The sequence below is a fragment of the Priestia sp. FSL W8-0524 genome (assembly GCF_038005965.1).
GTDB classification, from domain to species: domain Bacteria; phylum Bacillota; class Bacilli; order Bacillales; family Bacillaceae_H; genus Priestia; species Priestia zanthoxyli.
The window spans coordinates 3,615,144-3,671,551 of sequence record NZ_JBBOUG010000001.1; the positions used below are offsets into that span (position 1 = coordinate 3,615,144).

Sequence of the window (56,408 nt, forward strand, 5' to 3'; positions counted from 1 at the left end):
AGGAACAAACATATACACGGCAAACAGTAAAGCCATGACCATATTATCAGCAACCACCGTCGCGGAAACCATTTGACTTGATGGTTCAAATTTGGCCGTAACGGTAGCAAAGTTAACCCCTCCGCCTACATAAGAAGCGCCGATAGCAGCTGCAATTTTTGCTAGTTCAGGAATATAATCTTTTAACAACAAGAAGCCTGCCGTGCTCCCTATAACCGTTCCTACTGCACAGATTAAGAAAATAAAAAGCAGTTTCCGGCTTTCTTGAAATAATTCTTTCATATTGACTTGAAATAACAATAATGGAATGGCAAGCGGTACTAGATACGCCCAAACAGCATCATAAACCGGAGACTCTGTTGGAATGATTTTTAAATTTGATAGGATAAGAGCTCCTGCTAGCGCAATAATAGCTCCTGACAGAAAAGAAGCCCACTTATACTTTTGTTCGAGAAAAATACTAACAGAAGCCCAAATCGCTAGAATTCCCCATAGTGCCCACGTATCATCAGCTTGAATAATAGTAAAAATCACACGCTACTCCTTTCTTTCTTTTTCAAGAAATAGAATTTTCAGAAAATACACCTTTAAATTTTATCAATATATGCCAAATTCCGTCAATCCATAAAAAAAAAGCTTTCCACTCTAAAAGTGAAAAGCTTTTTTTTATTTGCGGATCAAAACCGGAATTTGCTGCTGAATCTGCTGCAAAGGAGCACCTGTTTTCTCTGTTAACGAACGCAAGATTCCTCCTTCGATCATACAGTTAATCACAACTGCAAGCTCTCCTGCCTGCTTATCTTGAAATCCGCTCTCTATCATTTTTTCTCTAAAAAGTTTTTCCCAATCTTGAAACGCTGCATAGCAGACTTCGCGAAGCGGTTCATTAATAAGCGCCGTTTCTCCAGCCATCAGTCCAACAGGCATACCAGCAATACTTTCTTCGTGTTCAAACTGCTTGGACAATTCTTCAATAAAATACTGAATAGCCTGTGCCGCGTCAGAAGATTTATTTAAACTTTCTTTAATTTGAACTTGGACGTATTTATTCGTATATTGAACAGCGTGAATCGCCAGTTCTTCTTTCCCTTTTGGAAAATAATAATAAAGAGACCCTTTTGGCGACCCGCTCTCTTTAATAATTTGATTTAATCCCGTTGCATGATAGCCTTGCAGCTGAAAAAGCCGCGATGCTGTTTCTAAAATCTTATCGCGTGCATTTGCTTTCTTCACAAAACGATGCCTCCCCTATATAATAAGTGGTTTCTATAACACTACTTATCATATAAGGAAATGAAATTTTTGTCAAAATAAAGTGAATATTTTACCATTTATTTTTCCTTATTTTCATTTCTTATGACCTAATAATTGTTTTTCTTACTTCTTCCGCTAACGGTTGAAGAGGCGTAATAATACGGTCGCTTACCTCCTCAGCCGCTTCTACCATCGAGAGCTGCGCCACTGAAACAACAGTGTTATGGTCTTTTACTAGCTCATCTAAGACATGTTTCACCTTCTGTTTATACTTCTCTATGTTTCCAGTCATTACTAGTTCAAAAGCACCTTCTATCACAACAGGGTGAACTTTTATCTTTACATTTTGATAAAATGCAAATTCGTCTAGACGCTTCATCGTTCCTTCTACGGTCTCCGGATTTGTAAACACGATAAGCTGCGGTTCTTCTATTTCACATATTCGGCGAAAATAAGGCTCATCGATTTTAATAATTGGAACATCACTTGTAAATGCTTCTGGTAAAAGAGCAATGTAATTCGTACACGTAAGTAAAATGGCATCCGCTGAACATTCTTCCATCCACTTTAACTGCTTCTCTACTTTTGCACCTGCTGACTCCGCTGCAAATTTAGGATCGGTTTTTACCCGATGTACAAGTCCAGGGTCTACGAAATGCATACAGCTCGCAAACGGCAGCGCTTTTTCTATATAAGAGATGTTCGAATGATGAGCGTGCAGGCAAGCAATTTTCTTCATCGTTTTCCTCCTGTATGATGGTCTTTGAAATACTGAATTAAAAATTCCTGGAACTTTTTCGCAACAGGAGTTAAGTATTTATCCTTGTTCCACGCAATCCCAATTACCCTTGAAGCTGTGTCTTCTTTGAGCTTTATTTTTTTAATGCCTCGCAAGTCCACTCCCTTTATTTCAGGAAGCAAGGCAACCCCTAAATGAGCCGCTACAAAACCAATCACCGTCAAAAATTCTTCTCCTTCAAACGTAATATTTGGGACAATTTCAGCTTCTTCGAACAGCTGATCAAAAATTGTTCGGCTTCCGTATCCTTTTTTTAACGCGATAAACGATTCATGAGCCAACTCTGAAATCGAAAGCACTTGTCTTGAGGCAAAAGAATGCGTATCAGGGACATACGCGTACAGCTCGTCTTTCCATAAATATTCCCACTGAATTCCTGCCCTAGATTCCGTTACGGAAGACATACAAAAATCAATTTCTCCCGTTTGAAGCTGATCGAGCATGATGTTCGTAGCGTTCTCAAAAATTTGAAATTGAACGTTCGGATACTCTTGTAAAAAAGCATGAACTAGTTTCGGGACGGACGAAGCGCCTAATGATTTTAAAAAAGCAAACGAAATGCTGCCGCGATGAGGATGAATCAAATCTGAAAGCTCACGTTTCGCTTCTTCCATTTCGTTTAATACTTTAGCCGTTCGTTCATAAAAAAGCCTTCCGTATCGATTTAAAATAACTTGCCTTCCTTTTCGTTCAAATAGCGGTACGCCAAGCTCTGATTCTAATTTAGAAATTGAGCGGCTGAGCGTAGGCTGCGCAATTGATAATTGTTCCGCTGCCTTTGTGAAATGTTCCGTTTGAGCTACAACATTAAAATATTCGAGCTGCTGCCATTCCATTTTTTTCACATCCTTTACTTATTACATAATACTATCGATTTCATATAAATTATACATTGGACGTCATAAAAAATTCATGTTTAAATGAAGAACGTAGCACTTGCCGAAAATGTTATGTGTCTGCATAGAATAAGTGTTGAAAGAAGGAATTCGTTTATGGATGTTTCAATTATTTTAACAATGTTAGCCGTCGGACTGATCTTAGGATTTGTCGGAGCAGGCGGATCAGGTTTTATTATTTCAATTTTAACGCTGCTGTACGGCGTATCTGTACACGTTGCACTCGCAACGGCTCTTACCGCAATGATTTTCTCTTCTTTATCTGGCGCCGTCAGTCATTATCGCGAAGGTAACGTATCTTTAAAATCCGGTATCTCTGTTGGTATCCTCGGTGCATTAGGCGCTTGGATTGGGTCTAACCTTTCATCCTTTATCCCAGAAGGCGAGCTAAAATGGCTCACAGCCGGCATGCTTTTATTATCTGGTGTTTTACTTTGGCTGCGAATGTTTTTATTTTCCCGTCAGCAAAAAGAACGTACTGTTCCAACAGGAGCTAAATTTGTCGTTTATTCTTTACTAATCGGCTTAATTACGGGCGCTCTGTCCGGAATGTTTGGAATTGGCTCAACTCCATTTATCCAGCTTGGCCTTATGATGGTGCTAGGCTTGTCTATTCGCCAGTCGGCCGGAACGACGATGCTCGTTATTATTCCGATTGCAATTGGCGGAGGAATGGGCTATTATCAGCAGGGCTTTTTAGATATCCCGCTGTTGATTCAAGTAGTTGTCGGCACAATGGTCGGTTCATATATTGGAGCAAAATTTACAAATCGTGTACCTGCTCCCGTATTAAAAACGTCCCTTGTAGCGCTGCCTATTTGCTCTAGCTTTCTCCTTGTTATATAAGAAAAAAGCTTGAACTCTTGTTCAAGCTTTTTTTATGTTCATCTGATAAACAAACTGCTTTCCTTGGCTTCCAAAAACATGCCGGTCTGTATCGACAAAGCCGCATCGTTTGTATAGGTGCTGCGCCGCCGTGTTTTTATGGTTCACGCCTAGCACCACTTTATTTTTAGTGCGAAAGTGATGGTTGATAAAAGAAGGAAGAAGTTTCAATGACTTTTTGCCAACTCCCTTTCCTTGATAATCAGGATGAATGGAATAAGACCGTATTAAAAGCGCGCCGGATCCCTCGGTATATGCTTTAACGGCTTCCCCTGCGTCGAGCACGAAAAAGCCGGCTAGTTTGTTTTCTGCCAAAATCAAAACGGGCGTTCTATCTCTTTCCTGCTTACACTTAGCCATAGCTTCAGCGGGAAGTGCCGTGTAAATGAGCTGCTCTTCAGGCAGCGTATAGCTATGTATAGATGACTCGTAGGCTTCACTATAAAACGTTAGTGCTACGTTTTCTTTATTCTCCATTTTCTGCTGGACTCCTTTTCTTTTTCCATAGTATAACATGCACAAAAAAAGCCGCATAAAGCGGCTTTTCCTTTATCTAGCGTCGGATACAACGGTAAAGCGTTCGTTTACATGCTCTCCTCGCTCAATTTCATCAATAACTGCAATGGCGTAATCCGCATAGCTGACATGGCTGTTTCCTTCTGAGTTTAAAATAACATGATCTTTCCCTGTTTTATAAGCATCCGTTCGTTTTCCTGAAGGATTAAAAAATGCTGCTGGGCTAATGAACGTCCAATTAATATCGCTTGTACTTTCTAAGTCTTTTAAATTTTGGGCTTGGTTGTCAGCTATCGCTTTGTACTCTTTTGGAAAATCAGGCGTATCTGCTAGACGCGTCGTTTTCTCTTCATCTACAAACAAACTTCCTGCTCCTCCTACAACAAGAAGACGAACGTCCGGAGCTTGTTTAAATACATGAATTAACGATTGCCCCGCTTCTACATGCAGATGTTCTTTTCCTTCGGGAGCTCCAAACGCATTGACCACGGCATCGAAACCTTCGATATCTTTTGCCGTGATATCAAAAATGTCTTTTTCAAGTGTACGAACATCTCGTTCCTCTACTTTGCTCGCATTACGTACAATTGCCGTTACATCATGTCCGCGATTTAAAGCTTCTTTCACGATAAAACTTCCTGCTTTTCCTGTAGCACCTACAACTCCAATTTTCATTTTATAACCTCCAGTAAAATTCTCTATATTTAGGTAATAGCCTTTTTTTGCTATGATAAAACACAGCAAAACGGTTTAAGCAAGATAGAGAGAACAAATTGGATAAATGAGTTAGTATGGATTACTTTTAACACCGAGGTTAATTCCCGTGCAAGGCTTCGCTTTCCGCGGGCGGCCGCTGAGCCTCTTCGTCGCTTACGCTCCTGCGGGGTCTCACCTGTTCCGCCAACTAAAATACGTTTCTTCCAGTCTCTTTTGAAAAAATAAATGAGTGCTTATTCAATTTCAATAAATAACACGTGAGCCATAGAGTGAATCGATTTAATCAATTCTACTTTATTCCCTTTCTTTTTTGCCTTTCCTTTTATTTCAACAAAATAGAGCAGCTCACCTTGATGATGATCTTGGTGAATTTCGTAAGACGAAATCATAATATTTTCTTTTTCAATCTTATCAAGCAGCTCATAAATATCCTCTTGATTTGCTGCACGAAACTTAATTAAAATGGAATGAGTAGAAAGAGATGTAAACATTACGTTCAATATTTCTAAGCCAATCAGCACTAATATAGTTGCGCTAATGCCGACTGTATACATACCGGCCCCAATGGTTAAACCAATTCCCGACGTTGCCCATACGCCTGCGGCTGTTGTGAGCCCTCTAATATGATGCTTTTGAATAATAATCATACCTGCTCCTAAAAAACCAATACCGCTTACTACTTGTGCGGCCACCCGGCTCGGATCAAGAGCCATATGATCTTGATGAAGCACATCTGAAAAGCCATATTTCGAAATTAGCATAATCAGCGTGCTACCGACAGCAACTAAAAAATGAGTGCGAAACCCTGCTTCTTTAGCTCTAAACTCTCTTTCTAAACCAACCAAAGCTCCTAACAAACCTGATAGGGCTAGACGACTAATAAAAGCTGCGGTCATTCTTTCTCCTCCTTTCTCTTCACTTTTTCACAAATGCACCTATTAACTATTTCTATTTTTGTTATAATTTACTATAACTAATTTTTAAAGTGGAGGCTAATCAAAGTGGATAAAGTTATCGATTATTACAGCAGATTTGATGAGTGGGGACGGTTAGAACGAGAACCTATTGAGTTTCAAGTAAACTGGCATTTTATCAAAAAGCGAAAAAATTAATAATCACCTCTATTTATCATAGAATAAATAGAGGTGATTATTAATGAACCGTTTATTCAAATGGAGTACAAGCATTTTGCTATGTTTGATGTACTGCTTTTTGATTCCCCCTCCTTCTTATGCAAGCGGTGACTATTACTCTTCCTATGCAGAACTGCAGCAGCACGAAATTTTTCACCAAGACTACGACATTCGCTACGAGCAGCGCTTTAGCTATTTATCCATTATGGCCATTCACGGCGGCGGAATTGAACCAGGTACATCAGAAGTTGCCAAAGAACTCGCCGATCGCTTTTCCGCTTCTTATTATTTATTTGAAGGCATCAAGTCCACTAACAACGGAGTTCTGCACATAACCTCAGAAAACTTTGATGAACCGACGGCTAGAGGAATGGCTCAGCAAAGCATGTCCGTTTTGACGATTCACGGCTACAGCGGCAGTCAGCCTATCGTGTATATAGGTGGAAAAAATCAGCTTTATAAAGAGCTGATGAAGCAATCACTGCGCAAAAACGGCTTTACCGTCCGTGAAGCTCCTTCTGACATAGCGGGAACAAGCGAACAAAACATTGTGAACGATAATCTGCTAAAAGCCGGAGTGCAGCTTGAACTCACAGCCGAACTAAGAAAATCATTTTTCGCAAACCATGACTGGTCGAGAAACAACCGCATGAATGTAACACCGCTTTTTTATACATTTGTTACTTCCTTACAAGAAGCATCTTCTTCCTATCAAACTTTCCTTTACCTTCAAGTTCACTAATTTATCGACTCTTGCCTTATTCCTTGATTTCCAGACAAAAAAACCAGCGCAGTCTGTGTAATCAAACGCGCTGGTTTTTATCTATTTCTCTCGCTAAAATAGATCGTTTAAAGCCTTTTTGCTCAAAAAATTCTTTGATTTCACTTGGACTTTGATAAGAAAGTCTAATCACATAGTAGTTAATATATTCAATCCAAGCAAACGCGTAAAGGCCTAGAAAAAAAGCAAGTCCCTTAACCCCTAACTGCATATAGTGGTAAATGAGTACACCTAAACCTAACGTAAGAAGAATTTTATTCATTTTTTTAAAAAGCAGAAACAACTGAATGTAGCTGGAGGGCAAATGAGAATCTTCTTTTCGGCTCACCCGCCTCCATTTCATAAACCAGTACAAGCTTCCTTGAAACAGGATAAACTCAAGTATAATAAAAGCATACACACTTGAAAACGTTGTTAAATAAAAAGCCAGATGAGAAAACTCATTTAAGTACCCTATCCACAGCGCAGCAAACAGTAAAGCTGCCGTAAGCTCTCCTGTCCATAAACCAAACAATTTCCGCTTTACTTTCATAGAAATCCCCCCAGCGTACCTCTCAATCCTTCTGTTCAAACCAAGCTTTAAACAGCAGGTTTACACCTGTTTTTATTTCTCCATCAGACAGTCCTGCAAATCCAAGCAATACATAGGGCGTGTTGTTTTCACCCGCACTATGATAATAAATAGATGTTGGATAAATCGTTACCCCTTGTTTGGCAGCTGCTTCTATTAGTTTCTGTTCACTCATTCCTTTTTTTACCTTAAGAAGAATATGCAAGCCAGAATGTTCTCCAATAACATCTACACGTTCTCCCATAATAGTAGTCAAACAATCTAGCAGCAGCGCTTGTTTTTTACGGTATGCTGTTCTCATTTTATTCAAGTGACGTTCCCAGTGCCCTTCTTTCATAAACAGAAAAAGCGTATGCTGATGAAGCCTTGAAACAGGCTGTTTAAAAAGTCCACAGTGTTTCATATAACTTGTAAGAAGCCGGTGTGGCAGCACGGCATAACTTATTCGAAGAGAAGGCATCAACGATTTTGAAAACGTACCCGTATAAATAACGCGATCGTCTTGATCTAATCCTTGAAGGGCCGGAATCGGTTTTCCTTTATAGCGAAATTCTCCGTCATAGTCATCCTCTATGATATAGCCATTCGTTTCTGCCGCCCACTCTAATAGTTCAAGTCTTCTTGCTATCGGCATGACCATCCCAACAGGAAATTGATGAGACGGCGTAATGTACACCGCATCCGCTCCGCCTTCTTTCAGTTCCTTCACTTTCAAGCCAGAACTATCAAGAGAAATAGGGACGACCGACATGCCTTGTTCTTGAAAAACGTGCCTCGTTCGGTGAAAGCCTGGGTTTTCGAACCCAATTATCTTTTCTTTTCCTAGAATGACAGAAAGCAGCCACATGAGGTACTGTGTACCTGCACCTATCACAATTTGCTCCGCTGTGCAGCGCACTCCTCTTGAATGATAAAGATACGCTGCAATTTCTTGACGAAGAAGCAGTTCGCCCTGTGGATGTCCGCTATAAAAAAGCTGGCTTTCATCATGATAAATAGTTTGAACCGTTAGCTTTTTCCACGTGTTATACGGAAATTTTTCTACGTCTACCTTTCCATGGCTAAAGTCAATGACAGTTGATTTCCCTTCTTCTTCCGGTAAAGAGACATAGGCGGGAGGCTGTTTTTGAAGCACGACTTCATTTTTTATCTCTTTTACAAATGCTCCTTTCCTGGCTAGTATCTCGATATAGCCTTCAGCTTCTAACTGTACATAAGCCGCTTCAACCGTATTTTGGCTAATGCTTAAATGAAGAGCTAACTTTCGTTTAGAAGGCAGTTTTTCATGAGGCGGAATGGTGCCTTTTTGAATTTGTTTTTTTATGTAAGTATAAAGCTGCATGTATAAGGGATCTGCTTTTCTTTTATCGAGCAAAGGCATTAACTCTAACATGATGTTCTTTCCTTTCTAACTGACCCTATTAAATTTACTGTTTCTGACACTTATTCTCAGTTCAGATTCTTCATATACTGGACTATATCTTATAAATCAAGGAGATGACACAATGACCATTACTTACAAAACCAACGTCTCAATCCGTGCCGAACAAGCTGCTGAAGTGTTTGTACATTCAGGTATTAAACGTCCGGCACAAGATCTTGATCGGATTCAAAGAATGCTTGATCATGCTTCCCTTACTGTTACCGCTTGGAAAGACAGCGAACTCATTGGCATAGCCAGAGCGTTAACAGATTTTAGCTACTGCTGCTATTTATCGGATTTAGCTGTCGTAAAAGACTATCAAAATCAAGGAATCGGCACACAGCTCATCAAGCACGTTCAATCAGAAATCGGTGAAGAAGCCGCGCTCATTTTACTTTCCGCTCCTTCTGCTATGAACTACTATCCAAAAGTCGGCTTTCATCAGATTGATAATGGGTTTAAAATTGGGAGAATTCGATAGATAAAAAAGATAAAAAATTCCTTTTATTACTAAACTATTATTATTTTACATCTTTTTGATATGATGTTACAATATTCAAAGATTAAGGCTATGATACTTCTTCCTTCTCATCCAACTCTTAGAATTTAGAGGTATCGCTTTCCTTAATCTATTAACTTAACTATACATATATTCAAAGTCAGGAAGCACAGCGCCTGGCTTTTTCTGTGCAAATCATACATGGTGGTGTTTGAATGAAAAACGATATTTTTTTAAGAAGACAGTCTAAAGTAATTGTGAAGCAAGGATCAGATATATTACCCCCTGCTTATGTAGCTTCCATGTTAAAAAACATTGAGGCATTAGGATTTACAGCTTCAACTTCTTTAATTGATCGGTTACTCACTCTTCCGTTCTACGAATTTATGTCTTTTTATGAGCAGCTTCTCTTATCTTTAAAAAGACTTGTTGGCGCTCATGTCAAATATAAACCGATGTATCCTAACTTTCCAAACGAAGTCATGCAAGCTTCCGAAGCAGAACTATACATAAATGCCGTACTTCACTATCTGACTGGGGTTTTACCAAACAGTGAAAAACAAGATGTTTTTCCACTGTTAGATACTACAGATTTACGGATTATTGACCTCGGAACAGATGAAGAATTTGACCTTATGATATGCCAATTAATTGGTGCCAATACCTCATTATCGCAAACGGATCGAGCAGACATCGAATGGTCTCTTATCAATTTACCGGCATTAGATCTACTTCCAGCAGTCATTCCTCAAAAAGAAAATGCTGCATTTGTTAGCTCAGTGTTAATTAAGACAAAAAAACTACCTATTGATGTCTTGTCTTCTTATTTTAAAACAGCAACAGATGTCTTACGTTTGGCAACCGCTTTATCTGATGGCGATATTAGCCTTTCATCACCCACTTTATTTAAGAAGTTTAGTCGTTTTGAACGCCGAAGCTTGTTGCAGCTGCTAGAAAGCACTCCAAACGTAGAAGAAGATATGTTTCGTTATAAAGTAAAGTGGATTCGTTTAGGTGAAATTTTACATCCTGGAGAATACAAACATCGATTTCCTCATGCTGCTAAAGGATTCGATACTGTTCGGAATCATAAAAGACCATTGACGTTCTATAGTAAATTAGAGAAAGCACTCGAGCAACAAGACGTCTCAAAAGCAGTTTCACTTTTAGAAAAACGTCCAGGTGACTTTGCTAGACGAATTGACCATTTGCTGCGCTTATCTACTGGGGAACAAGAAGCTGCTTCTATTATTACAGCATTTGCAGCGGTCGCTCATCACGTCTCTACGCCAGTACTGCTTCAGCTCTATTCACATATGAAACATCGACATCATAGACAAGATATGCGCGTAGTGTTTCCAAAAGGGAATGTGTCCAAAGTAATGGCGCTTGATAATCCCTTACCCTCTCTTCGTAAAAATCTTTGTGATGGTGTAATAGATGCATGCAAAGATGCTTTACATGACCGTTTTGCTAAGTTGCCACCTCTTGGAAATGTATGGCTTGATGAACGTTTGCGTGAACAAACTATACCGTTTTCACAGCGTTCAAGCAGCAAAACATTAAAAACGATTAGCAGGGGAAGTAAATTAACAATTCCTGAAGGCGATACGCTTCGTTTTTTCATTTGGTGGAAAGAAGGCTTTGCAAATGGTGAACATACCGGTAGTGTAGATATTGATTTATCTGCCGGAATTTACGATGAAAACTGGCAGTATAAAGAGCATATTTCTTATACAAACTTATCTTCAAAAAGCTTCAAAGCTTTTCACAGCGGAGATATTACATCTGCTCCTAACGGGGCATGTGAATTTATTGACTTGCATATCCCTACGATTCTAAAAAAAGGCGGCCGTTATATATTGATGAACGTTTATTCATTTTCTGTCCAGCCTTTTGTTATGCTTCCCGAATGTTTTGGAGGATGGATGATGAGACAGCACATAGAGTCCGGCGAGATATTCGAACCTTCTACCGTACAAAATAAAGTAGATCTTGCTAGTGATTCCACCATCTCCATCCCTTTAATTTTTGATTTACAAGAGCGAAAATTAATCTGGACGGATATTTCGCTGCATCACCATGTTGAATTTGAAAATAATCTTGAACAAAACAATGGTTCGGTCTCTCTTATGGGAAAAGCCATGACAAAGCTGTTAAAGCCAACGCTTTATGATCTTTTTTCATTTCACGCACAAGCTAGAGGAACACTTGTCCATGACAAACAAAAAGCTGACACTATTTATTCGCTTGATGAAGGTGTTACTCCTTATGATATTGAAACAATTATTGAAACCTACCTAAACTAATTATTTATAGGAAAGTAAGAACAAATAAACGAAAAGACCTCTTTCCAAGAAAGAGGTCTTTTCGTTTACTTCACTAGCTTTTGCTCAGTCCCAGCTGAACCTTGACTTCGTTTATGAAATCCTTTTGCGTAGTACGCGATAATAAGACCGATAAACCATAGTGGTCCGATAACAACTGCAATTCTTGTATCTGGATTGTACGCCATAAGAACAACCACCAGCGCTAGGAACGCAAGTGACACATAAGACGTTAACGGAAATAAAGGCATTTTGTATTTTAACTTTGCCTCTTCACCTTTTTTTAGCGTTTTGCGATACTTAATTTGAGAAAGCAAAATAATTCCCCATGTCCAAATCGCACCGAATGTTGCAATGCTTGTTACCCACGTAAATACTTTGGCAGGCACAATGTAGTTTAACGCTACTCCGACTAATAACGCACCTGCTGATGCTAAAACAGCTTTTCCAGGTACGCCGCCTTTTGTCAGCTGACCGTATCCTTTTGGCGCTTCTCCGTGCTCTGCTAAGTTAAACAGCATACGGCCTGTACTAAAAATACCGCTGTTACAAGAAGAAAGAGCTGCTGTTAGCACCACAAAGTTAATAATGCCTGCCGCTGCTGGAATCCCGATTTTTTCAAATGTTAATACAAACGGGCTTCCCTGTGAACCAATTTCTTGCCAAGGATAAATCGACATAATGACAAATAATGCACCAACGTAGAAAATAAGAATACGCCAAAAGACCGAATCAATCGCTCTTGCTAGAGATTTTTCTGGATTTTTCACTTCTCCCGCGGTAACGCCGATCATTTCAATTCCTAAATATGCAAACATAACCATTTGCAGCGACAGTAAAATACCTTTGAATCCGTTCGGGAACAGCCCGCCGTTGTCCCATAAGTTTTTAATACCCGTCGCAACGCCGCCGTTCCCGATTCCAAACACAATCATTAATAATCCAACGGCAATCATTAACACAATCGCTAAAATTTTAATAAGTGCAAACCAAAATTCCAGTTCACCATATGCCTTAACAGCTAAGAAGTTAACTGTTGTCATGATGACAAGCGCCGATAACGCCCAAATCCAGTTTGGTACATCCGGATACCAATATCCCATATAAATACCAACGGCTGTAATTTCAGCCATACATGTTACAACCCATAAAAACCAGTAGTTCCAACCTGTTAAATAACCAGCAAGGGGCCCTAAATAGTCGCGCGCGTACTTGCTGAATGAACCTGCAACAGGTTTTTGAATCGCCATTTCTCCAAGTGCTCTCATAATAAAAAACATAATCATTCCGCTAAATCCATACGCCAATAATATTCCCGGCCCTGCTAATTTAATAGCAGATGCAGATCCAAGAAACAGCCCTACCCCTATGGCTGCTCCTAAGGACATCAGCGTCACATGTCTTTCTTCTAACCCGCGTTTCAATTCTTTCCCCTGAGTTTTCCCCTGCATAAACGTCTCCCCTTTTTCCAATCTGTCAAAACGAGATGAATACAGCTTTTTTGTTAGCGCTTTCATATAAATTTATGCTAAAAGTCAGCTAGGCTGTATATTTTTATTCTATCACCTTTCTCTCGTTTTTCTTTTGTCGAAAAACAAAAAAATTATCGTATCATTTTGTTTAAACGCACAATTAGACGTAGACACTGCTTTTTTACTATGTATTTATTATCGCACCTAAGTAATAGTATTTTTTAAAAAATAGAAAAACGCCGACTCAACTCCGTCAGCGCATCGTTCATTTTATGCTTTTTTATAAAACTAGCAGTTATCTCGCGGGTTCAAAAGTTTTACAGCCAGGTTCTTCCGTTTCAGAAACATGGTGACTACTTTCAGGACTCACAACGTAAATGGACTCTGCACTGCATTTATTTCCCGATTTCCAATACATGCACTCATTCACTTCACATAATACACCTTGGGCCACTGTTATCCCTCCTTTTTTTGTCTTATCTATTTACTACCCGAAATAGAACGCTTCTAACATTTACATGCAAAAAAACCGCTTGTTTATCAAGCGGATCCTTTTACTGCGTGTGTTCAACATACTGTTTTTTAGCTAAATATAATTCACGACTCAGCGTGATCCGCCGTTCTCTCAAGTTCCTTAATTTAACTTGAAACTGTTCATTAGTTGGCTCTTCTTGAATTAAGCGATACGTAAAAGAAATATCTTCATTTAACTGTTTAAAATCTTCCCATATTTCTTGAACGAGTGCGGATTGTTTGTCTTCAAATGAACGATTTTGCTTCGTTTTTAGCGCGGCTAAAATTTCCTGCTGCCACGTTTCGTCTTTTAGTTCTTTTGCTAACAAGTATAGATCTAAATAATCATCAACGCTTAGCGCCTGTTGTGTATTTTTCAATGTCATCACCTTTTCTATACGAAATGTTTCTTCCTAAGAAGAGGATTTCATCATAGAAAAAGATTCCTCTTCTTATCTGTCAGAGCTAGGCTATGCTGGAATTAGCACCATTCAATAATTGTGGTTGCTGAGGCTTCAAAGGGCCAGTCCCTCCACCTCTCTAGATAAGAATATTTCGTTTTTAAATTATTTCTGACTATTCTAATATGTTTTATATGTTATGTCAATAGCTTTTCAATAAAAAGAAAAAAGAAGTAAAATATGGTATGCTTTCATAAAGGATGGTGAGCACATGAAACGATATATGTTATCTGCTTTTTTGGGAAGCTTGCTGCTGCTTCTCAGCATTGCTTTTTCATCTACTTTCCATATTGCAATTGTCAAAACAACCGGAAGCATTGGAGGGATTATTTTAGCAGCAGCGGCTTTGATTATGAACGCACTTGAAGATCCCCCCTCCTCAGATCATACAGGTAGAGGAGCTGTTGAAGTACTAGATAAAGGCGCTGTTTGGGCTACTTATTTACTTTTACTTTCATTACCGAACCTCATCGCATGTATAACATCTTATGTTTTATGGACTCGCTGACATTCACCAACATTACGGACGTTTTGCCACCTGTAGGCTCATTGATATTTGTTTATCTACAAATCCAAGTTCACGGTACACATGCTGTGCAAAATTCCCAGCATGAACGCTGAGTCTGATTTCAGGGTATCCTTTGATAGACAATTCATCAATTGCTTTTTGCATTAACGGCTTGGCTAGACCTTGCCCGCGGTATTCTGGTAAAACATATAACTCGTAGATAAAGCCAATTTCTGCTTTTGAAAAGAAGTCGGCAGATGGACCGACAAAAACCCAGCCTGCAAGTTTATTTTCTTGTCTAGATACTAAATAATAACACCCTTTTTCAAGGGCATTATCAATTAGTTCATTTACGCGTTCAGTTGACGGTTGAAACTGATGCGTTGTTCCTTCAAACAGCGCATCAGCAGATTTCGTCCGAATTTCCTGTATTTCTTCTTCAGTAGCTTTTGCAATCATCACAATCTCTCCTTTCGTGTTCGTTTTCCACATACAGAGATAAATTCCTGCAAAAAAAAGTCTTCGCCTAAGCGAAGACTTTTATTTAAATTCAAAATGTTCTTGATGGTTGCCTTGTTCATCCGTCCAGTTAATCATGATGTCTAAGCCTGCCGCTTTTCCAGGAACAGCAAAATTGGCATAGCGAAAACGCTGACCGCTTTTGCTTAAGTTAGACCTTTCAATAGGAGAAAACAAGCTGTATTTCGCCTTATTTTTTCCTTCGTGCCGAAAAGCTTGGACCTGCACACGCTCTACGTCTTTTCCAATGTTTTCAACGGTTAATCCATATGTATGATAGACGTTATTTTTCCACTTTAGCTGATTATCTCCCGTCATGCTCGCTTTTGTCAGTTCGACCGACCATTGTTCAGATGATTTCTTCATTGGAAGTTTCTCAATCGAAAGAGCGCTGACATGAATGGTTGCAAAAGCAAGCCAAACAAAACAAAAAGTGCTGACTGTATAAAGTAGTCTTTTCATAGATTTTGATCTCCTTAGAAATTTTAGTAGTAGCATCTCCTATTACCTTAAAAATTATGATAAACACTTTAACAAAAAAGCCTCTCCATTCAGGAGAAGCTTCTTAATTAATGCATCAGCAAATCTTTTTGTGTGTCTAACGAGTGTTTTGTATATAAATCTCTTTCAATCGCATATTTAGGACGCTGTTTCACTTCGTTGAAAATCTTGCCAATGTATTCTCCGACAAGACCTATTCCCATTAGCTGCAGGCCGCCTACAAGCCAAATTGATAAAATAAGAGACGTCCAGCCAATTTGCGTATGATCTAAATATTTTTGAATCAGCGCATAAATGCCAAACAAAATACTAAAGAGAAACGAAGCTCCTCCAAGCAGCGTCAGTAAGCGTATAGGTGCTACGCTAAAAGACGTAATCCCGTCAAATGCAAAAGCGAGCATTTTCTTTAGCGGATATTTTGACTCACCCGCCGTCCGTTCTTTGCGGTCATATGTGACTTCCGTGGAGCGAAATCCTACTAATGGTACAAGGCCCCGCAAAAAGACGTTTCCTTCTTTATATTTCATGAGTTCACCAAGAGCACGTTTGCTCATAAGGCGAAAATCAGCGTGATTTTGAACAAGCTGAATTCCTAGCTTGTTCATAAAACGATAAAACCCTACTGCCGTGGTTCGTTTGAAAAATGTATCGGTTTCTCTGCTGTCTCGAACGCCATATACAACTTCATACCCAAGCCAATATTTCTCTACAAAAGTACGAATGACACTGATATCATCTTGCAAATCCGCGTCAATGGAAATGACGCAGTCAGATTGCTTATGAGCTGCTTCTAGTCCTGCAAGCAAAGCATTTTGATGTCCTACATTTCGCGCTAACTTTAACCCTTTTACAAACAAATTGCTGCAGCTTTCTTTTTCAATAAGCGACCACGTGCTGTCTTTACTTCCATCGTCTACAAATAAAATAGTGCTTTCACTTGATACAAGTCGTTCATTAATCAGTTCTTTTACTACAGTAGTTAATTGAAAAGACGTCTCTGTGAATACTTCTTCTTCGTTGTAGCATGGAACCACGATCGTTAAAATAGGTCTGTTCATGTTATTGCCCCCTTACTTTGCTTCATATACATACACTTTCCAAGCGGACTGTTTATCGTTAAATGCTTTTAAAAAGTGCAAACCGTCGCTTTCAGCATTTTCAATTGGCACAGCTGAAAAAATATAGCGACCGCCCATTTTTTTAAATTGGCTGATATTAAGCTGCAAATGACGAATTTTTTTCGTTGAGTCTTTTCGGTAATCATATTTTTTACCTAGCTCGCTAACAAACACATAGCAGCGATTGCCCCAGTGATCATAGTAGCTTTCTAGTTTTTTATTTTTATCAAGCTCTTTGGCAATAATTTTGCGAAACTCATGTTTATATGTTAACGGATAGAAGTTGTTATACGTATCTAGCGTATAAAAGCCGTTATACTGAGCAATTGATGGATGAAGCCCTATGCTCGCTACGCGATAAGATGATTTAGGTTTTCCAATATATCTGCTTATTTCATCAAACTGATGCACAGCATAAAATTCTTTGACTGAAGGCTCGTGATTGTAGCGATAGTAAAGTTCAGGATTTGCTATAAATAACACAAGCAGCTGTAAAATCAAACATACCCACACAAACTTTTTCCACGCCTTGCTCCTTTTCCATAAAACATAGCTGCCAACGGCAAACATCAAATAAATAATGAGCGGGCGTAAAAAGTGAAATCTAGCAAAGTTGAACGTATTAAAAAGCTGATATTTTTCTTTTAGCGGCTCCCAACCTTTATAAAACCAAAACGCATACCAAATCGACAGTAGTAGATTAAGAATAAATAACTGCAAAAACGTTTTGTCAAGCTTTTCCTTGCGATTTCGAGCAACAAACCACAATACGACAAAAGAAAGCGGTAAAATGACAAAAGTATGAAGCGTCATTACATGCGTATGCCCGAGCGTATAGTTCTTCAAAGCAAGGCGAACGGAATGTCCAAAGCTTAGAGTAGAGCTTAAAAATTCATTTCGACTCGTCGGGGCCTCCGGAAATAAAAGCGAATCAACAAGTCGGTATTCAATGAGCAGAAAGACAGCAGTCATCGCTGCAATACTGCTTAAAAAAGGAATATTCCACGCTCGTTTTTTTACTACGTCTCTTAGCCATAGCAGCCCCATCGCTGCTAAAAAGAAGAAAAACCCGAGCACAAAGCTCGCGTAAAACGGGAGCAGTAAAAGTGTAAGCCATTCCTTCCACGTTCCTTCGCGGTTTCGAATGGTTAAAAACGCCCACAGCGCTAGCGGCTGTCCTAATGTACTCAGCATGCCCGAAGGCCAAAATGGCGTAAGTGCAAAAGCAAGCGATACAAGCACTCGAATCGCATACGCATCCTTGCTTTTAATAAAATGCTTTTTTAATAATAAATACATTCCAATTAAAGCAAATACGCGCGTGATCGTTTGACTCAGGCTGTATGCAAGCATGGTCGGGAATACACCATACAGCCACTGGATACCGCTAAATTCTGTTCCAAACGTATTCCTCGGCAATCCGTTAATAATTTGAGGTAATACGGCATGACTGGAGCCAAACAGCTCTCCGCTTCGATGCAGAACTTTATACCACGTAATATTTGAGTCTAAATTATCATGCACGCGTATATGTGAATTTTCCCCAAGCAAAAACATAGGAGATACATACGCAAGCAGCAAAAGGAAAGCGATAATAAGCAATGTTTTTTCTTTATTCATAGCTGTTTCTTTCTTCATCTGTTAACACCTATTTCCATTTCATAATGACTAAAAGCTAATCGTGGACGACTGCTTCTTTTTTTGTATTAAATACAAAGTATTTTTGACCCGTATAATTTAAAAGCGTATACAGACCTGTTCCAATTAATATACCGACGTCTTTTTTGAACGGATGCACCGCAACAGGAAGTTGATGCAATAACCAGCTGGAGAACTGCAGTCCAATATAGTAAGACAAGCCGTAGCAAATGCCAATAACTAAAATAAAACGCAGTATGCTTTTTGATAAATGAACTCCGCTTTTAAACGTAAATATTCGATTTAACACGTAGCTGACGACTGCCCCCGCTGCATTGCCGACGAACGTCGCTATCCAGTAATGATGAAAGATATGAAGCAGCACATACATAATGGAGAGACCTACTGCTGTATTGACCAGTCCCACTACTAAAAAACGTACAAAAGATCCTTTCATATAAACTCCTTTTGATTTTGATACTTTCATAAAAATTACATATTATGACTTTAAATACAGTTTCAGTGTAGCAACTCCACTTAAAAATCTAATGAAAATAACATTAAAAACAGATGAAAAAAAGCTAAAAGAATCAATAAAAATCAGGATTCTTTCAGCTATTTAGTAGAGCCTTCAATCATTAATTTTTGATCGCTTTGATTATCAAACGCATCCACTGCCGCTACTTCTATTTGATACGCAGTATGAGGCTGCAAACCGGATAACGGAAGACTTAAAACATCCGGAACAGGATCGCTGTAATATTGAGAAAATGCATTATATGTTTTGACCACTTTTCCAGTTTCTTTATTTTTGACGGTAATGCGATAAGAATGAACCATCAGATTATCCACCGCTTGCGTAAACTGGATATAAAGCTGATTTGCTGAAGCTTTTTCTTGTATAACAGAAATAGTAGAGCTTGGAAGAAAAATCGGTTTTACTAAATCTCGCTCATTCGTGTAGTGAAATTTTTTTGTATCTGCAGGTATGTCAATTTCCCACGCTTCTCCCGTCCACTTATTTGCGTGAAAATCCCGCCTTTTAACGACTACTTTTCGATTATAAACCTCTACAAGAAGACCTTGACTCACATCTCGGTAGCCAGGAGGAAGTTCACCTTGTAAATATCCAGCACCAGGCCATATATACCGAACAGAAGACATTGCAAGAGAGGTGAAATCTCTTTGGAAAATAGTACGAGGGTCGTCCAACGGATGATGGGTATGACCAGAAAACGTAATGACCTGCGGATAAGGTTTTAACGTATTGTAAAGAAGCTGTTCATTCACTTCTATCCCCCATCTGTTTTTCCCGTACAATGTATTGTTAATAGGCTGATGAATAAAGACAAAAATCGGTTTTTTAGGATCGTCTCGCTTTGCTATCTTCAACTGTTCAGCAAGCCAGTTAATTTGTTTGATTGAATAATCACCGGCGGTCAGACGGCTTTCTGTTCCAAGCATGATAAAATGATATCCTTTTATCACTTGATGAAAGTAAAGAGACTTCATTTTGGTTTTAGATAAAAAACGCTGCTGCGCTTGCTGATTGGTTACACTGTCCCGGTATTCATGGTTGCCAATTGTAAAAAGAGACACGGCCTGCGACTGTTTATTTTGATTATAAATAGAAAAAAAGCGATCGTATTCTTTTAATGCGCCTGTGTCGGCCAAATCTCCTACGACTACAAATGCATCTTGTTTCGGTGCCTGTTCATTTAATTGCGTTAATGCATGTTGAAAAGTACGCAAATCAAGCGTTCCTGTTTCCTTAATATGAACATCACTGATCACAGGAAAAACTAGCTTTGGTTCGATGTATCCGCTTCGTCCGCTCTTCTCTTCAGCTCGTACATTTAAGGTAATCCCGCATATAAGAACACTTATTAATACTAAAGCGAGCCAGTCTTTTTTCAGCGTTTCCATAAAACCGCCGAGCATGATGCTTCCTCCTTCCTTCACTGCTGCGTCTCAGTCATTTTCTCTACGTGTATGAGCTTTTATTTTATGTAATTTCAAAATATCTAATCGTATAGTTTCAATATTTCTTTTCGTGTTTGCATACACTATGTTCACAATCAATTCATTACACTTTTCCTAGTCATAGTGGTATGATTTTCGTATATTACAGACTAATTGTTGAAAATGTAGGAGTGAATATTTTGAAAACGGTCGCTGTTATTGGAGGAGGAATTACGGGCTTAACCACTCTGTACTATTTGCAGAAACTAAAACGAGAACGTAATCTTCCGCTTAAATTATTATTACTAGAGAAACATCCCCATCTAGGAGGGAAAATCAATACGCGTGAAGCTGGGGAATTTATTATGGAAACAGGGGCGGATTCTATTGTGGCTCGAAAAGAAAACGTTATGCCTCTGCTAGAAGAGCTGTACTTAACAAACGATTTAGTCTATAACGAAACGGGCAAATCATTTATTTACTCTGCTAATGAGCTGCTTCCAATTCCTGAAGATACCATGTTCGGTATTCCAACAAGCGTGGAATCTCTTTTTAAAAGCGAGCTGATTTCTTCAAAAGCGAAAATTACAGCTTTAAAAGACTTAATTACTAAAAATACAACGTTTACGAAAGACAGCTCGATTGGACTCTTTTTAAAACATTTTTTAGGAGAAGAGCTAGTAGAAAAGCAAATTGCACCTATTTTATCGGGCGTCTACTCTGGCGATTTAGACAAGCTCACGATTTCTTCGACTCTCCCGTATCTGCTCGACTACAAAAACACGTACGGCAGCATCATCAAAGGAATGGGCGCCAATGAAAAAAAATTTAAAACGGCAGGAAATAAAAAATTCATTTCGTTTAAACAAGGTTTATCAACGATTATTCACCGCTTAGAAGAAGAGCTTTCTGATGTAACGATTTTAAAAGATACGCCAACCACCAGCATAAAACGGAACGGTGAACGCTACCAAATCAGTACGCCGGGGCAAGCCCATTCAGCGGATTACGTGGTGTTAGCTACACCGCACACGGCTGCTCAGCACCTGTTGAACGATCCCGAATTAAACGAAGACTTTGAGCAGTTAAAAGATTCTTCTCTCATTAGCGTGTACATCGGCTATGACGTTCCAGACGAATACCTTCCCGCTGAAGGCACCGGGTTTATTGCTTCTCAATCAAGCAACTTAATCGCCAATGCCTGCACGTGGACGAGCAAAAAATGGGCTCACACCTCTAAGCGAGGGAATTTGTTAGTTCGCCTGTTTTATAAAAGCACGAGTCACCACTTTGACAGCCTGCGGACGATGTCAAAAGAAGAGCTGCTAGCAGTGGCACAAAAGGACATTAAAAACAGCTTAGGGATCAAAGAGCAGCCCATTGAAAGCGACGTAACAAATTGGGATAAATTGATGCCTACCTATCACCTTAAACACGGTGAACTCGTACGCAGCTTGACTCAAAAATTGTATGACAAGCACCCCGCTATTACATTAGCCGGCTGTTCTTACTATGGAGTGGGGATTGCAGCGTGTATAACAAACGGCAAACAAACGGCCGAAGCTATCTCTCAACAGTTGACTTAAACAAGGTTTGAAAACAATAAAAGGCCTGAAAATAAATATATTATTTTCAGGCCTTTTATTACCTTTTCGTTAGCATATAAAGCTACTTTCCTTACTATTAACAACTCTTTTATCGCTTTTCTTTTTGCAAAGCAGCAGTAGCAAACAATACAAGATAGCGCTCGTCTGAAGTTAATCTAAGCCAATGTTTCACTTTATATCTCACAGGTTTCCGCTCCCTTCCTTCAAGGTTTTATATGGAAAGACTTTATATAAAGATTTAATAATGATAAGAAATGATGCTTGATATGTATTTTATTCCCACGCACGCTTGTTTACAAACTTTTTTAAGCATAAGACTCTTCGTTTATTTCCCTGAAAATAACACTATTTTCGCCATTATCATCTTACTATTTGAGAAAAAAGTGTACATTTCTTGCCTATTTTGACGAACATTGCGATAAATAAAAGCTGCCAACTGCGGCAGCTTTTATGTTAAAGGACTAATCTAATTATATTTCCTGATGGATCTTTTGTGATGAAATCTTGGTTTTCTTTAGACACAGCTGCTCCGATTTCACGAAGCTGATTTATTGCCTGTTCCCTTGCTTCTTCAGCTGGAAAAACAAGTGTAAATGAGTCCAAACCAACGCTGTTTTCAAGAGGACTAGGCGCTCCAATTCCATTCCAAACGTTTAGTCCGATGTGATGATGATAGCGGCCAGTTGAAATAAACAAGGCTTGATTATGGTAATTGCTCACAACCTCAAAACCTAATCCATTTCGATAAAAGTTTTCCGTTTGCTCTAATTCAGAAACGTGAAGGTGAATATGTCCCATTAAGGTAGCTGAAGGTAATCCTGTCCATGGTTTACCGTTTCCTTCAGATAATATCGCTTCTGCGTCTAAAGGTTTTGTAGCCATTACTACTTCACTGTCATTCCATTCCCATGTACTTGACGGACGATCTCGATAAATCTCTATGCCGTTTCCATCTGGATCTGCCAAGTACAGCGCTTCACTCACTAGATGATCAGACGCCCCTTGAAGCGGATAACCGCTATTTAACAGATGCTGCAGAATACTTCCTAAATCAGAACGAGTCGGCAACAATAGAGCAAAATGATATAAGCCTGTTGTACGAGGCTGTTTTGCTGTAACGCTTTCCGGCTGTTCAATCGATAAAAGCGCCGTGCGTCCATCAGCTGTTAACAAGGCTTTGTTCTCTTTTCTCCCTAAAAGTTTAAACCCGATTATTTGCTGATAAAAAGCAAGTGAACGCTCTAAATTTTCTACTTTTAAATTTACTTTCCCAACAAATACATGGGGTGCACGGTGAAAGTTCATGATTATTTCTCCTCGTATATTATATTTAAGCCCTATTTAGGAGCTAAGATCTGTTTCCATATTAATTAATAAACTAAATAACATATTACTTGGACGTCTCAAGATATTTCTAGATAATGATCATAGGATCATTTGGGACAATTCTTCTTTCTCCTGTGGATTAACCACAATGTAAGACTGTTTCTCAGTGAACGCGCGGGACTCCCTACTCGCAGGCTGAGCAGCCTGTCATTCGAACCTAGAGGGTAGTAGCTCTATGGCGGCTTTCGAATGCAGGGGAAGCTCTGATACACGAGGTTGTTGGTCGGCGTACACACTAGAGATATCTCGAGACGTCCAAGGAAATGCCAAGTGATTCTAAATCGAAAGGAGGTCTCTCCCGTGAGATTATTTGTTGGTTTAGATGTAAGTTCGTTTGATATGAAAGTATGCATTTTAAATGGTGAAGGAGAAAAGCTGAATGCCTTTACCGTCACCAATGACTTACCAGGCGCGACGTTGCTTAAAGAGCGTTTATTGGACTGCATAGGCGATCAAGAAGTTGACGTCTTAAAGATTGGCTTAGAATCTACATCGGTCTATAGTTTTCACCCGTCGATGTTTCTCCATCATGATGAAGACTTAAAAGTCTTCGGTGCCAAGGTGTTTGTCATGAACCCTAAACAAATAGCTAATTTTAAGAAAAGCTATTCGGACATGAACAAAACAGATGAAATCGATGCCTTTATCATTGCGGATTACTTACGTTTTGGACGTAACCAGATGTCAGTGGTCAAAGAAAGCCAATACGTGGCCTTACAACAACTGACTCGGTCCCGTTACCAACTCATTCGTATGATGACAAAAGAAAAGCAGCATTTTCTTCAACACCTAAGCTATAAGTGTAATACTTTCTCTCAAGAAGTAGACTCCTCGGTCTTCGGTAACGCAATGATGGAGCTTTTCTTAGAGAAATACAGCTTGGAAGAACTAGCCCACCTACCACTGGAGGAACTAGCAGCATTCCTTCAAGAGAAAGGGAAAAACCGATTTGGTGACCCGAAATGTGTGGCAACCTCCATTCAGAAAGCCGTGCGATCTTCGTATCGCTTGGACAAGGTAGTGGAAGATTCCATGGATGTGATACTTGGGACCTCGATCGAGGTCATTCGCACCTTCCAAAAGCAGATAAAAGAAATTGACAAAGCGATCAAAAAACTGATGGCTGGATTGACACACACGCTTGAATCCATCCCTGGAATTGGTCCCGTATTCGCTGCGGGTATCATAGCTGAAATTGGCCAAATAGACCGGTTTGATGATGAAGCTAAAGTAGCAAAATACGCAGGTCTATACTGGCGAAAGCATCAGTCTGGGCGCTTTACTGCCGAAGACACGTCCCTATCACGTAACGGTAACCACTACTTGCGATATTACTTAGTTGAAGCCGCCAACTCCGTACGAAAGCAAGTTCCAGATTACCGGGATTACTACGTGAAAAAGTACAGTGAAGTACCAAAACATCAACACAAACGTGCACTCGTTCTAACCGCAAGAAAACTCGTGCGATTGGTGGATGCGCTACTACGCAGTCACCAACTCTTTACGCCAGAAAGGGGCGTGAAAATATGACATAAAACTTGTCATCGCTACCTTTCAAATATTTTCCAGTAAATAACATTCGTTACTGGTCTAGTTTCGTGATGCTTTTTTTAAGTAAATTGCCCTTTGATAACTTTACGTTCTTTCATTTTTCAGTTGACATACTACCGCAGGTCTTTTAAATAGATCATTTTTTAATTAACTTACTTTATGTAACTTATTATATTTTTATAACTTTGTTTCGTCAAGTTATTTATTTTACTATCATAACTTAAAACTCATATCACAGCATAACCAATTAAATAAGCCCGCCTGCTCATAATATAGTATGAACAGGCGGGCTTACTTACCATTAGGCTATGCATAAACTATCAAAACAGTTCTCTGCTTTTACGTTTGACGTTTCCATTAACAAAATACTGTATTCTCTCTTTTTGCTCATTTGTTGGCTTCTTATACGTTTCACATTCAAACTGAAAACATGCTTTTTCTAAATCGACTTCATTTCCTACAATTTCTCCAATCGCACTCAATTGGTTTAAATCTCTCCAAAGTTCCTCAGAAGTTTCAGGGTCAAAATGAGATGAAAGATAATACTGCGCATCATATTTTTTAAGTTCTCTCTGAATCCGCTCAAGGTCTTCTTTATCATAACTCCAGTCACCGCTATAAAAATCTGGACATAGACAATCACCTAAAAACAGTACTTTTTCTTTGGGGACGTAGACAACGGACGAGTCCTGCGCGTGTACCCCTCCAATATGCTGAATGCAACAAGTGATTCCACCTAGGTCAACTTCCATATGATGATGAAACGTTACGTCCGGCTCCCGTAAAATTAACGTCTCTCGACACGGCATTTCTTTCTTTATCATATCCCGGCAAAATTCGATTTCCTCCCCTTCCTGGACGCGTTTATCCAAGGAATCATCGTCCCAGCGCAGTGTCTTTAAATAGGCCAGCTTTTTCTTCGTCAAATGATGGCTGATTGTATATTTGTTCATTGCATGAATGCCAAATGTATGATCCCAGTGCCAATGCGTAATAGCTACTCCTTTGATTGGAGGGGCTCCCATTTTTTCCACTTCTTCTAAAAATGATGATGCATGCGCAGGAGAATTCCCAGCATCTACGAGGAAACTATACTTCTCCCCGCATATAAGCCCGAGCACCGGCCGATCCGTTTCTTCAGAATGAGGAAAGTAATAAACGTGGTCCGTTAGTTTTTTCAGCATATTTACACCTGCTTTATGTAGTTTAATAAAAACCTCTTTACTAAATGGTAAATAATGATAAATAAACTGTATCATACTCGGTGCTGCTTGCCTATCCCATTAGCTGATATTCGACTTTTCTTGAAAAGCTATAACTTTTTCGGGCTCTGCTGCTTTGTACTTTAAGAAGATCATCACACTAATCATCACAATCATTCCTCCCGCTAGCTGAGAAATGGTTGTCATTTCTCCAAGCAAGAAATAGGCGAGAATGATGGCACCAATTGGCTCGCCTAAAATAGCCATCGAAATCGTTGTAGCACCTACATACTTTAACAGCCAGTTAAATAAGGCGTGACCAAAAATATTAGGAATAAGCGCTAAAAGCAAAAAGATCCACCAATCCTTTGTGTCATACTGAGTCAGCGATACGTTTGTACAAATATTGTAGACAAATAGAACCAGTCCACCGATTAAAAAAACGGCGAAGCTATAGATGATTGGAGGCATTTTCCTGCATAGATCTTGCCCCGCCAGCATATGAACAGAAACGGCCACTGTACCTAAAACAGAAAGTAAGTCTCCGTAAAGAGCCGTTTTAGATACTCCGATATCGCCCGATGCGATAATCACCGAGCCGCTAACAGCCATTAAAATACTGATGACTCCTACTTTGCTTGTTTTTTCTTTAAATAAAAAATAAGCTCCAATCACTACGAAGACCGGCTCGAGCGCAGTCAAAATCATAGCGCTAGCAACTGTTGTATGTGAAAAAGATTCCATCCAAAACAGAAAGTGAAGCCCTAAAAACACGCCTGATACAGCTAGCATTAGCCATTCTTTTACCGTGCTGTTTTTAAAAAGAATTTTCATTTTTCTCCATGGTAAAAACGGTAAAAATAAAAGGACGGTAAACAGCAGTCTATACATTCCTAAAATAGAAGCAGGCGCATCCGACCATTTAATTAAAATAGAAGAAAAGGAAACGGCTAATACACCGATTAAAAGAAAGACAGGAGGCGGTAAAGGAAGAGTTGATTTATTCATGCCATTACTCCTTTTAGAATCTCTTTTTTCATATTTACTACGGGAATATTCACTCCCCCTCTATGTACGATTTCTTTTTCCTCTATGTAAAAGCCGATTGATTCATATAAAGCTATATTACGAGAAACACTCATTCTCACCTTGCATGATAAACTTTCCTTACCACACTCTTTGGCGTATGTTTCTAACCATTGAATAAGCCGTTTAGCCAGTCCTTTTCCTTGAAAAGCAGGGATAACAGACAGACGGTAAAAATATAAGCTCGTTTCTTCTAGCGTAAAGCGCGCCATCGCTACGGGCTTATTTTCGACGTATAAAATGACAGCTTCTTTTCCATGCTTTAACGATTGCATAATAGATTCCGTTGTTTCATCAAGAGCACTGGAAGGTGGGACAGAATCGCGATAGACGGAGAAGGCTTGCAGCATAAGATCGTGAACTGTAGCAGCGTCCTCCGGCTGTGCTAAACAGTAGTTCATAAATTTTACCTTCTTTCTATAAAAATTAAGTATATCGAATTATTATACAACACCACCTATTTTTTTCCTACACCTTTTATTGATTTTTATTAAGGAGAATAACCTCTTTTTAAGCTCTTATACCTTCTTAGCTTTACTCCATTAAACTATTAATTCATTAGCACACACTCTTGAGAACTTTTTGTCGAAATGGTTAAAATTCTGTTGGGAGGGAATTATCATGACATTTTCTTGGCTTATACCTTACATAGCCGTGTCACTTATCATTGTCTTAATACCAGGACAAGACATGATTTTTGTAATGACACAAAGTATTGCTTCAGGCGTCAAAGCAGGCATCAAAACCGTACTGGGATCCATTACGGGAACATTTGTACATACTCTTTTAGCCGCAGTGGGGCTATCTATTATCTTTCAAAAATCAATTATTGCCTTTACGATTCTAAAGGTTGTAGGTGTTCTGTACCTGCTGTTTTTAGCCTACCAATCGTTTCGCGAAAAAAGCGGTCCGTTGGAATTAACAGAAAACGTTCAGCACCACCATCACTTTAGAAAAGGATTTGTTAGCAACTTAACCAATCCAAAAGTAGCTATTTTCTTCATTACGTTCTTACCGCAGTTTGTTAATTCGTCTCTTGGACATGTAAGTTTGCAGATGATTTTGTTTGGGATCATCTTTATCGCCGAAACGCTCATCATCTTTTCACTTATTGCGCTATTTGCTTCTGGCCTTGGGAAAAAAGTCAAAAAAAGCCGTATCTTTCAGCACACATTAAAATATGTAAAAGGAACCGTTTTTGGGGTACTTGGCCTAAAACTTTTATTTTCTAGCAACAATTAAGTAAAACAAAATGAAATTTCTTTCATCCCTGCTGTTATCACCTTTTCATACCCGCTTCATTTGTCATATCACCCTATTTTTCCATGTGAGGTTAGTTGACAAAAGACCAAAATTATTATTTTATATATATATAAGGTTCAGATTTAGCAACAAGATTCGACAAGGATAATGAAGAAAAACAGCGGGGAAATAGGGAGATCTATCTAAATAGAGGGAAAATTCTATAAATTCACGTTTTTTATTATTATTCTACTATAATTCATGAAGAGGTGAAACTATGCAAGAAGTAGTTCAAGGTTTTGTTAGTTCAATCAACGAATTTCTTTGGTCCTACTTACTGATTGCGATGCTGATTGCATTTGGTTTGTTTTTTACATTCAGGTCAAAGTTTTTACAAATTCGGTTATTAAGAGAAATGATTCGTGTATTAAAAGAAGGTGCGGATAGCTCTTCTAAAGACGGAATTTCGCCATTCCAAGCGTTTTGTATCAGTATGGCAGCCCGCGTTGGTACGGGGAATATTACAGGTATTGCGATTGCGATCGCTTTAGGGGGACCTGGTGCTGTATTTTGGATGTGGGTACTTGCCGTTATTGGTTCAGCTTCAGCATTTGTCGAGAGTACGTTAGCACAAATATACAAAGTAAAAGACAAAGACGGCGGCTTCCGAGGCGGACCGGCTTACTATATGGAAAAAGGGTTAAAAAAGCGCTGGATGGGCGGACTGTTTGCTGTCTTAATCACTTTATCCTTTGGCTTAATTTTTAATGCTGTACAATCGAACACGATTACCCTTGCGTTTGAAAATGCGTTCGGAACGAATCGTCTAGTGTTAGGAATTATTATGACAGTGGCTTTCGCTGCCATTATTTTTGGCGGAGTTAAGCGTATTGCAAAAATGTCAGAATACATTGTTGTGGTACTAGCTGTTGCCTACATTGCAGTAGCACTCTTCATTATTATTATGAACATTCAAGAAATGCCTTCTCTTATTGCGTTAATCGTTAAAAATGCATTTGGTTTCGAGCAAATTGCTGGCGGTTCTCTTGGAGCAGCTCTTATGCAAGGAATTAAACGCGGATTATTCTCAAACGAAGCGGGTATGGGTAGTGCGCCAAACGCAGCCGCAGCTGCAACAACAAGCCACCCGGTAAAACAAGGATTAATTCAAGCCTTTGGTGTATTAACGGATACGCTTATTATTTGTAGTAGTACTGCCTTTATCATTTTACTTTCAGGTGCTTATACAAATAAAAATTTAAGCGGTATTGAATTAACACAAGCTGCTTTAAGCACTCATATTGGTTCTTGGGCAACAGGTGCTCTTGCAATTATGATTTTCCTATTTGCGTTTAGTACATTAATTGGTAACTACTACTACGGAGAAACAAATATTGAGTTCTTGAACACAAATAAAGCTTGGCTGATGACTTATCGTGTTGCTGTGCTTGCAATGATCGTGTTCGGTTCTATTTCTCAAATTCAGCTTGTATGGGACTTAGCAGACCTGTTTATGGGCTTTATGGTAGTAGTCAACTTAATCGCAATTCTCCTGCTCTCGAAAGTGGCCTTTGCCGCACTCAAAGATTATCTTGCCCAAAAGAAAGCTGGAAAAGACCCTGTCTTCTATCAAGACAGCATTTCTGGACTTGATAATATTGATGCATGGGATCATTCAAAAGATAAATCTAGCTCTAAAGAAGCGATCTAATAAAAAAAGCCGTGAATATTCACGGCTTTTTTATTGTGCAAATTTACTTCTTTTTTTCTTCTAGTGAAGCAGTCTAAGACTAACCAAATACCTATAGTATAAATAAATTACGCTGTACGGAATCCAGTAGGAAAAAAATGTCCAGCCGAGATTCCATCCGTTTCCGTATATAACTCTTTCCATATACATATACGTTCCTTCTAAAAATGTTGTAAACAGCGCTATAAGAAAAATAAAAAAATGAGGCTTTCCGATTCGCTGGATTAAAAAAATCATATAGCTGGCCAATACAGGATAAACACCTAAATTAAAAGGCAGCGCTTCTAATGCTTCATTTTCTAAAGAAGTCCGGAGTTTCCAAAAGCCATAATAGCTCCCTAATTCATTGATAACGATTGCTAAAATGCAAAAAGCAGTTCCTACTAAAGGCAGTAAACGACGATTTCTAGGATGTAAATAGAGGGTGCCAAAAATCCAAGGTAAAACAAACGCCAGCGCTATATTGATAAGCAAGAATATCCGACCTTTTTCTTTCTAGTATGCCACACCGCACCTTTTTCTAATCATCTCATTATCTTGAACGCAGCAAGTGTAAAAGTATCTTATCTCTGATCGTTAAACCAGAGTGCTTACTTTATGATTACTGTGGTTCGTCCCTTGCTTTTTTCATTTATTTTAATGAAGCAAATTCAGCGTCTTTTTTCTGGTAATAGTTTTGAACTAAACGCCCTGATAAAGCAGCTAATACCTGCTGAAATAACATCCCTAATACGACCGGTACAGCAACGGGAGCTGGAAAATAAGATACGGCTAATACGGCTCCGGCGCTAATATTTCTCATGCCTCCGCAAAACGTAAGCGTCACAACTTTTGCTCGGTCCCATCTTAGCCATTTGCCAATCATCCAGCTGAAGAAATAACCAGCTGAACTCATTAAAAAGACGATCACGATAATAAACAGCAGTTTTTTATCAATATGTTTTAAATAAGGTGCAATCACTCCCCCGTTTACCATAACCATCACACTTAACCCTATTTTCGAAACAGGTGCCAGCTTTGGTCCTAAGGTCTGCTTAATTGTTCCTTTTGTATATTGATTTAAGCACATGCCTAACAAAGATGGAAGGACAATCATAAAACATAAATCTTTGACTAACTTTAGCGCTTCCAAATGTACGGTGTCTCCAACCACCAATAAAAGCGTATAAGGAACGATAAGCGGTGCTAAAAGAGTATCAATTAAAATAATGGATAGTGCAAGAGGAATGCTTCCTTTGTAAATCGAGACCCATATAAAACTAGTCACTCCCGTTGGAATAATTGCTGCTAGCAAAAGACCCGTGCTTGTAAATACATCATGTGGAAAAATCACTTGGCCAACGCTCCAAGCCCATGCTGGCATAAAAATATGTAAAACAAACAGAGCCATAATGATTGGAAATGGACGATGTATCGTGGCATTTAATTGGTGAAAGTTTGAATTCAAACTTCCGGCAAACGTCATTAATGCAAAAAGCCATGGAATTAAGAAGGTATACTGACTTAATGATGAACCGATAAGAACTCCTATGAGCAAGCTGAGCGGCGTAATAAACGGCATCAATTTTTCTAGCATTCTATTTAATTGACTTAACAAAGCTTTCTCCCTCCAACGAACGTTTTAAATAAATAATAAGATAAATTAATGTTTATAATATCACCTATTTATTATACAACTTATTTTCAGACTATTGTCTGTCTCTTTTACTAAAAAGAGATATATTCATAATTATCACTTAAATAGATTTACAGGTATTTTTGTGCTATTTTAATAGGGAAGAAGCTTTTAAAAAGCATGAATTTAGGGTAAAGAACACTCTACATAGGAATGCTTTCAATTGACGGATATAAATGGACTGTAGCACAGTTTTGGTAACTAGGAGGATTGTATGGATTTTTTGAAGTCTCTATCATCATTAGATGATTGGAAAAAAATCGTGATTGCGATTGGGATCTTTTTGATCTTTTTAATTCTTCGCAAGCTTTTCACGACTTATTTGTTTAAGTTTATTATTGGTTTTGTCAAAAATAAAAAAATCAATTTAATTACGAGCGTTTTAGAAGCTTTTGAAAAGCCGCTGCGCTGGATTTTTGTGATTATTGGTTTCAAGCTTGCTCTTCCCTATCTTCCCTTTGATGTTTTAACAGCCGACACGGAAAGACATTTAGTTCGTTCAGCTTCTGTTGGCCTTGCAGGATGGGGCTTGTATAATTTAGCTGCTTCTACCAATTTATTTTTTGCAACGTTTGCCAAAAATTTTGATATCCAAGTGGATCGAATCATTATTCCTTTTATTGAAAAGTTTATCCGCATCGTTGTTGTTATGCTTTCTATCTCCATCATCGCAGAAGAATGGGGTTTTAACGTAAACGGCTTTGTAGCGGGTCTTGGCTTAGGTGGTCTTGCTTTTGCCCTAGCCGCAAAAGACACCGTTAGTAATTTATTCGGCGGAATCGTAATTATTACTGAAAAGCCTTTTACCATTGGAGATTGGATTAAAACACCAAGTGTTGAAGGCGTTGTAGAAGATATTACGTTTCGAAGCACCAAAGTTCGAACGTTCGCTCAAGCAGTCGTAACGGTTCCAAATGCTACTCTTTCTAATGAACCTATTATTAACTGGGCTAAAATGGGGAAACGTCAAATTGCCTTTCATTTAAACTTGAATTATAATACACCAAAAGAAAAGTTAGAAACCGTAGTGGCAAGAATTAAAAAGATGCTGACTGAGCACGAAGAAATTCACAATGAAACGATTCTTGTAAATTTTGACGGTTTCTATGAATCTAGTTTAAATATCTATCTGTATTTCTTTACAAATACAACCGTTTTTGCTGATTACTTAGATGTAAAAGAAAATATAAACTTCGAAATTATGGACATTCTTGAAGAAGAAGGCGTAGAATTTGCTTTCCCTACACGCACACTCATCGTTGAGCAGGACGGAAAGCTTTCTGGCAATCCAAAAGAATTTCTAGAAAGTGCTCGAAGCTAAAAAAAGCTGACTTAGTAGTCAGCTTTTTTTCCTTTCTTCTTTAGTTTGAAATGAACATTTGAGTCCAGTAATGACCGTAGCTTCCGCCTTTAGCGTAACCTACTCCGATTTCGGTAAATTGACTTGATAGTATGTTTTTACGGTGACCTTCGCTATTCATCCATGCGTTAACCACTTCTTTTGGAGTTGCTTGTCCAGCAGCGATATTTTCACCTGCTGTACTGTATGTAATGCCAAATTTTTTCATCATGTCGAACGGACTTCCATACGTAGGCGATGTATGACTGAAATAATTTTTATCAATCATATCCTGCGATTTATAGCGAGCCACGCGAGCTACTTCCCAATTAGACTTTAAAGGCTTAAGCCCTACTTTAGCACGTTCTTGATTCACTAGCTGAACCACTTGCTCTTCGTATGAACTTCCCGCTTTATCTGTTGGTATGGTAATTTTTTGTCCCGGATAGATCGAATTAGGATTTTTAATAGCAGAATTCGCTTCAATCAGCTCGGAAACGCCCACCTGATATTTTACTGCTATTTTCCACATCGTATCTCCCGATTGAACGGTATGTACGGTTGCTGCTTGCGCAGTGTTATTAAGACCAAAAGCTAGAGTGACAGACAACAATGTTACTAATAAAAGTTTTGATAGAGTTTTCATACTTTTATTAAAGCAAATTGATTTCAAGATTCATAGCGGTAATATTATCCCATAGTTCCATCATATGACTTTGTCATCTTCCCTCCACACTTTCTTTATAAAAAAGACGCACTGCTCTTTCGCAATGCGCCTTCTTATTATGAAGATAAAGCCTGTGACTGGTTCATGTCCGACACATTAACCGCTTCATCCGTACTTTGATGTACCTGACGTTTTTTAATCACATCAATATATTGAATGTGATGGCCTTCCATTTTCGTAACGGTAAAATCATACTGATCAAAGCTAAGGCTTTCTCCTTGTTTGACGTCATATTTTTCCGTTAAGACCCAGCCTCCAATTGTATCAACATCCGTATCATCAATTGTCGTGCCAAGCAGCTCGTTAAGCTCACTTACTAATAATTTTCCATCTACAATATAATGATCGGGTTTGACTTTCTGAATTAATGGAAGTTCATCCGCATCAAATTCATCACGAATTTCACCGACAATTTCTTCTAAAATATCCTCTACTGTTACAATCCCTGCTGTTCCACCGTATTCATCAATTAAAATAGCCATATGGATGCGTTCACGCTGCATCTTAAGCAATAAATCATGAATAGGAATCGATTCAATTACTTCAATAACAGGACGGATATACTGTTTTAAATCTATTTTTTCCTTGCTGTTGTTCATGACAATCTCGGTTAAAATTTCTTTCATATTGACCATTCCAATAATATGGTCTTTATCTCCATCGATGACCGGATAGCGGGTAAACCGTTCTTCTTGGACCATCTCAAGGATGTATTCGACCGTATCTTCCTGGTCAATTGAAACGACTTCCGTACGCGGCACCATAATCTCCTTGGCAACGCGATCATCAAAGTCAAAAATTTTACTTACATATTTAAACTCCGATTGATTGATTTCACCGCTTTTATAGCTTTCTGATAACAAGATGCGAAGCTCTTCTTCACTGTGTGCAAGCTCATTTTCTGAAGCAGGCTTTAGACCAAATAACCCTGTTATTAAACGAGAAGAACTGTTTAATAGCCAAATGAAAGGATAGGTTACTTTATAAAAGAGTATAAGCGGACGAACAAATAATAAAGTGACTTTCTCTGCTTTTTGAATTGCAAATGTTTTCGGAGCAAGCTCTCCGACCACAACATTTATAAATGTAACAACCGCAAAAGAAATCGCAACAGATAGTACTTTTGTTAACGCTCCGCTTATCCCTAGTTGATCAAGTAATGGTGACAGGAGATGCGAAAGCGTAGGCTCTCCTAACCAACCAATTCCCAGCGCAGTAATCGTAATACCAAGCTGGCACGCAGATAAGTATTCATCTAAATTTGAAATAACTTGCTTCGCAGCTTTTGCATTGCTGCTCCCTTCTGCTATAAGCTGATCCACTTTGGAACTCCTCACGCGAATAATCGCAAACTCGGTAGCAACGAAAAAAGCAGTTAATGCAATCAGTACCGCTAGTAAAATCAAGTTAAATATGTCCAATCAAGTTCCTTAGCTCGTTTAAAAACGAGTAAGGACTCACCTCCTAAAAAATAAAAAATTTGGATAAAGAACTCTATCCCTGTACTGATCACTTGGAAAAGTGCATATAAGGAGGAATCACATGATAAATGTATAAACATTTTTATATGGAGCAAAACTGCCAGCCTTTCTTCCTTATCTCACGTTTCACTCGTTAATGTAGCAGGTCATTCTTTATTCTGCTGTTCTAGATGTGAAGCAATGGCTCACATCGCTTCATTTCATGATGTTGCTTCAGCGCTGATTCTCTCTTCCAATTCATTTATAAAAAATTTAGTAGTTTCCAATCTTTATAAAGTTAAAGTCTGTTAACGCCTTAAAAGAGCGATTATGTGATAAAGAGCGATATGCGTGAAGCAAATGTAGGTTTGTATAATACTGTATTGTACGCTTTGACACTGGTGCATATAATGCTACTTCGCCAACGTGGTACACTGCCCCATCCAATCACCTCTATTTCCGTATATCTAAAAAGATTCAGGAATAATTATCCTATTTCTTTTTAAACTTATTGACTTTATTTTAAATGTTAAAAACTTTGCAGTCAAACGTTTTAGTTAGTCTCCTGCCCTTGCTATTTACTGGTGCGGCGATTTTTAGCAGGCAAATAAAAGCTTGCTGCTACACAAAAAAAACCAAGGACAAAACAGATAATGGGGAGTTTCATACCTATCGCTTCAGCATAATAAGTGAGACTCCTTCCGTGAATAGGGACAAGATTCATTTCAAAAATCAAAGTCAAAACAGCTGTCACTTTGAGTGCAATACCAACAATGAAAAGACAAACTCTCAGGCCTCCACTCATATGCAAAAACATCCCTTCTATCCATTAGCGAATGGATGATGTACTACACCATATGATACATCCCTACACTTTATCACTAAATGCTAAAAAAGCGCTATGTCCATGCATGGACGCTTATAAATTTGCAACCACTTGTCCAATGGAATCATAGATAACCAAATCAAACAAATAATCGTAATGCGTAGGTTCTTTATTAATAATCACCATATTTGTACGATTGTACCGGCTCACAAGCAGCGGAATCTGATTAATCGGTGCTACTTCAAGCGATGAACCAAGCACGATGAATAAATCAGATGACAGCGCTGCTGTAACTGCTTCATCGAACTGATGAATGGCATCTCCAAAGAGAACAACATTTGGCTTTAAAAGGCGCTCACACGCTGTACATTGTGGGAGAGCTGACTGATTTAAATACGCTAAGTCATACTCTTTTTTACACCTCGGACAATGAGCTCTCTTAATGGACCCATGAATTTCAAAAACGTTCGTGCTTCCTGCATCTTGGTGCAGCCCATCGATATTTTGCGTAATCACACGCACGGTTTTGGCGTCTTCTAGTTCAGCAATAAAGCGATGGCCCGTATTTGCTTTATACTGATGCAGCATTTTAATATGAAAAATTTCTTTAAACAGCGGCCAAAATTCATGAGGATACTGTTCATAGAAGTCAGCAGCTACTATGTCCACAAAGCTTTTGTTTTGGCGATATAAGCCATTTTGAGAGCGAAAGTCAGGTATGCCCGACTCTGTGCTCATTCCTGCTCCCGTAAAAAAACAAATGTGTTTAGCATCATCAATGAGCTGTTTTAATTCTTTGTACTGGTTTGACATTGCATTTCTCTCCTATTTAACAATTAGCACAGGAATTGTTACTTGCTGTGCAATCTTAGAACTAACGCTTCCAAGCAGCATGCCTTTTACAGGGTTTAACCCTCTGCTTCCTATTACCACAAGGTCAAATGAATTTTGATTAGCAAATTGAATCACTGTTTTAGCCGCGTCTCCGTGCATAAAGGTAATCTCATACTCCACGTTTCCTTGCTTTAAAATTTCATCCGTTGTATGTATCCGACTTTCCCGTTCCTCGTCTCGGCTAAGTGATTTTAACCTTGAATCACCCTCTACTGCATAAATAACTTGAATAAAACTGTTTTCCGTCAGCTGAGCCAGCTGAACGGCTTTTTCTGTTGCTTTAGCTGCATGCTCTGAGCCATCTGAGGCAAGTAAAATTCGTTTAAACATCACGCTTCCTCTCCTCTTTTATAAAATGGTCTTCTCTCTTTACTATATCACTCGCTGTTCAAATGTAATCATTTTTTTGATTATTTCTATAATTTTTAAAATTATTTGTCTACTTTTATGATAAACTGAAAGAAAACGTGTACAGAGGGGATGAACCAATGTTTGGTTTTGAATTAATTTGTACTTTTTGCAAAGGGCTCGGAAAGCTAGCTGTTATTCCTGGTATCGGTTACATGAAAACATGCAAACACTGTGAAGGGACAGGCATGCAATCAAAAAAAGACGAAACTCCTTCTATATAAGAAGCTTCGCCTCAGAAACACTGGGATTAAATTGAAAGTTCTTTAGATAAACGGTACATATCAGCATTGATATGGTGAGGTTCACCTAAAATTTCCATAATATCATAATCTACAATTTCATTTTTACGGATACCGATTGCACGGCCGCCCTTACCTTCTAGTAGAAGTTCGACTGCGCGACCGCCGAAACGGCTTCCTAGCACACGATCTTGAGCAGTTGGAGAACCACCGCGCTGAATGTGTCCTAATACTGTTACACGCGTTTCAATACCTGCAGCTTCATGAAGCTGCTTCGCTACTTCATTACCATTAGCTACACCTTCAGCTACTACGATAATGCTGTGCTTTTTACCGCGCTCTTGTCCTTTTCTCAAACGATCAACCATTTCTTGGAACTCATCTTTTGCTTCTGGGATAAGGATTGTTTCCGCACCGCCAGCAAGACCTGACCAAAGAGCAATGTCTCCTGCATTACGCCCCATAACTTCAATAATAAACGTACGCTCATGAGAAGTCGCCGTATCACGGATTTTATCAATTGCATCGATAACCGTATGAAGAGCCGTATCAAATCCTAATGTAAAATCTGTTCCTGGAATGTCGTTATCAATCGTTCCTGGGATGCCGATACAAGGGAAACCAAGCTCTGTTAGTTTTACAGCTCCCATATATGATCCGTCTCCACCAATAACTACTAAGCCTTCAATACCGTGCTTCTTAAGGTTTTCAATACCTTTTAAACGCCCTTCTTCTGTTTTGAATTCTGGACATCTTGCAGAATAAAGCATCGTTCCGCCGCGTTGAATGATGTCACCAACATCTCCAACTTCTAGCTTTTTAATATTTCCTTCTATTAATCCTTGATATCCTTGGAAGATACCATAAACTTCCATACCTTCATGAATTGCTTTACGCACAACAGCACGAACCGCAGGATTCATACCTGGAGAATCTCCGCCGCTTGTTAATACACCTATTCTTTTCATTACTTTCACCTCATCAAAGTCACATATATGACTACTATATTATAGTTCTACATTTTACCCGAGTTCGAACTTTTTGTGTAGTAATTCACAACATATTTCTTTGTTAAATTTTAAATGTACATACTTTTTCATATCTTTTAGTTATTTACCGTCAAATATTCAAAGTTTTTCTAGTAATATTACACATCTAAAGAACCCTTTTAATTACAGCTTTTATAAGACTATATTCACCTTTATATTTCATTTTTTTCATATATGTAATGAAATTGTAACGTAGAACACTGTCGAAAGATGATATGATGAATTTACTCAAATCAGGAAAAATTTTCAGGGGGTACTAGTTTTATGAAAAAAGTAATAGCAGCTCTTACGCTTGCTGGCGTTATTGTTTCTACTAGCCCGATTGTCAGCCAAGCGGCTCTAGGCGACCAAACGCTTCGCCAAGGCATGAATCACCAAGATGTTAAACAACTACAACAAACGTTGAAAAATAAAGGTTATTTTAAAGGGAATACGACTACATACTTTGGGACTGTTACAACTTCTGCTGTAAAATCATTTCAGCGCAAAAATGGACTAGCAGCAGATGGTATTGTCGGAAAAGGAACGTACGCTAAACTAGGCGTTTCAGCAAAGGGCAAATCGCCTTCTAGCTCAGCGCGCTATAACCCTAACGCAGTGATTAACAAAGGAAAACAGTACATGGGCGTTCGCTATCGCTGGGGCGGAACAACGCCAAGCGGCTTTGACTGCAGCGGTTTTATTGGCTATGCGTTCAAACATGGCGGCGGGGTTCAGCTTCCTCGAACAGTAGCTCAGATTTATCAAAAAGGAACGCGCGTCTCAAGTCCAAAAGCTGGAGATATTGTGTTCTTCCAAACCTATACAAAAGGGCCTTCTCATGCAGGAATTTATTTAGGAAACAACCAGTTTCTTCACTGTTCTTCATCTAAAGGTGTGAGCATCTCTTCTCTAAAAGAGAGCTATTGGAGCAAACGCTATTTAGGTGCTAAAAGAATGTAGTTTCGATAAAAAGGGCAAGCTGTGCGATTTTGATGCGGCTTGCTCTTTTTCTGCATGTAAAAGATTTGGTATAGTAGAAGCAGCGCATTGCAAAACCAAGCGTGTAGATGAATACTGTAAAGGAAGTTGAATAAATGCACACCCTTTTAATTGACATGGATTCTGTCATTTGTGATCTTATGACGGATTGGCATAACCAATATAACAAAGATTATTGCGACAGCTTATCGGTTGAAAAGTTAAAATGCTGGGAATCAGAAAAGTATGTAAAGCCGGAATGCGGCACAAAGATTTATGACTACCTCGATCAGCCGGGGCTTTTTTTACATTTACAACCTCTGCCTCATGCTGTTGAGGTTCTTAAACGACTTTATGAAAGGTTTTCCATTTTAATTGTCACAAGCAGCCGTACCTATGCTTATACAGAAAAAGAGCAGTGGGTTGAAAAACACCTTCCGTTTATCGGAAAGTACAATATCGTGTTTACACACCAAAAAGATAAAATATACGGAGACTTGCTATTTGATGACGCACCTCATAATTTGAAGGCTTTTCAAGCTACAGGCCGCCATGCTGTTGCCATGAGCTACCCGTATAACGAAGAAGTAAATGTCCCTCGCGTGGACGATTGGCTTCAGTTTGAACAGTACGTAAATACTTATTTTAACGAATGTTAATCAAAAAAACACGTAGACTTTTTCATCAGAGAATGAATGCAGTGCGTTTGTGAGCACAGCTATAAGCATAAAAAAACCGCCTTTTGGGCGGTTTTTAACGGATAGCCCCCTAAGGGTTATCCGCTTTTTATTTAAAAAAGATATCGTTTTTTAGTACTTATCAGCTGATGAAAAAAAGTCCATAATGGCATGGATAATTTCAACGGACTGAAAAGAAAACAATGATATGGCTGTTAATGAAAAGAAACCAATCATGGCCATACGTACAAGTAACATAGACTAATCGCCTCCCTGTTTTGAACTAAATGAACGCACCCAAAACAATTCGCTATCTGTCTTTGTTTGTACGACGTTTTCGCCAAGCAAAGGCAGCTCATTCACTGCGTGTAACAATGACAATGAATCTTCATCTTTCTCTTAAAGACTAAGCGTATAGTTAGTATATCAAATGAAACTTTTTCTTCAAGGCTATACTAGCGGTAAAAAAGGAAATAGTATGAAACGATGCGTTTTATCTTTATTTCATACAATTCAGTACCCTAATATTTATTATATTAAACCTTTTAGAAAAATTGCTACTATTATATCTTTTTTATAAAAAAGATATTAAGACCTAACTAAATTATTCCAATCCAAAGACGAACAAACGAGATAAATGATCTCAACTGCTTGCTACGTTGCTGTTGATTTCCTTGTAAGACTTCGCTTTCCCCAGGAGGCTGATGAGCCCCCTCGTCTACATACATAAAATCTACGTTCACTATATCAATGAAAAAATCCGAATGCGTTGGATTCTCCAGCAAGAATCTAACTCATTCGGATCTTCTTTCAATTAAAATAATTTTGTCTCAGTCTCTTCACTTTACCGACACGTACTGTAATACTCGTTGACAATGTCTAAAATAGTTGGGTATTCTTCCACCCATGTAAAATTTGTTTTTTCGTTTTCTTTTTTTACTGTTTCTTGTTCTGCACCTATCTTTTCCATTGTTCAATCTCTCCCTTTAACTGTTATATAACATTTATATTAAACTAACTTTGTTTTATAACAATTTTCAGAAAAAAGTTGGACAATGACGTATGAAAAAAAGTTATTGTAGGGATAAAATTTTCACATAATACGTACGAGTCCTCGGTCCATCAAACTCACAAAAATAAATTCCTTGCCACGTTCCTAGCAGCAGCTGCCCATCGTGAATGATTATATGCTGAGAGGGGCCGACCGTGCTCGCTTTGAGATGTGCCGCCGTATTTCCTTCCATATGAAGATCTAACTTATGTTCCCAAGGATATACTTCATCGAAGCGTCGGATCATATCCGTTTTTACATCGGGATCCGCATTTTCATTAATTGTTATACCAGCGGTTGTATGAGGACAGTAAACAACTACAGCCCCTTCTTTTAATCCTTCTGTTCTTATTACTGCTTGTACCTGACTCGTAACGTCGATCATTTCGTCACGCTTATTCGTTTTTAACGTAAATGAATGTAGCATACCATCACCTCTTTTCTTTACCATAACATATCTTTTCTATTCTTCCACATTTTTCGCATAACTCGTTTTTACATCGTAAACACTAAGCTCATTAACACAACAGGCGGTGAGTTTATTTATGCTTGATTCAAAATTTCAGCCCAATGCAGACTACACCGTTCAAACGTTTCTAGATTTGGTGGGTCAAAATACAGATGTTGGTTCCAAAAAATTATGGCTGTCCCCCACAAAATATATATGCATTATTTATCTCCAAGGATTAGTCGACGGAGAAAAACTTGATAATCTCACTCAGCATATTGTTGAGACCAAAGCAAAAAGTGAAACGCAAACACTCGATGACATCGATTCGTTTATTTCTGTCATTAAAGACAAAGAAGTTTATACATACAAGCAAGCGATCTCATGTTTTTTTAAAGGTCAGCCCTTGCTGTTTATGAGCGAAAGCACCACGGCATATTCGCTGAATATGTCTATGACCAAACAGCGCTCTTTAAGTGAACCTACAACAGAAAAAGTAGTGCGCGGCCCTAAAATTGCGCTTATCGAAAACTTAGATGAAAACCTTGGTCTTTTAAGGCAGCGTTCTACCGAAGAAGAAATGGTTATTGAAGACATTTACATTGGAAATACAAAGGAACATCGAACAAGTATCGTTTTTCATAATAAACACTGTCAAACTCACATCGTGAATCAAGTCCGAGAGAAATTATTAGACATTCCTTTAGATAACATTCAAGACTCAGGAATGATTGAAGAATTTTTAGAAGAAGCACCCTACTCACCGTTCCCTCAAGTGCAAAATACAGAAAGACCGGATCGCGTTCTCGCTGCGGTGAATGAAGGGCGAGTAGCCATTTTAGTAGATGGCTCTCCTTTTGCTCTTTTAGTGCCTACAACTTTCGATATGATTATGAAATCACCCGACGATTATTACGAAAGATGGATAGCTGGTTCATTGCTGAGATTACTAAGGTACTTGTCTATTTTTATTACCCTATTCTTTTCAGCTATTTATATTTCACTCGTTTCGTTTAACCAAGGTCTGCTTCCGACGGAGCTAGCTATTACTATTGCGGCTACACGAGAAAACGTTCCTTTTTCTCCTTTTATCGAAGCAGTGGTCATGGAAGTGACGCTTGAATTGTTGCGCGAAGCCGGGCTGCGTCTCCCTACTCCTGTCGGACAAACAGTTGGACTTGTAGGCGGAGTTGTGATTGGTCAAGCAGCGGTGGAAGCCCATATCGTTAGCTCCGTTATGATTATTGTTGTATCCGTATCGGCAATTGCGTCCTTTACTGTTCCTCAGTACGGAATTGGCCTTTCGTTTCGAATTTTGCGTTTCGTATCTATGATGATTGCAGCAATCTTTGGATTATACGGAGTTACCATGTTTTTCCTTGTTCTTGTCATTCATCTAACCAAGCTCGAAAGTTTTGGTATGGCTTACTTCAAACCGTTTTTTGCGTTAAATAAAAAAGCGTGGAAAGACTCTTATATTCGTCTGCCAAACAAAAGTCTAAAACAGTCTAAAAATAAAGCGAAATAAAACTGACAAAAGGAGGACCATATGGAACAATCACAGTCACAATCAAGCAAGCTTCTTTCAGACTTTTATGCCATTTCAATTATCTCTTCAACCATGCTTGGCGTCGGTTTATTAACACTGCCAAGCAGCATTACAAACCAGACAAATAATGCAGACGGATGGATTGTACTTATTATGGACGGCCTTTTGTTTATTGGAATTGTTCTTTTTTTAGTCTGGATGGTTAAGTATTTTGCAATTAGCTGTATGTTTGATTTCACGCAAGAAGTAACCGGTAAGCTGATTGGAAATATCTTCAACTTCGCCATAGTCGTTTATTTCACATCTGTAGCAAGTTTTGAAGTAAGAGCTATGGCAGAAATGATTCATTTTTATTTACTGGAAACGATGCCCATTGAGTTAATTATCCTTTCGTTTATTTTGACAGGCGTCTATCTAATCACTGGCGGTATCAATTCTATCGGAAAAGTAATGGCGCTATGTTTTCCTGTAACGGTCATCATTCTTCTTATCTTATATCTTCTTAGTATCGGAATGGTCGATTTAAAAAACTTACAGCCCGTTTTAGCCGATGGATTCAGCCCGCTTCTTTCTGCCTTTACAACCGTCTCTGTTTCTTTTTTAGGAATTGAAACGATTGTCTTTCTTCCAAAGCATATGAAAAACAAAAATCATTTACGAAAAGTTTCTATCATCGGATTTTCCATTCCTTTGCTTTTATATATTATCACTTACGTATTAGTTGTCGGCGCGTTATCCGTTCCGGAGGTAAAAACGACCGTCTGGCCTACGATTGAATTTGTTCAGACACATGAAGTAAAAGGAATTTTCTTTGAGAGGCTTGAATTATTTTTACTTATTGTCTGGCTTCTTCAGTTTTTTTTAACTTTTGTAATGTATTTCTTTTTAGCTGTTTCAGGATTTAAAAAGATTTTCAAAAACCGGTTAACTACTAATATTATCTTTCTTGTACCCGTTTTATTTATGAGCTCTTTAGCGCCCAAAACAGCAAGCGACGTGTCGAATTATTCAACTGTTCTAGGCTGGGCATTTTTAGTAACATTTTTGGTTATCCCTCTTTTTTTCAGCATGTTAATGAAAATAAAAAAGGTTGTGTTCAAATGACGAAAAAATGTCTTCCTGTCATAATGACCATTTTTTTATTGTGTGGCTGTACAAATCATCGAAACATTGAACAACTTGCTCTTGTTATAGGAGTGGCAATGGATATTACATCGAAAATCGAACCAAAAACAGGAAAAAACCAGCTTGTGCTGACTCATCAAACGTTAACCGAAACGGAATCCGGAAATATGTCTTCTTCCATTCCATACAAAAACATTACAACAGCCGGCCCTACCATTCATGAAATCACACGAAATATTTCGCTGAAATCTGACCCTATATACAGCCAGCATCAGCGAGCACTTTTAATAGGAGAAAAAGCGAGCAAGACAATCCCTCTTGATGCGCTTATTAATCAGTTTGTACGTGATAACGAGATACGGCGCAGCAGCCTTGCGTTTGTTACAAAAGGCGATGCTAAAAACGTTTTAACGATTCAAGGAATGTCTGTGCCTCCAGTCAACTTAATTTACGAGCTTGTTTACAATAAATTCAAAACGAATAAAATTCTAAATCCCTTAACTATGGGAGAGCTATCTGCTAAGTTAAAAACAGATCAAAGCTTTTTAATACAGCGGCTTTCTAAAATTAAAAATAGCGTTGAAATAGACGGTGCGGCAATTATAAAAGATAAAAAAGCAAAATTCATCTTAACTCAGCACCAAGTAGAGGCTTTAACGTGGTTAACGGGGAATATTAAAGGCGGAATTATTTACGGCAAACACGGTCCATACCCCTTTTCCTATGAAATCGGAGATGTTCAGCAAGATGTGAAGGCCCGCATTGATTCAAATCACTCCGTTCATTTTGACATCAACGTTCAAACAAGCGGCAGGCTATCAGAAGATTGGGAGACTTCAAAACAGGCTCTTGCCGCCTCTAATGTAAAAAAGACCGAAAAAAAAATAGAAAAAATTATTCGAAAAGACGCGAAAAAAACACTCCGCTTGTTGCAAAATAATTACAAAGCTGATGTGATTGACCTGCATAATTACGTACGAATTCATCATCCTCATTTTTGGAAAAAACATCAGCATGAATGGGATGAAATATTTAGCCAGTCGACCATCGACTATCATATTGATGTTCAAATTAAAGATTTTGGAACACAGGGCAGAGATTAGTCTTATTACTCAACGCCAGCTTCAGTCAGCTCTTTTTTCTTTAGTTCCATAATCGTGAACTTATCGGTATAGTTTTTGCTGACGAACAGCTGGCGTTCATCGTCGTTATTAAAATAAAACTTTTTATCGTCTTGATATTGAAAATTCACTTTTTTCTTTTTCATTTGTTTAATAAACGTTAAATAGTCATTTGAATGAATGAGGTACCTCTTAGGCTTATCGGATATTTGAACAACATCTTCACCTGAAGACTTTAATTTTACAATACTCCATGCAATGGGAAGAGGATTACCTTCTTGAAAGATCGTTTTGTGAAAAATAAGCACAAAGAAAGCAGCTGTAACAATTGAAATAAGAACAAGCTGTTTTTTCACCGTCTATCACCCTTTCTTCACGTCGTTACTACGTTAAGTAATACGACAGGCGTATGAAAAAACCTGTTCATCCGCAAAGGTTGTGTAAAGAAATAATGCAAAATCAACAAAATATAACAGTTTGGTTACCTTTTGATTAAATAACATTACTTCTTTACAAATTTAGCTAATCACGTGATAGACTAAATTCAACATATTAAGTCAGGACTAAACTAAATGAGGTGTTGCGTATGACCACAATGCGGCTTCAATCATACTTAACAACAATGTTTCCAAATGTTCAAATGAAAAGACCTCTTTTTTATAACGCGCCCGCGGGTATTCGCTTTACGCTTACCAATCAAAAAGGCGTATGGGAACGAGAATACATGAAAAATGTGTACGCACGCGCTTACGAAATTTTTGAGACACTCCATGAAAAAAATGATGAGCTGCTGCTTGTTTTCAAAGCGAATGCTGCACAGGATGATTTACTTTTAAAAAAGAAAAAAGAAACAGCTATTAAAAAATTCATCCGCTCTCGCCTGAAGAAACAAGAAGTTCAATCCGTAGCATTATTAAATAACGCTGAGTATATTATTGCCTGTAAAACAAATGATGTGAAAGAAAAGCTTCTTTTGCAATCAATTGCCAACCGTGATCTTCATATTCATCCGGCTATTGAAGAAGAGTGTTACATTGTGAATTTGAATAAAGAAACCATCTTCCACCTATACGACGAGCGCGGCCTGGACATCGTATCAAACAATCAGTCTTCTCTTCAACTGCTTCAGCAAAAGTTTCACGACTGGATTCTAGATATTGATGCAGCTTGTTCAAAAAAAGTACAGTAAAAAAGCAATCATTCAGTAAAGGAATGATTGCTTTTTTATTAGGCTTGATGGACAGGAGACGCTTTTTTTAAAAACAGCCAGTTGATAAGAAAGAGTAGGAAGCTTACGATAACCATTGTTCCGAATGTAAGCAATAACGACCCGCTCGAAAAGCTTTTTATAAAATGAATAATCGGTTCTTTTGTTACTGGAATTGTGAACAGTAACACCAGAACAGCACCGCTGATCATCCCTCCTGTTTGCCCGAATTTGTAGACAATGCTGCCAAGCAAACACGCGGCTGCTGTAATAAAAAAGATAAAGACAGCGTCCGTTAAAAAGTGAACAGCGAGAGTAGGATCATGGAAGATAAAATCACTTGCATAATAAAGCTGAACATTCATTAAATTCAAACTATTAATCACCTTCATTGAAATGCTCATGATGACAACATTGATAAAAGACATTACAATTGCAAATAGAGCAAAAACACAGGTCATCGTTGAAAGATATGCTTTACGAGTAGCACCTAGCTTTAAGCAAAAAGAGAAGCTTTTTCGAATAATAATAAAACTTACAATACCTGAAAAGATGTACTGTGGCATACTTGTTACTAATAAAAGATGTTCGTTTACCTGACTGAACACTAAAATATCGACGACAACAAACGCTAACAATATCGTCCAAAACCGAATCATTAAATACTTCAGTTCGACGTAGAGCGAATAGCTGATGGCAGCAAACTGTCCTTTCATTACGCTACACCTCCACGATTGGCTGTAAGATAAATCATAATATCCTGTATGTGAACGGCTTCTACATGAAACGAACTGTCGACAAGTTCTTCAGCATAAATATCTTCATTAAACAGCACTATTTTTTTCTCTCCCCCGAATACTTGTTCATGGATGACTTGCTTTCCTTTTTCATATTCTTCAATTTGACTTTTAGGTCCTTTCACACTTACACAGCGCTGCTGCAAATTTTCTGCTGTATCCTGAAGAATCAGCTTTCCTTTTTGCATAATAAGTACTTCTTCAAACAAATTACTTACTTCATCAATTAAGTGCGTTGAAATAATGAACGTGCGTGGATATTCTTCATATTCATCCAATAAAAGCTCATAAAAGCGCGCTCGCATCGCAGCATCAAGTCCAATATAAGGTTCATCAAAAATTGTGATGCTTGTGCGAGAAGATAACCCAACAATAATTCCTAACGCTGATTCCATACCTTTAGACAATGCTTTCACTTTCCTATTACAATCTAAATCGAACTCTTCCATAAGCCTCTCAGCAGCTTCCTGGCTCCAATAAGGATAAAAAAAGGAGGCAATTTTTAGCACGTCTTTGACTTTTAATGTTTTTTTGAAATTTCCGCTTTCGTTAATTAAGCAGATGTTTTGTAGAACAGAGCGGTTTTCAAACGGAGATTGATTTCCCACTTTTACCTCTCCTGTTGTAACTGGAATATGTCCGGCTACAATTTGCATCAGAGTCGTTTTACCCGCTCCGTTTCTACCTAGCAGTCCGTATATTTTATTTTGTGCTAGCGTAAGTGAAATATCCTTTAACACTTGCTTAGATCCGTAGCATTTATTTAACAGCTGCGCTTCTATATTCATTCTATTTCCCCCTTGTCTAACAGCTCTTTTAACTCGGTTACCGTAATTCCTAAATGCTGTGCTTCTTTTTTCAGCGGAACGATAAAACGGTTATAAAATTCTTCTTTTCTTTGTGTAAGCAACACTTCTTTGGCACCCGCACATACAAACATCCCGATCCCTCTCTTTTTATACAATATTCCGTGGTCAACTAGCTGATTAATTCCTTTAGCTGCCGTTGCAGGGTTAATGCGATACATTTTGGCAAATTCATTCGTAGACGGTACTCTTTCTTCTTCTGGAAAAGCATCATTTAAAATATTCTCTTCGATGGTTTCTTTGATTTGTTGAAAAATTGGTCGCTGATGATCTAATGATTGTTTCATTTTGACTACCTCACTTAAGTGGTTCATTACTCATGTAACTAACTATATAACTAACTGGTTATTTTTTCAAGTATTATTTCCAAAAAAAGAAAAAAGTCCGTCAGTTAGTTACTGACGGACTTTTTCATTTGACTGTTTAACCACTTGACCGTTCTTTTTACTAGCTCATCCTGCTGCTCTTTAGGAGAAATACTGGCTTTGTTGTCGCCTTTTTGTTTCCCGTACATTCCAAACTGTGCGTGATTAGCTCCTTTTACTTGGACCAGCTCCGTATTTTTTGAAAGTAAATGCTTGGTTTCTTTAATTTTTTCAGGGGTCGACAAACCATCTTTCTCACCGGTTAAAGACAAAATAGGGTAAGTGGAGGTTGAAAAATCATTTTTATTCATCGGATACGATGCTAAAAGAACTAAGCCTTTTATTGAGTTTTGATGATCATACGCATAAGACGCTGCACTCACTCCTCCAAGGGAATGCCCTCCGATAAACCATGCGGCAATCTTCGGGTAGCTCTTCACAATATCCGTCGCTTTATTTTGACTAAAGAAGCTCATATTAAACGGAGAATCTACAACAGCAACAAGATATCCTTCATTTGCAATTTGCTGAGCATAATAGCCATATGCTAACGGCTCTACTTTAGCACCTTGATAAATAATATAGCCGGCCTTTATCTCTTTGTTCGTTTGAGGCTTAAATACGTAATAATCGTCTTTTTTCACTACTTTTTTCTCATCTACCAGTGAGTGAAGCTGTTTTGAAGGTTCATAATCAAAACCCGACCATATAACAAAAAAAGCCGCGGTTACTGCAACAAGAACGGCAAGACTGACTCCTAGTATTTTTAACGTTTTTTTCATGTCACTCCCTCTTTCTGTTTTTTTACTATGTACTCTTTTTATATCTTTTAGACATTTTACATGTTTGTTTCAAAGACATACAAGAAAAAAGAGGGGCTCAATATGCATGAAGCAGCAAAAGTAACGTAAACCATTACAAACAATCAAGCAGAGAAAGCTAAAAATTCGGCTGTAAGCTATAATAAGGGGCAGTCTCATTAGCAGACAACCTTCATTAATGAATATCTCGTTTCTTAAACCTTCCTCCCCTGACTTCAGCAATAGCTGCTACAGCAAAAAAAGCAGATGGATCTATCTCATCGATAATTGCTTTTAACTTTGCTTCTTCAAGCCTGGTAATAACACAAAAAATCACTTTTTTATCATCTCCCGTATACGCACCTTCCCCGTTTAAATACGTGACGCCTCTCCCTAAACGAGCAAGGATTGCTTCACCAATTTGTTCATATTGTTCGCTAATAATCCAAGCTGACTTGGACTCATCTAAACCTTGAATCACAATGTCAATCGTTTTAAAAGCAATGAAGTAAGCCATTAAAGAATACATAGCGCGGTCCCAGCCAAATACAAAACCGGCACTTCCCAAAATAAATAAATTAAAAAACATAATCGTCTCACCTACGGAGAACGGCGTACGCTTATTAAATAAAATAGCTAATATCTCGGTGCCGTCTAAAGAACCTCCGTATCGAATAACAATTCCTACTCCCACACCGAGAACAATTCCGCCAAACACAGTTGCTAAAAGAGGGTCGCCTGTTAAGACCGGCAAGTCGTGAAAAATAGAGGTAGCAATGGATAGAATGATAACACCTAATAGCGTAGATAGCGCAAATGTTTTTCCAATTTGCTTGTATCCAATAAAAAAGAATGGAAGATTTAATACGAAGATATAAAAGCCGATTTGAACATCCGTTAAGTGGGATAAAATAATAGATATACCTACAATTCCACCGTCAATAACCTCATTAGGGACAAGAAAAAATTCTAGCCCGACGGCCATTAAAAGGGCCCCCACTAAAATAAATAGCATACGCTTTACAATCATTTTAGCTGATAGCGAACGATGAACAACCTTTTTTATTTCATGATTCGTTTGCAGCACATAACTTCCCCTCCTTTTTGTGATAGAGACATCAATTACTAACTAAACGCTCTATTTTAATATTATCACAAAATTCAAACTATTCATCTGCTCTTTTACAAAAATTTCATCTAATGAAATAAATTATGCATATATTGGATAAAATTGTAGATGATAACAAGTGAATAAATGCCCGAGTACGTTCAAAAGTGAATGCACCCCGACCACTTTTCATACGGGATTAACAGGACAAACTTAGATTAAAAGGAGAGTAAAACGTTATGAACCGTGTAAAGATTATTGCTGCTTCTTTACTCGCAGTTTTATTGCTAGCTTTTTCAGATAATTTCACTTCTGCAGCTGTGCAGGAGGCAATGATACGAGTTGTGCATGCATCACCTGATGCACCTGAAGTAGATATATATGTGGACAATCAAAGCATCGTAGTCGGCGCATCGTTTAAAGATGTGACAGATTACCTTAAGGTACCTGCGGGGTCTCATAAAGTAGAGGTATATGCTATAGGTACAAAAGGAAAAGAAAAACCTGTCATTTCCACTAATGTAACCGTCGAAGCAAACAAAGCCTATACCCTTGCTGCTATTAACCAAGTTGCACACTTAGAATTAAAAGTAGCTCAAGATGATATGAACGTAGCTAAAGGAAAGAGTAAAATCCGAATTGCTCACTTTTCTCCAGATGCTCCCGCTGTTAATGTAGGTATTAATCACGGCCCTGCTTTGTTTAAAGACACTGCTTTTAAACAAATGACAAATTATTCTGAAGTAAATGCCGGAACTTATGATTTAACCATCGCAACTAGTCAAGACAATAAAAAAATACTGGAAATTCCAAACCTTAATTTAGAAGCCAACACGGTCTACACGGTGCTCGCTATTAACAAAGCCGACAGCCTTGAAACGCTGTTATTAAAAGATAATACCGCTATGCCTTCCGAAATGCCAAAAACCGGTATGGGCGGTGCTTCAGAGGATAATTATAATTCAATTGTGCCGGTTCTTACTTTATTGGGAATTGGAGCGGTCGCTATATTTGTTGTTCGTCGTCACAGAGGATACGAAAGCGAATGAAATGGATAGGAGGGGTTTTCACCTTTTCTTTTATACTATTCATGAGCAGCTGGTTTGCCCAATCAGCATTTGCAAACAGCTCGACGGATTTTGTTGTGAAGATGGCTGAAACAAAATCGGCTCAATCCTTGAAATCTTCAGGGACCGCTTCTACACCTCTTCCATCTCAGCTTATTATTCCGAAGCTTCATATCAAGGCTTTTATAAAAGGAATGGGCCTTACTAATCAAGGTGAAATGAGCGTTCCTGATAATGGTCATGATGTAGCATGGTTTAAGCTTGGAGCAAGACCCGGAGAGGAAGGAAATGCGGTCATTGCAGGACATGTTGATGACCAAAAAGGACCCGCTATCTTCTATCATCTCGACAAGCTCACAAAAGGAGATGAAATTTTTGTAACCGATCAGCAAGGTCAGCAGCTGGCCTTTGTTGTTACCAATAAAGCTTCTTACCCCCGAGAGTCTGCTCCTATCAGAGAGATTTTTGGTCCAACTTTTCAACACCAGCTTAATTTAATCACCTGTACGGGAACATTTGATCATAAACAGAAAACTCATGAGCGCAGACTCGTTATTTATACAAGCCTTCGCCCGGAAAAAACAGCCGATGTTTCTCACTAAACATCGGCCTTTATTACTTTTAATTACACACTGGTTCGTTTTATTTAAATATTTACACAGCCTTAATATGAACACAACATCTCGCTGGTAAACTAATGCACGACCCCTCAATAAAAAGGAGTTTTGATATGAGACGAAAATGGTGGTTTGTAAGCTCACTCACTTTTTGTTTATGCGGTATTTTTATGTTTATACATACGCAGGCAGCTTCTACTCAAGCAGAAAAAGTAGCCATTATTGCTCATCGAGGCGCATCAGGATATGAGCCAGAGCATACGATGCAATCTTATCTCGCTGCCGTACAGCAAAAAGCGGATTACATTGAACTTGATCTTCACATGTCTAAAGATCAGCAGCTTGTAGCCATTCATGACTACAAAGTTGACCGCACGACAAATGGAACAGGATATGTAAAACAGTATACAGTGAAGCAGCTTCAGAGTTTGAACGCAGGAAAAGGTCCTAAAAAAGCCGTCATTCCAACTTTAGAAGAAATATTCCGTAAGTTTGGCAATCGAACAAACTATTATATTGAAACAAAATCTCCTCATGAATATCCAGGTATGGAAAAAGAATTGTTAACGCTGATGGCTAAGTACAACATTCATACCAATCACGTCATTGTACAATCATTTAGTCCTGAAAGCTTAAAAACCGTCCATCGATACCGACCTACTATGAAACTAATTCAACTGATTCGTTCCAAGCAAACCAATATGTTAACAGATCAGCAGTTCAGACAAATTAAAACATACGCGAACGGCATCGGTCCTAACGCAAGCACGCTGACAAAACCATATGTACAAAAAGCTCGCTCGTATGATTTAGACGTCCACCCGTATACAGTAAATGATGAAAAACAAATGAGAACACTTATCGAGTGGGGCGTAACCGGCATGTTTACTAATTACCCGGATCGTCTTTATAACGTGCTTCATAAAAAATAAACACTTGCCGCGGCAAGTGTTTATTTTTTATACATCTCTTCTATTCGCTCGCCACAAGTACAGGCTAATTAATGCTATGGCATAAAGCAAAGCCCAGCCAAACACCAAAAATTTATTTAATCCTTCGTTAATAAATTGAATGATTGCAGATACGGGCGGCAGTACATACAGCAGCAGCCCGCCTCCTTGATATGGAAATGAAACACCTGCCGCTGCAAGCGTAATGATTAAAATAAATAGAGGTCCAAACCACGATAAGCTGCCTTCTCTTACAACATCTCTTGTAAAAACAAGACCTATGCTCATACCAAGCAAACTAAACGTCCAGTGAATAATAAACCCAAACACCATTTGCTTAGTGGATATATCCACTTCAAACATATCAAGCAGCACGGGATAGGCAATTGAAACCGCTGATAAAAATGTAAACAGCAGAACACAGCTAATAAGTTTGCTCGTAAAGTACTTATTCTTTTTCCCTACGTGAAGTTTTGTAATAACTTCTTGACTGGAATCTTCCGCGTGAAACAGCGACATTGTAAACCAAGTGGTTAGAAAAAAGAGGAAAAGCGCCGTATTAAAAAAGCTATCAAGCACCGGGTTCGGTCTATATGTATAGTTCATACACAGCGAAATAATATAAAGTGCAAGCGGCGGAATATATCGATACGATTTAATATATGTAATAAAATGATAGCGAATCAATGCACCCATCTTAAATTTCTTCCCTTTCCATATGATATAGCTTTACAACTTCACCTTGAACAGCAAGTAATTCTGCAAGAAACTCGTTTACATATTTTTTATCTATATAAAAAATCCAGTAGTTTCCGTGCTGTTCAATTTTCGTGCACTTTTCTTTTAATAAACGAAGTGGCTTATTAAGAATCACATTTGCCTCAATAACCGTTAAATGCTCAATGAGTTGAACGCGCTCATTTTTTAAAATGCGCTGTGACCCAATAGTGATAACACGATCTGCTACAGCATGTATGAGCCTTTCTTCATGACACGTAAATACAATGGTCATCCCTCGTTCTTTTAGCTTTGTAAAAATTCGTTCTACTTCTAGCTGAGCACGCGCATCTAATCCTGATAGAGGTTCATCAAGCAATAGCAGCTTAGAAGAACTCAGCAGTGCTTGCATCATGTTGACTTTTTGCTTCATTCCTTTTGAAAAAGAAACGATTTCTTCATGTCTAAACTCTACCATTTCGAAAGTTTCGAGCAGCTCTTCAATTCTAGAGCTGCGCTTTTTCTTAGACAATCCTTGAATTCGTCCCATGTGCTGCAAATAACCTACTAGGGTAAAACGCAGCTCCTGAGGAAATTGCTCTACCACAAATCCAGGCGTACCGGTTTCTTTATCAAGGTGAATTGTTCCTTTAGTCGGTTTAGATAATCCGCCAATTAGCTTTAAAAACGTACTTTTTCCCGCCCCGTTTTTTCCAACAATCGCAACAGTCTCTCCTTTATAAAGGGTCGTATGAATGTTTTCTAATACGGTATGTTTTTTGTATACTTTTGCAACATTTTTTAATTCAATCAGTTTTTCCATCCGCTGCCTCGCCTCTCCATAATCCTATATGTTAAATCATAGCATATTTATGGGGAATGTGCTTCCATCTCTATACGTTTCAGCTAAATTTTTCCCGTACAAAAAAGCCTTTGATATGGTCAAAGGCTTTTTATAGACAATACCATATGCTCTTCATCAATAAATTCACCATCTACTTGAAGAGCTCTTTTTTCATACGCATAAGAAGTAAAACCGAGGCTTTTGTATAGGGCTTTTGCCCCTTCATTTTTAGCAGCGACAGCTAGGTAGATTTGCAAAACATTCGTTTTGGAAAAAGCTTGTTCAACAGCGGCTTTTAACAGCTTCTTCCCAAGACCTTTCCCCCTTGCTTCAGGGGCTACGTACATGCCCCAAATATCTCCTTTATGCTGAACTTTTAAAGGCTTTTGCTGCTGAAACCCTACAATCCCTACAAGCTGGCTTTCCATAAAAGCTCCTACTACAAATTCTGATTGGCTGCTTGGAAAATAATTTCTGATATCAGCAATTTCTTTTTCATATTCTTCTTCATAACTTAAAATAAAACTTTCGGGATGATCTTTTAAAGCACGAAGACGGAGTTCAAAGTACACGTCAGCGTCTTCTTTTGCCAACAATCGTATATTCATCTTTTCACCTTAGTTTCTTATGTTTTAATTAGCTATTAAGGACTGTACACGCTAAATACTTCATTCCACCGATACAGCTCATAATAATTTCCCGGCAGGTCTAAATCTGAAATGAGTACCTTGTCATTTTTCGTATCTTTTACGCGCGTTAAAAGATTTGCTTGTTTTCGATTTGTACGAATCCACATCGTTTGATTCGTTGCTTTATGATAAACAGGCGCGTAATCGCCTAAGCCTTTTTGCGGAAATGTGAACTGACTTTGCTTATTGGTCTTTACATTCATGCTATATAAAAAAGGCAGCGGCCTCTTTTTTTCATCATTCGACCACCCTGCTTCGGGCACACGTGAAATGATGATGTTATCTTTTTCTGTCCAAGTGAAATCCCAATCTGCGAAGCCTTTTGGCGTAAACACATGTTCTTTAAAAACGGGCATCTCTTTTAAAGTGAACTTTTTATTTTCGGTGGCAAATCTTCCTTCTCCATTAATAAATGCCAGTACTTGCTCTTCATTACTCCACTTAAACCAATTGGGTACATTAAGCATATCTCCCACCACTTGAAAAGCTTTTCCTTCTTTTGTAATGATGCAC

General features: G+C 38.4%; 64 protein-coding genes, 1 pseudogene and 1 riboswitch (2 of these 66 cut by a window edge). Of the genes and pseudogenes, 21 read left to right on the forward strand and 44 right to left on the reverse strand.

The features are described from left to right. The 4 genes from NST66_RS18960 to NST66_RS18975 form a co-directional block, all read right to left on the reverse strand. Positions 1–534: the start of a DUF819 family protein gene (locus tag NST66_RS18960; protein ID WP_033579895.1), read on the reverse strand. 693 nt of this gene lie to the left of the window's left edge; the window shows 534 of its 1,227 coding nt (coding positions 1–534); it begins with the start codon at positions 532–534; the stop codon falls past the left edge of the window. Positions 535–666: 132 nt separating this feature from the next. Further along, entirely contained in the window at positions 667–1,233 is a 567-nt protein-coding gene (locus NST66_RS18965) for a TetR/AcrR family transcriptional regulator (protein WP_033579894.1), read from the reverse strand. Between the two features lie 121 nt (positions 1,234–1,354). Next, complete coding sequence (locus NST66_RS18970; protein WP_033579893.1) at positions 1,355–1,993, reverse strand: hypothetical protein; 639 nt, start codon at positions 1,991–1,993, stop codon at positions 1,355–1,357. Beyond that, positions 1,990–2,889 (reverse strand): LysR family transcriptional regulator, encoded by a 900-nt coding sequence (locus NST66_RS18975; protein ID WP_033579892.1) that lies wholly within the window; start codon positions 2,887–2,889, stop codon positions 1,990–1,992. Before NST66_RS18975 ends, NST66_RS18970 begins: the two co-directional genes overlap by 4 nt. 156 nt (positions 2,890–3,045) lie before the next feature. Between NST66_RS18975 and NST66_RS18980 the strand changes: the two genes are divergently transcribed. Next, complete coding sequence (locus tag NST66_RS18980) at positions 3,046–3,795, forward strand: sulfite exporter TauE/SafE family protein (RefSeq protein ID WP_028415058.1); 750 nt, start codon at positions 3,046–3,048, stop codon at positions 3,793–3,795. A 21-nt stretch (positions 3,796–3,816) separates the two neighbouring features. Here NST66_RS18980 and NST66_RS18985 read toward each other — a convergent pair whose 3' ends face one another. From NST66_RS18985 to NST66_RS19000, 4 genes are all read right to left on the reverse strand, one after another. Then, positions 3,817–4,311 carry a GNAT family N-acetyltransferase gene (locus NST66_RS18985; protein WP_049166398.1) on the reverse strand — a complete coding sequence of 165 codons (495 nt, stop codon included), beginning with the start codon at positions 4,309–4,311 and terminating at the stop codon, positions 3,817–3,819. A gap of 72 nt (positions 4,312–4,383) precedes the next feature. Beyond that, on the reverse strand, positions 4,384–5,025 hold the full coding sequence (locus tag NST66_RS18990) for an NAD(P)-dependent oxidoreductase (RefSeq protein ID WP_049166045.1): 642 nt from the start codon (positions 5,023–5,025) through the stop codon (positions 4,384–4,386). A gap of 50 nt (positions 5,026–5,075) precedes the next feature. Beyond that, the gene (locus tag NST66_RS18995; protein ID WP_080974286.1) at positions 5,076–5,261 is read right to left on the reverse strand and encodes a hypothetical protein; all 186 of its coding nucleotides are present in this window, start codon (positions 5,259–5,261) and stop codon (positions 5,076–5,078) included. A 39-nt stretch (positions 5,262–5,300) separates the two neighbouring features. Then, on the reverse strand, positions 5,301–5,963 hold the full coding sequence (locus NST66_RS19000) for an MgtC/SapB family protein (protein WP_034270637.1): 663 nt from the start codon (positions 5,961–5,963) through the stop codon (positions 5,301–5,303). Between the two features lie 105 nt (positions 5,964–6,068). On the opposite strand from NST66_RS19000, the pseudogene NST66_RS19005 reads away from it, so the two are divergent. Together NST66_RS19005 and NST66_RS19010 are read left to right on the forward strand one after the other, a co-directional pair. Continuing rightward, a pseudogene (locus tag NST66_RS19005) lies at positions 6,069–6,167 on the forward strand (class I SAM-dependent methyltransferase); the annotation flags it as partial. 55 nt (positions 6,168–6,222) lie between these two features. Beyond that, on the forward strand, positions 6,223–6,942 hold the full coding sequence (locus tag NST66_RS19010) for a poly-gamma-glutamate hydrolase family protein (RefSeq protein WP_034270640.1): 720 nt from the start codon (positions 6,223–6,225) through the stop codon (positions 6,940–6,942). Between the two features lie 61 nt (positions 6,943–7,003). Here NST66_RS19010 and NST66_RS19015 read toward each other — a convergent pair whose 3' ends face one another. Further along, on the reverse strand, positions 7,004–7,513 hold the full coding sequence (locus tag NST66_RS19015; RefSeq protein ID WP_034270643.1) for a hypothetical protein: 510 nt from the start codon (positions 7,511–7,513) through the stop codon (positions 7,004–7,006). 22 nt (positions 7,514–7,535) lie between these two features. Then, the gene (gene pdxR, locus NST66_RS19020) at positions 7,536–8,945 is read right to left on the reverse strand and encodes a MocR-like pyridoxine biosynthesis transcription factor PdxR (protein ID WP_311264924.1); all 1,410 of its coding nucleotides are present in this window, start codon (positions 8,943–8,945) and stop codon (positions 7,536–7,538) included. A 112-nt stretch (positions 8,946–9,057) separates the two neighbouring features. Between pdxR and NST66_RS19025 the strand changes: the two genes are divergently transcribed. Continuing rightward, complete coding sequence (locus tag NST66_RS19025; RefSeq protein ID WP_028415066.1) at positions 9,058–9,456, forward strand: GNAT family N-acetyltransferase; 399 nt, start codon at positions 9,058–9,060, stop codon at positions 9,454–9,456. A gap of 233 nt (positions 9,457–9,689) precedes the next feature. Then, on the forward strand, positions 9,690–11,783 hold the full coding sequence (locus NST66_RS19030) for a TerD family protein (RefSeq protein WP_028415067.1): 2,094 nt from the start codon (positions 9,690–9,692) through the stop codon (positions 11,781–11,783). 65 nt (positions 11,784–11,848) lie between these two features. On the opposite strand, the gene alaP is transcribed toward NST66_RS19030, so the two are convergent. The 3 genes from alaP to NST66_RS19045 form a co-directional block, all read right to left on the reverse strand. Further along, complete coding sequence (gene alaP / locus NST66_RS19035) at positions 11,849–13,252, reverse strand: alanine permease AlaP (RefSeq protein ID WP_028415068.1); 1,404 nt, start codon at positions 13,250–13,252, stop codon at positions 11,849–11,851. Between the two features lie 316 nt (positions 13,253–13,568). Then, positions 13,569–13,727 carry a DUF1540 domain-containing protein gene (locus NST66_RS19040; RefSeq protein WP_016765258.1) on the reverse strand — a complete coding sequence of 53 codons (159 nt, stop codon included), beginning with the start codon at positions 13,725–13,727 and terminating at the stop codon, positions 13,569–13,571. A gap of 100 nt (positions 13,728–13,827) precedes the next feature. Beyond that, entirely contained in the window at positions 13,828–14,166 is a 339-nt protein-coding gene (locus tag NST66_RS19045) for a hypothetical protein (RefSeq protein WP_028415069.1), read from the reverse strand. A 69-nt stretch (positions 14,167–14,235) separates the two neighbouring features. After that, positions 14,236–14,337, reverse strand: a riboswitch (SAM riboswitch). A gap of 121 nt (positions 14,338–14,458) precedes the next feature. Between NST66_RS19045 and NST66_RS19050 the strand changes: the two genes are divergently transcribed. Continuing rightward, positions 14,459–14,755, forward strand: a complete 297-nt coding sequence (locus NST66_RS19050; protein ID WP_033579886.1) for a hypothetical protein — start codon at positions 14,459–14,461, stop codon at positions 14,753–14,755. Between the two features lie 12 nt (positions 14,756–14,767). On the opposite strand, the gene NST66_RS19055 is transcribed toward NST66_RS19050, so the two are convergent. From NST66_RS19055 to NST66_RS19080, 6 genes are all read right to left on the reverse strand, one after another. After that, entirely contained in the window at positions 14,768–15,214 is a 447-nt protein-coding gene (locus tag NST66_RS19055) for a GNAT family N-acetyltransferase (protein ID WP_028415070.1), read from the reverse strand. A gap of 81 nt (positions 15,215–15,295) precedes the next feature. After that, a complete protein-coding gene (locus tag NST66_RS19060; protein ID WP_028415071.1) occupies positions 15,296–15,736 on the reverse strand; it encodes a hypothetical protein in 441 nt (146 codons plus the stop codon). 107 nt (positions 15,737–15,843) lie between these two features. Continuing rightward, complete coding sequence (locus NST66_RS19065) at positions 15,844–16,833, reverse strand: glycosyltransferase family 2 protein (RefSeq protein WP_048019921.1); 990 nt, start codon at positions 16,831–16,833, stop codon at positions 15,844–15,846. A gap of 12 nt (positions 16,834–16,845) precedes the next feature. Then, positions 16,846–18,531 carry a DUF6044 family protein gene (locus NST66_RS19070; RefSeq protein ID WP_154989809.1) on the reverse strand — a complete coding sequence of 562 codons (1,686 nt, stop codon included), beginning with the start codon at positions 18,529–18,531 and terminating at the stop codon, positions 16,846–16,848. Positions 18,532–18,568: 37 nt separating this feature from the next. After that, complete coding sequence (locus tag NST66_RS19075) at positions 18,569–18,988, reverse strand: GtrA family protein (protein WP_033579883.1); 420 nt, start codon at positions 18,986–18,988, stop codon at positions 18,569–18,571. Positions 18,989–19,146: 158 nt separating this feature from the next. Continuing rightward, entirely contained in the window at positions 19,147–20,472 is a 1,326-nt protein-coding gene (locus tag NST66_RS19080; protein WP_340843647.1) for a metallophosphoesterase, read from the reverse strand. Between the two features lie 221 nt (positions 20,473–20,693). Here NST66_RS19080 and NST66_RS19085 point away from each other — a divergent pair, with 221 nt between their 5' ends. Then, on the forward strand, positions 20,694–22,079 hold the full coding sequence (locus NST66_RS19085; protein ID WP_033579881.1) for a protoporphyrinogen oxidase: 1,386 nt from the start codon (positions 20,694–20,696) through the stop codon (positions 22,077–22,079). A 474-nt stretch (positions 22,080–22,553) separates the two neighbouring features. On the opposite strand, the gene NST66_RS19090 is transcribed toward NST66_RS19085, so the two are convergent. Beyond that, complete coding sequence (locus tag NST66_RS19090) at positions 22,554–23,405, reverse strand: VOC family protein (RefSeq protein ID WP_033579880.1); 852 nt, start codon at positions 23,403–23,405, stop codon at positions 22,554–22,556. Between the two features lie 381 nt (positions 23,406–23,786). Here NST66_RS19090 and NST66_RS19095 point away from each other — a divergent pair, with 381 nt between their 5' ends. Then, positions 23,787–25,016, forward strand: a complete 1,230-nt coding sequence (locus tag NST66_RS19095; RefSeq protein ID WP_050691787.1) for an IS110 family transposase — start codon at positions 23,787–23,789, stop codon at positions 25,014–25,016. A 341-nt stretch (positions 25,017–25,357) separates the two neighbouring features. On the opposite strand, the gene NST66_RS19100 is transcribed toward NST66_RS19095, so the two are convergent. From NST66_RS19100 to NST66_RS19110, 3 genes are read right to left on the reverse strand one after another with little or no spacing between them, the layout of a single operon-like run. Continuing rightward, positions 25,358–26,296 carry an MBL fold metallo-hydrolase gene (locus NST66_RS19100; protein WP_028415077.1) on the reverse strand — a complete coding sequence of 313 codons (939 nt, stop codon included), beginning with the start codon at positions 26,294–26,296 and terminating at the stop codon, positions 25,358–25,360. A 24-nt stretch (positions 26,297–26,320) separates the two neighbouring features. Next, positions 26,321–27,247, reverse strand: coding sequence for a DMT family transporter (locus NST66_RS19105; RefSeq protein WP_033579879.1), 927 nt, complete (start codon positions 27,245–27,247; stop codon positions 26,321–26,323). Next, on the reverse strand, positions 27,244–27,726 hold the full coding sequence (locus tag NST66_RS19110) for a GNAT family N-acetyltransferase (RefSeq protein WP_033579878.1): 483 nt from the start codon (positions 27,724–27,726) through the stop codon (positions 27,244–27,246). Before NST66_RS19110 ends, NST66_RS19105 begins: the two co-directional genes overlap by 4 nt. 220 nt (positions 27,727–27,946) lie before the next feature. On the opposite strand from NST66_RS19110, the gene NST66_RS19115 reads away from it, so the two are divergent. Beyond that, entirely contained in the window at positions 27,947–28,567 is a 621-nt protein-coding gene (locus tag NST66_RS19115) for a LysE family translocator (protein WP_028415080.1), read from the forward strand. Positions 28,568–28,844: 277 nt separating this feature from the next. Beyond that, positions 28,845–30,278: an alanine/glycine:cation symporter family protein gene (locus tag NST66_RS19120; protein WP_028415081.1), complete on the forward strand. Its 1,434-nt coding sequence runs from the start codon at positions 28,845–28,847 to the stop codon at positions 30,276–30,278. A gap of 60 nt (positions 30,279–30,338) precedes the next feature. Here NST66_RS19120 and NST66_RS19125 read toward each other — a convergent pair whose 3' ends face one another. Both NST66_RS19125 and NST66_RS19130 read right to left on the reverse strand, forming a co-directional pair. Further along, a complete protein-coding gene (locus NST66_RS19125) occupies positions 30,339–30,791 on the reverse strand; it encodes a CBO0543 family protein (protein WP_028415082.1) in 453 nt (150 codons plus the stop codon). 157 nt (positions 30,792–30,948) lie between these two features. Then, positions 30,949–31,914, reverse strand: coding sequence for a bile acid:sodium symporter family protein (locus tag NST66_RS19130; protein WP_028415083.1), 966 nt, complete (start codon positions 31,912–31,914; stop codon positions 30,949–30,951). A 292-nt stretch (positions 31,915–32,206) separates the two neighbouring features. On the opposite strand from NST66_RS19130, the gene NST66_RS19135 reads away from it, so the two are divergent. Beyond that, entirely contained in the window at positions 32,207–33,313 is a 1,107-nt protein-coding gene (locus NST66_RS19135; RefSeq protein ID WP_025750169.1) for a mechanosensitive ion channel family protein, read from the forward strand. 40 nt (positions 33,314–33,353) lie between these two features. Here the strand turns inward: NST66_RS19135 and safA are convergent, their stop codons facing one another. From safA to NST66_RS19160, 5 genes are all read right to left on the reverse strand, one after another. Continuing rightward, positions 33,354–33,977 (reverse strand): SafA/ExsA family spore coat assembly protein, encoded by a 624-nt coding sequence (gene safA / locus NST66_RS19140; protein ID WP_074677042.1) that lies wholly within the window; start codon positions 33,975–33,977, stop codon positions 33,354–33,356. A 137-nt stretch (positions 33,978–34,114) separates the two neighbouring features. Continuing rightward, on the reverse strand, positions 34,115–35,479 hold the full coding sequence (locus tag NST66_RS19145) for a hemolysin family protein (RefSeq protein ID WP_028415084.1): 1,365 nt from the start codon (positions 35,477–35,479) through the stop codon (positions 34,115–34,117). Positions 35,480–36,092: 613 nt separating this feature from the next. Continuing rightward, positions 36,093–36,323, reverse strand: a complete 231-nt coding sequence (locus tag NST66_RS19150; RefSeq protein WP_016765278.1) for a hypothetical protein — start codon at positions 36,321–36,323, stop codon at positions 36,093–36,095. A 114-nt stretch (positions 36,324–36,437) separates the two neighbouring features. After that, complete coding sequence (locus NST66_RS19155) at positions 36,438–37,157, reverse strand: NAD-dependent protein deacylase (protein WP_340843648.1); 720 nt, start codon at positions 37,155–37,157, stop codon at positions 36,438–36,440. Positions 37,158–37,169: 12 nt separating this feature from the next. Continuing rightward, complete coding sequence (locus tag NST66_RS19160; RefSeq protein ID WP_013058676.1) at positions 37,170–37,568, reverse strand: universal stress protein; 399 nt, start codon at positions 37,566–37,568, stop codon at positions 37,170–37,172. Positions 37,569–37,726: 158 nt separating this feature from the next. On the opposite strand from NST66_RS19160, the gene NST66_RS19165 reads away from it, so the two are divergent. Continuing rightward, positions 37,727–37,870, forward strand: a complete 144-nt coding sequence (locus NST66_RS19165; RefSeq protein ID WP_013058677.1) for a hypothetical protein — start codon at positions 37,727–37,729, stop codon at positions 37,868–37,870. Positions 37,871–37,896: 26 nt separating this feature from the next. On the opposite strand, the gene pfkA is transcribed toward NST66_RS19165, so the two are convergent. Then, positions 37,897–38,856 (reverse strand): 6-phosphofructokinase, encoded by a 960-nt coding sequence (pfkA, locus tag NST66_RS19170; protein WP_028415086.1) that lies wholly within the window; start codon positions 38,854–38,856, stop codon positions 37,897–37,899. A gap of 345 nt (positions 38,857–39,201) precedes the next feature. Here pfkA and NST66_RS19175 point away from each other — a divergent pair, with 345 nt between their 5' ends. Both NST66_RS19175 and NST66_RS19180 read left to right on the forward strand, forming a co-directional pair. Continuing rightward, entirely contained in the window at positions 39,202–39,879 is a 678-nt protein-coding gene (locus tag NST66_RS19175) for a C40 family peptidase (RefSeq protein ID WP_016765281.1), read from the forward strand. Positions 39,880–40,013: 134 nt separating this feature from the next. Then, the gene (locus tag NST66_RS19180) at positions 40,014–40,556 is read left to right on the forward strand and encodes a 5' nucleotidase, NT5C type (protein ID WP_028415087.1); all 543 of its coding nucleotides are present in this window, start codon (positions 40,014–40,016) and stop codon (positions 40,554–40,556) included. 150 nt (positions 40,557–40,706) lie between these two features. Here NST66_RS19180 and NST66_RS19185 read toward each other — a convergent pair whose 3' ends face one another. The 3 genes from NST66_RS19185 to NST66_RS19195 all read right to left on the reverse strand — a co-directional run bounded on the left by NST66_RS19185 (position 40,707) and on the right by NST66_RS19195 (position 42,052). Further along, positions 40,707–40,832: a hypothetical protein gene (locus NST66_RS19185; protein ID WP_013058681.1), complete on the reverse strand. Its 126-nt coding sequence runs from the start codon at positions 40,830–40,832 to the stop codon at positions 40,707–40,709. 586 nt (positions 40,833–41,418) lie between these two features. Further along, a complete protein-coding gene (locus tag NST66_RS19190) occupies positions 41,419–41,544 on the reverse strand; it encodes a hypothetical protein (RefSeq protein ID WP_016765283.1) in 126 nt (41 codons plus the stop codon). A 103-nt stretch (positions 41,545–41,647) separates the two neighbouring features. Further along, complete coding sequence (locus NST66_RS19195) at positions 41,648–42,052, reverse strand: secondary thiamine-phosphate synthase enzyme YjbQ (RefSeq protein WP_034270707.1); 405 nt, start codon at positions 42,050–42,052, stop codon at positions 41,648–41,650. A gap of 118 nt (positions 42,053–42,170) precedes the next feature. Here NST66_RS19195 and NST66_RS19200 point away from each other — a divergent pair, with 118 nt between their 5' ends. Genes NST66_RS19200 through NST66_RS19210 form a run of 3 tightly spaced genes read left to right on the forward strand, consistent with a single transcriptional unit; the run spans position 42,171 to position 45,850 of the window. Next, a complete protein-coding gene (locus NST66_RS19200) occupies positions 42,171–43,601 on the forward strand; it encodes a spore germination protein (protein ID WP_034270710.1) in 1,431 nt (476 codons plus the stop codon). Between the two features lie 21 nt (positions 43,602–43,622). Continuing rightward, the gene (locus NST66_RS19205; protein ID WP_340843649.1) at positions 43,623–44,726 is read left to right on the forward strand and encodes a GerAB/ArcD/ProY family transporter; all 1,104 of its coding nucleotides are present in this window, start codon (positions 43,623–43,625) and stop codon (positions 44,724–44,726) included. Further along, positions 44,723–45,850, forward strand: a complete 1,128-nt coding sequence (locus tag NST66_RS19210) for a Ger(x)C family spore germination protein (RefSeq protein ID WP_033579871.1) — start codon at positions 44,723–44,725, stop codon at positions 45,848–45,850. The genes NST66_RS19205 and NST66_RS19210 overlap by 4 nt, the downstream gene beginning before the upstream one ends. Before the next feature lie 5 nt (positions 45,851–45,855). Here the strand turns inward: NST66_RS19210 and NST66_RS19215 are convergent, their stop codons facing one another. Further along, positions 45,856–46,224, reverse strand: coding sequence for a hypothetical protein (locus NST66_RS19215; protein ID WP_033579870.1), 369 nt, complete (start codon positions 46,222–46,224; stop codon positions 45,856–45,858). 230 nt (positions 46,225–46,454) lie between these two features. Here NST66_RS19215 and NST66_RS19220 point away from each other — a divergent pair, with 230 nt between their 5' ends. Next, the gene (locus NST66_RS19220; protein ID WP_013058688.1) at positions 46,455–47,057 is read left to right on the forward strand and encodes a DUF3885 domain-containing protein; all 603 of its coding nucleotides are present in this window, start codon (positions 46,455–46,457) and stop codon (positions 47,055–47,057) included. Positions 47,058–47,095: 38 nt separating this feature from the next. Here NST66_RS19220 and NST66_RS19225 read toward each other — a convergent pair whose 3' ends face one another. The 5 genes from NST66_RS19225 to NST66_RS19245 form a co-directional block, all read right to left on the reverse strand. Further along, the gene (locus NST66_RS19225; protein WP_034270719.1) at positions 47,096–47,791 is read right to left on the reverse strand and encodes a hypothetical protein; all 696 of its coding nucleotides are present in this window, start codon (positions 47,789–47,791) and stop codon (positions 47,096–47,098) included. Continuing rightward, positions 47,791–48,660: an ABC transporter ATP-binding protein gene (locus tag NST66_RS19230; RefSeq protein ID WP_028415094.1), complete on the reverse strand. Its 870-nt coding sequence runs from the start codon at positions 48,658–48,660 to the stop codon at positions 47,791–47,793. The genes NST66_RS19225 and NST66_RS19230 overlap by 1 nt, the downstream gene beginning before the upstream one ends. Continuing rightward, positions 48,657–49,025 (reverse strand): GntR family transcriptional regulator, encoded by a 369-nt coding sequence (locus NST66_RS19235; protein WP_028415095.1) that lies wholly within the window; start codon positions 49,023–49,025, stop codon positions 48,657–48,659. Before NST66_RS19235 ends, NST66_RS19230 begins: the two co-directional genes overlap by 4 nt. Positions 49,026–49,129: 104 nt before the next feature. Then, complete coding sequence (locus NST66_RS19240; RefSeq protein WP_033579868.1) at positions 49,130–49,885, reverse strand: alpha/beta family hydrolase; 756 nt, start codon at positions 49,883–49,885, stop codon at positions 49,130–49,132. A 214-nt stretch (positions 49,886–50,099) separates the two neighbouring features. Then, positions 50,100–50,990 (reverse strand): YitT family protein, encoded by an 891-nt coding sequence (locus NST66_RS19245; RefSeq protein ID WP_013058693.1) that lies wholly within the window; start codon positions 50,988–50,990, stop codon positions 50,100–50,102. A 260-nt stretch (positions 50,991–51,250) separates the two neighbouring features. On the opposite strand from NST66_RS19245, the gene NST66_RS19250 reads away from it, so the two are divergent. The 3 genes from NST66_RS19250 (at position 51,251) to NST66_RS19260 (ending at position 53,627) form a co-directional block, all read left to right on the forward strand. After that, a complete protein-coding gene (locus NST66_RS19250) occupies positions 51,251–52,060 on the forward strand; it encodes a DUF4397 domain-containing protein (RefSeq protein ID WP_034270733.1) in 810 nt (269 codons plus the stop codon). After that, positions 52,057–52,680 carry a class F sortase gene (locus NST66_RS19255; RefSeq protein WP_028415098.1) on the forward strand — a complete coding sequence of 208 codons (624 nt, stop codon included), beginning with the start codon at positions 52,057–52,059 and terminating at the stop codon, positions 52,678–52,680. The genes NST66_RS19250 and NST66_RS19255 overlap by 4 nt, the downstream gene beginning before the upstream one ends. A 128-nt stretch (positions 52,681–52,808) precedes the next feature. Then, complete coding sequence (locus tag NST66_RS19260) at positions 52,809–53,627, forward strand: glycerophosphodiester phosphodiesterase family protein (protein ID WP_098626904.1); 819 nt, start codon at positions 52,809–52,811, stop codon at positions 53,625–53,627. Between the two features lie 27 nt (positions 53,628–53,654). On the opposite strand, the gene NST66_RS19265 is transcribed toward NST66_RS19260, so the two are convergent. The 4 genes from NST66_RS19265 to NST66_RS19280 all read right to left on the reverse strand — a co-directional run. Further along, positions 53,655–54,341, reverse strand: coding sequence for a hypothetical protein (locus NST66_RS19265; protein WP_028415100.1), 687 nt, complete (start codon positions 54,339–54,341; stop codon positions 53,655–53,657). 1 nt (position 54,342) lies between these two features. Further along, a complete protein-coding gene (locus NST66_RS19270) occupies positions 54,343–55,185 on the reverse strand; it encodes an ATP-binding cassette domain-containing protein (RefSeq protein WP_028415101.1) in 843 nt (280 codons plus the stop codon). A gap of 119 nt (positions 55,186–55,304) precedes the next feature. Then, the gene (locus tag NST66_RS19275) at positions 55,305–55,814 is read right to left on the reverse strand and encodes a GNAT family N-acetyltransferase (protein ID WP_033579864.1); all 510 of its coding nucleotides are present in this window, start codon (positions 55,812–55,814) and stop codon (positions 55,305–55,307) included. 35 nt (positions 55,815–55,849) lie between these two features. Beyond that, positions 55,850–56,408, reverse strand: partial view of a TolB family protein gene (locus NST66_RS19280; RefSeq protein WP_340843651.1) — the 3' portion only. Its footprint extends 647 nt past the window's final position; 559 of the gene's 1,206 nt are visible here — the last part of the coding sequence; the start codon falls outside the window, past its right edge; its stop codon occupies positions 55,850–55,852.

What these genes read in the sequence shown, in the direction of transcription:
- NST66_RS19180 (WP_028415087.1), top strand. Translation starts at nt 40,014, where the DNA reads ATGCACACCCTTTTAATTGACATGGATTCTGTCATTTGTGATCTTATG.
- pfkA (WP_028415086.1), bottom strand. Translation starts at nt 38,856, where the DNA reads ATGAAAAGAATAGGTGTATTAACAAGCGGCGGAGATTCTCCAGGTATG.
- NST66_RS19150 (WP_016765278.1), bottom strand. Translation starts at nt 36,323, where the DNA reads ATGAGTGGAGGCCTGAGAGTTTGTCTTTTCATTGTTGGTATTGCACTC.
- NST66_RS19010 (WP_034270640.1), top strand. Translation starts at nt 6,223, where the DNA reads ATGAACCGTTTATTCAAATGGAGTACAAGCATTTTGCTATGTTTGATG.
- NST66_RS19055 (WP_028415070.1), bottom strand. Translation starts at nt 15,214, where the DNA reads ATGATTGCAAAAGCTACTGAAGAAGAAATACAGGAAATTCGGACGAAA.
- NST66_RS19155 (WP_340843648.1), bottom strand. Translation starts at nt 37,157, where the DNA reads ATGTCAAACCAGTACAAAGAATTAAAACAGCTCATTGATGATGCTAAA.
- NST66_RS19195 (WP_034270707.1), bottom strand. Translation starts at nt 42,052, where the DNA reads ATGCTACATTCATTTACGTTAAAAACGAATAAGCGTGACGAAATGATC.
- NST66_RS19120 (WP_028415081.1), top strand. Translation starts at nt 28,845, where the DNA reads ATGCAAGAAGTAGTTCAAGGTTTTGTTAGTTCAATCAACGAATTTCTT.
- NST66_RS19065 (WP_048019921.1), bottom strand. Translation starts at nt 16,833, where the DNA reads ATGAACAGACCTATTTTAACGATCGTGGTTCCATGCTACAACGAAGAA.
- safA (WP_074677042.1), bottom strand. Translation starts at nt 33,977, where the DNA reads ATGAAAACTCTATCAAAACTTTTATTAGTAACATTGTTGTCTGTCACT.
- NST66_RS19205 (WP_340843649.1), top strand. Translation starts at nt 43,623, where the DNA reads ATGGAACAATCACAGTCACAATCAAGCAAGCTTCTTTCAGACTTTTAT.
- NST66_RS19260 (WP_098626904.1), top strand. Translation starts at nt 52,809, where the DNA reads ATGAGACGAAAATGGTGGTTTGTAAGCTCACTCACTTTTTGTTTATGC.
- NST66_RS18970 (WP_033579893.1), bottom strand. Translation starts at nt 1,993, where the DNA reads ATGAAGAAAATTGCTTGCCTGCACGCTCATCATTCGAACATCTCTTAT.
- NST66_RS19165 (WP_013058677.1), top strand. Translation starts at nt 37,727, where the DNA reads ATGTTTGGTTTTGAATTAATTTGTACTTTTTGCAAAGGGCTCGGAAAG.
- NST66_RS19100 (WP_028415077.1), bottom strand. Translation starts at nt 26,296, where the DNA reads ATGATACAGTTTATTTATCATTATTTACCATTTAGTAAAGAGGTTTTT.
- NST66_RS19115 (WP_028415080.1), top strand. Translation starts at nt 27,947, where the DNA reads ATGACATTTTCTTGGCTTATACCTTACATAGCCGTGTCACTTATCATT.
- NST66_RS19270 (WP_028415101.1), bottom strand. Translation starts at nt 55,185, where the DNA reads ATGGAAAAACTGATTGAATTAAAAAATGTTGCAAAAGTATACAAAAAA.
- NST66_RS19090 (WP_033579880.1), bottom strand. Translation starts at nt 23,405, where the DNA reads ATGAACTTTCACCGTGCACCCCATGTATTTGTTGGGAAAGTAAATTTA.
- NST66_RS19160 (WP_013058676.1), bottom strand. Translation starts at nt 37,568, where the DNA reads ATGTTTAAACGAATTTTACTTGCCTCAGATGGCTCAGAGCATGCAGCT.
- NST66_RS19070 (WP_154989809.1), bottom strand. Translation starts at nt 18,531, where the DNA reads ATGAAGAAAGAAACAGCTATGAATAAAGAAAAAACATTGCTTATTATC.
- NST66_RS19210 (WP_033579871.1), top strand. Translation starts at nt 44,723, where the DNA reads ATGACGAAAAAATGTCTTCCTGTCATAATGACCATTTTTTTATTGTGT.
- NST66_RS19025 (WP_028415066.1), top strand. Translation starts at nt 9,058, where the DNA reads ATGACCATTACTTACAAAACCAACGTCTCAATCCGTGCCGAACAAGCT.
- NST66_RS19265 (WP_028415100.1), bottom strand. Translation starts at nt 54,341, where the DNA reads ATGGGTGCATTGATTCGCTATCATTTTATTACATATATTAAATCGTAT.
- NST66_RS19190 (WP_016765283.1), bottom strand. Translation starts at nt 41,544, where the DNA reads ATGGAAAAGATAGGTGCAGAACAAGAAACAGTAAAAAAAGAAAACGAA.
- alaP (WP_028415068.1), bottom strand. Translation starts at nt 13,252, where the DNA reads ATGCAGGGGAAAACTCAGGGGAAAGAATTGAAACGCGGGTTAGAAGAA.
- NST66_RS19110 (WP_033579878.1), bottom strand. Translation starts at nt 27,726, where the DNA reads ATGAACTACTGTTTAGCACAGCCGGAGGACGCTGCTACAGTTCACGAT.
- NST66_RS19060 (WP_028415071.1), bottom strand. Translation starts at nt 15,736, where the DNA reads ATGAAAAGACTACTTTATACAGTCAGCACTTTTTGTTTTGTTTGGCTT.
- NST66_RS19240 (WP_033579868.1), bottom strand. Translation starts at nt 49,885, where the DNA reads ATGAAAAAAACGTTAAAAATACTAGGAGTCAGTCTTGCCGTTCTTGTT.
- NST66_RS19255 (WP_028415098.1), top strand. Translation starts at nt 52,057, where the DNA reads ATGAAATGGATAGGAGGGGTTTTCACCTTTTCTTTTATACTATTCATG.
- NST66_RS19230 (WP_028415094.1), bottom strand. Translation starts at nt 48,660, where the DNA reads ATGAATATAGAAGCGCAGCTGTTAAATAAATGCTACGGATCTAAGCAA.
- NST66_RS19275 (WP_033579864.1), bottom strand. Translation starts at nt 55,814, where the DNA reads ATGAATATACGATTGTTGGCAAAAGAAGACGCTGACGTGTACTTTGAA.
- NST66_RS19000 (WP_034270637.1), bottom strand. Translation starts at nt 5,963, where the DNA reads ATGACCGCAGCTTTTATTAGTCGTCTAGCCCTATCAGGTTTGTTAGGA.
- NST66_RS19075 (WP_033579883.1), bottom strand. Translation starts at nt 18,988, where the DNA reads ATGAAAGGATCTTTTGTACGTTTTTTAGTAGTGGGACTGGTCAATACA.
- NST66_RS19250 (WP_034270733.1), top strand. Translation starts at nt 51,251, where the DNA reads ATGAACCGTGTAAAGATTATTGCTGCTTCTTTACTCGCAGTTTTATTG.
- NST66_RS19030 (WP_028415067.1), top strand. Translation starts at nt 9,690, where the DNA reads ATGAAAAACGATATTTTTTTAAGAAGACAGTCTAAAGTAATTGTGAAG.
- NST66_RS18990 (WP_049166045.1), bottom strand. Translation starts at nt 5,025, where the DNA reads ATGAAAATTGGAGTTGTAGGTGCTACAGGAAAAGCAGGAAGTTTTATC.
- NST66_RS19080 (WP_340843647.1), bottom strand. Translation starts at nt 20,472, where the DNA reads ATGCTCGGCGGTTTTATGGAAACGCTGAAAAAAGACTGGCTCGCTTTA.
- NST66_RS19200 (WP_034270710.1), top strand. Translation starts at nt 42,171, where the DNA reads ATGCTTGATTCAAAATTTCAGCCCAATGCAGACTACACCGTTCAAACG.
- NST66_RS19175 (WP_016765281.1), top strand. Translation starts at nt 39,202, where the DNA reads ATGAAAAAAGTAATAGCAGCTCTTACGCTTGCTGGCGTTATTGTTTCT.
- NST66_RS18980 (WP_028415058.1), top strand. Translation starts at nt 3,046, where the DNA reads ATGGATGTTTCAATTATTTTAACAATGTTAGCCGTCGGACTGATCTTA.
- pdxR (WP_311264924.1), bottom strand. Translation starts at nt 8,945, where the DNA reads ATGTTAGAGTTAATGCCTTTGCTCGATAAAAGAAAAGCAGATCCCTTA.
- NST66_RS19220 (WP_013058688.1), top strand. Translation starts at nt 46,455, where the DNA reads ATGACCACAATGCGGCTTCAATCATACTTAACAACAATGTTTCCAAAT.
- NST66_RS19105 (WP_033579879.1), bottom strand. Translation starts at nt 27,247, where the DNA reads ATGAATAAATCAACTCTTCCTTTACCGCCTCCTGTCTTTCTTTTAATC.
- NST66_RS19225 (WP_034270719.1), bottom strand. Translation starts at nt 47,791, where the DNA reads ATGAAAGGACAGTTTGCTGCCATCAGCTATTCGCTCTACGTCGAACTG.
- NST66_RS18985 (WP_049166398.1), bottom strand. Translation starts at nt 4,311, where the DNA reads ATGGAGAATAAAGAAAACGTAGCACTAACGTTTTATAGTGAAGCCTAC.
- NST66_RS19015 (WP_034270643.1), bottom strand. Translation starts at nt 7,513, where the DNA reads ATGAAAGTAAAGCGGAAATTGTTTGGTTTATGGACAGGAGAGCTTACG.
- NST66_RS19135 (WP_025750169.1), top strand. Translation starts at nt 32,207, where the DNA reads ATGGATTTTTTGAAGTCTCTATCATCATTAGATGATTGGAAAAAAATC.
- NST66_RS18975 (WP_033579892.1), bottom strand. Translation starts at nt 2,889, where the DNA reads ATGGAATGGCAGCAGCTCGAATATTTTAATGTTGTAGCTCAAACGGAA.
- NST66_RS19185 (WP_013058681.1), bottom strand. Translation starts at nt 40,832, where the DNA reads ATGTTACTTGTACGTATGGCCATGATTGGTTTCTTTTCATTAACAGCC.
- NST66_RS19050 (WP_033579886.1), top strand. Translation starts at nt 14,459, where the DNA reads ATGAAACGATATATGTTATCTGCTTTTTTGGGAAGCTTGCTGCTGCTT.
- NST66_RS19235 (WP_028415095.1), bottom strand. Translation starts at nt 49,025, where the DNA reads ATGAAACAATCATTAGATCATCAGCGACCAATTTTTCAACAAATCAAA.